31 protein-coding genes, 1 pseudogene and 1 riboswitch are annotated in these 42991 nt (G+C 38.9%); of the genes and pseudogenes, 17 read left to right on the forward strand and 15 right to left on the reverse strand.

The window, feature by feature from the left end; all coding sequences use genetic code 11:
* Positions 1–337, forward strand: a 337-nt coding sequence (locus AM305_RS12440) for a hypothetical protein (protein ID WP_005823800.1), incomplete at its 5' end; no start/stop codon positions are given.
* A 1-nt stretch (position 338) separates the two neighbouring features.
* Positions 339–635, forward strand: coding sequence for a hypothetical protein (locus AM305_RS05345; protein ID WP_005823803.1), 297 nt, complete (start codon positions 339–341; stop codon positions 633–635).
* A 43-nt stretch (positions 636–678) separates the two neighbouring features.
* Here the strand turns inward: AM305_RS05345 and relA are convergent, their stop codons facing one another.
* Positions 679–2874 (reverse strand): GTP diphosphokinase, encoded by a 2196-nt coding sequence (relA, locus tag AM305_RS05350; protein ID WP_005823805.1) that lies wholly within the window; start codon positions 2872–2874, stop codon positions 679–681.
* A 156-nt stretch (positions 2875–3030) separates the two neighbouring features.
* Entirely contained in the window at positions 3031–3714 is a 684-nt protein-coding gene (locus AM305_RS05355; RefSeq protein WP_005818500.1) for a 2,3-diphosphoglycerate-dependent phosphoglycerate mutase, read from the reverse strand.
* 189 nt (positions 3715–3903) lie between these two features.
* On the opposite strand from AM305_RS05355, the gene envC reads away from it, so the two are divergent.
* From envC to AM305_RS05385, 6 genes are all read left to right on the forward strand, one after another.
* Positions 3904–5061 carry a murein hydrolase activator EnvC gene (gene envC, locus AM305_RS05360; RefSeq protein ID WP_420196304.1) on the forward strand — a complete coding sequence of 386 codons (1158 nt, stop codon included), beginning with the start codon at positions 3904–3906 and terminating at the stop codon, positions 5059–5061.
* A 9-nt stretch (positions 5062–5070) separates the two neighbouring features.
* On the forward strand, positions 5071–5919 hold the full coding sequence (locus AM305_RS05365; RefSeq protein WP_035294024.1) for a divergent polysaccharide deacetylase family protein: 849 nt from the start codon (positions 5071–5073) through the stop codon (positions 5917–5919).
* Between the two features lie 11 nt (positions 5920–5930).
* Positions 5931–7763: an autotransporter assembly complex protein TamA gene (tamA, locus tag AM305_RS05370; RefSeq protein WP_005823810.1), complete on the forward strand. Its 1833-nt coding sequence runs from the start codon at positions 5931–5933 to the stop codon at positions 7761–7763.
* 8 nt (positions 7764–7771) lie between these two features.
* Positions 7772–11845: an autotransporter assembly complex protein TamB gene (gene tamB / locus AM305_RS05375; RefSeq protein WP_005823812.1), complete on the forward strand. Its 4074-nt coding sequence runs from the start codon at positions 7772–7774 to the stop codon at positions 11843–11845.
* A 69-nt stretch (positions 11846–11914) separates the two neighbouring features.
* The gene (gene cydD, locus AM305_RS05380) at positions 11915–13651 is read left to right on the forward strand and encodes a heme ABC transporter permease/ATP-binding protein CydD (RefSeq protein WP_035294027.1); all 1737 of its coding nucleotides are present in this window, start codon (positions 11915–11917) and stop codon (positions 13649–13651) included.
* A gap of 90 nt (positions 13652–13741) precedes the next feature.
* Positions 13742–14728, forward strand: coding sequence for a Gfo/Idh/MocA family protein (locus tag AM305_RS05385; protein WP_005823815.1), 987 nt, complete (start codon positions 13742–13744; stop codon positions 14726–14728).
* On the opposite strand, the pseudogene AM305_RS12750 reads toward AM305_RS05385, so the two are convergent.
* The 8 genes and pseudogenes from AM305_RS12750 to AM305_RS05420 form a co-directional block, all read right to left on the reverse strand.
* A pseudogene (locus AM305_RS12750) lies at positions 14720–14971 on the reverse strand (OsmC family protein); the annotation flags it as partial. The gene AM305_RS05385 and the pseudogene AM305_RS12750 overlap by 9 nt on opposite strands.
* Positions 14946–17201, reverse strand: a complete 2256-nt coding sequence (locus AM305_RS05390; protein ID WP_005823817.1) for a restriction endonuclease-like protein — start codon at positions 17199–17201, stop codon at positions 14946–14948. The gene AM305_RS05390 and the pseudogene AM305_RS12750, both read right to left, overlap by 26 nt.
* On the reverse strand, positions 17194–17403 hold the full coding sequence (locus AM305_RS05395; protein WP_005823819.1) for a DUF3791 domain-containing protein: 210 nt from the start codon (positions 17401–17403) through the stop codon (positions 17194–17196). The genes AM305_RS05390 and AM305_RS05395 overlap by 8 nt, the downstream gene beginning before the upstream one ends.
* Positions 17400–17873: a DUF3990 domain-containing protein gene (locus tag AM305_RS05400; RefSeq protein WP_005823822.1), complete on the reverse strand. Its 474-nt coding sequence runs from the start codon at positions 17871–17873 to the stop codon at positions 17400–17402. Before AM305_RS05400 ends, AM305_RS05395 begins: the two co-directional genes overlap by 4 nt.
* A complete protein-coding gene (locus AM305_RS05405; protein ID WP_005823824.1) occupies positions 17870–18112 on the reverse strand; it encodes a DUF3791 domain-containing protein in 243 nt (80 codons plus the stop codon). Before AM305_RS05405 ends, AM305_RS05400 begins: the two co-directional genes overlap by 4 nt.
* Positions 18113–18118: 6 nt before the next feature.
* Positions 18119–19912: an MrcB family domain-containing protein gene (locus AM305_RS05410; protein WP_005823826.1), complete on the reverse strand. Its 1794-nt coding sequence runs from the start codon at positions 19910–19912 to the stop codon at positions 18119–18121.
* A 442-nt stretch (positions 19913–20354) separates the two neighbouring features.
* A complete protein-coding gene (locus tag AM305_RS05415; protein WP_005823829.1) occupies positions 20355–20981 on the reverse strand; it encodes a glutathione S-transferase family protein in 627 nt (208 codons plus the stop codon).
* Between the two features lie 57 nt (positions 20982–21038).
* Entirely contained in the window at positions 21039–21464 is a 426-nt protein-coding gene (locus tag AM305_RS05420) for an organic hydroperoxide resistance protein (RefSeq protein ID WP_005823831.1), read from the reverse strand.
* Positions 21465–21569: 105 nt separating this feature from the next.
* Between AM305_RS05420 and AM305_RS05425 the strand changes: the two genes are divergently transcribed.
* Entirely contained in the window at positions 21570–22463 is an 894-nt protein-coding gene (locus AM305_RS05425; protein ID WP_005823833.1) for an AraC family transcriptional regulator, read from the forward strand.
* Positions 22464–22479: 16 nt separating this feature from the next.
* On the opposite strand, the gene lon is transcribed toward AM305_RS05425, so the two are convergent.
* Both lon and AM305_RS11825 read right to left on the reverse strand, forming a co-directional pair.
* A complete protein-coding gene (gene lon, locus AM305_RS05430; RefSeq protein ID WP_005823835.1) occupies positions 22480–24885 on the reverse strand; it encodes an endopeptidase La in 2406 nt (801 codons plus the stop codon).
* Positions 24886–25051: 166 nt separating this feature from the next.
* Positions 25052–29875: a S6 family peptidase gene (locus tag AM305_RS11825; RefSeq protein ID WP_005823837.1), complete on the reverse strand. Its 4824-nt coding sequence runs from the start codon at positions 29873–29875 to the stop codon at positions 25052–25054.
* 221 nt (positions 29876–30096) lie between these two features.
* A riboswitch (FMN riboswitch) is annotated at positions 30097–30222 on the forward strand.
* 135 nt (positions 30223–30357) lie between these two features.
* Here AM305_RS11825 and ribD point away from each other — a divergent pair.
* The 4 genes from ribD (at position 30358) to ribH (ending at position 33862) form a co-directional block, all read left to right on the forward strand.
* Complete coding sequence (gene ribD / locus AM305_RS05440) at positions 30358–31443, forward strand: bifunctional diaminohydroxyphosphoribosylaminopyrimidine deaminase/5-amino-6-(5-phosphoribosylamino)uracil reductase RibD (RefSeq protein ID WP_035294029.1); 1086 nt, start codon at positions 30358–30360, stop codon at positions 31441–31443.
* Positions 31443–32090: a riboflavin synthase gene (locus AM305_RS05445; protein ID WP_005823841.1), complete on the forward strand. Its 648-nt coding sequence runs from the start codon at positions 31443–31445 to the stop codon at positions 32088–32090. Before ribD ends, AM305_RS05445 begins: the two co-directional genes overlap by 1 nt.
* Before the next feature lie 40 nt (positions 32091–32130).
* Entirely contained in the window at positions 32131–33330 is a 1200-nt protein-coding gene (locus AM305_RS05450) for a bifunctional 3,4-dihydroxy-2-butanone-4-phosphate synthase/GTP cyclohydrolase II (RefSeq protein ID WP_005823843.1), read from the forward strand.
* A gap of 70 nt (positions 33331–33400) precedes the next feature.
* Positions 33401–33862 carry a 6,7-dimethyl-8-ribityllumazine synthase gene (ribH, locus tag AM305_RS05455; protein WP_005823845.1) on the forward strand — a complete coding sequence of 154 codons (462 nt, stop codon included), beginning with the start codon at positions 33401–33403 and terminating at the stop codon, positions 33860–33862.
* An 81-nt stretch (positions 33863–33943) separates the two neighbouring features.
* Here the strand turns inward: ribH and odhB are convergent, their stop codons facing one another.
* From odhB to purH, 3 genes are all read right to left on the reverse strand, one after another.
* Positions 33944–35173 carry a 2-oxoglutarate dehydrogenase complex dihydrolipoyllysine-residue succinyltransferase gene (gene odhB, locus AM305_RS05460; RefSeq protein WP_005823847.1) on the reverse strand — a complete coding sequence of 410 codons (1230 nt, stop codon included), beginning with the start codon at positions 35171–35173 and terminating at the stop codon, positions 33944–33946.
* 61 nt (positions 35174–35234) lie between these two features.
* Positions 35235–38048: a 2-oxoglutarate dehydrogenase E1 component gene (gene sucA / locus AM305_RS05465; protein ID WP_005823850.1), complete on the reverse strand. Its 2814-nt coding sequence runs from the start codon at positions 38046–38048 to the stop codon at positions 35235–35237.
* 210 nt (positions 38049–38258) lie between these two features.
* On the reverse strand, positions 38259–39848 hold the full coding sequence (purH, locus tag AM305_RS05470; protein ID WP_005823852.1) for a bifunctional phosphoribosylaminoimidazolecarboxamide formyltransferase/IMP cyclohydrolase: 1590 nt from the start codon (positions 39846–39848) through the stop codon (positions 38259–38261).
* Positions 39849–39963: 115 nt separating this feature from the next.
* On the opposite strand from purH, the gene AM305_RS05475 reads away from it, so the two are divergent.
* The 4 genes from AM305_RS05475 to AM305_RS05490 all read left to right on the forward strand — a co-directional run bounded on the left by AM305_RS05475 (position 39964) and on the right by AM305_RS05490 (position 42931).
* Positions 39964–40236, forward strand: a complete 273-nt coding sequence (locus AM305_RS05475) for a GNAT family N-acetyltransferase (protein ID WP_005823854.1) — start codon at positions 39964–39966, stop codon at positions 40234–40236.
* A gap of 109 nt (positions 40237–40345) precedes the next feature.
* Entirely contained in the window at positions 40346–41380 is a 1035-nt protein-coding gene (metN, locus tag AM305_RS05480) for a methionine ABC transporter ATP-binding protein MetN (protein ID WP_005823855.1), read from the forward strand.
* Positions 41370–42047: a methionine ABC transporter permease gene (locus tag AM305_RS05485; protein WP_005823857.1), complete on the forward strand. Its 678-nt coding sequence runs from the start codon at positions 41370–41372 to the stop codon at positions 42045–42047. Before metN ends, AM305_RS05485 begins: the two co-directional genes overlap by 11 nt.
* Before the next feature lie 65 nt (positions 42048–42112).
* Entirely contained in the window at positions 42113–42931 is an 819-nt protein-coding gene (locus AM305_RS05490) for a MetQ/NlpA family lipoprotein (RefSeq protein WP_005823859.1), read from the forward strand.
* Positions 42932–42991 lie beyond the last annotated feature (60 nt).

A 42991-nucleotide genomic window follows, 5' to 3' on the forward strand; every position in this document is an offset into this window, starting at 1 on the left:
AGCAAATAATCAAAATATAGTGATAGATGATAATGAAATAGATAACTTTCTTATCGATACATATTTCAGTAACGTTACGTTTGAAGGAGAGCCTGAACCTCCATCTAAATTTGAAGAGTTTTTAAATAGACATGAAGATAGTATTCGAGATGCATTCGATAAATTAGGAATAAATGATCTTATATTAAAATTAGAGGATGATGAAAAGTTGATTCCTCATATTGATAAGGTATATGAACTTTTACCTACCCCAGTAAGGTTTGTTATTTCTCGTGATAAATTTAGAAAATTTGTTCTAGAAAATAAAAATACTTTTTTAAAGAGTCTGGGGGTGTAGTATGAAACAATATCGTTTCAATGTTCTAGCTAAATTAACTAAAACAGGTGGTAAGCAACTTTTAAGCAATATCATTGCAACAAGTATTATTGATGCAAAAAATAAAGTAAAAGCAATGCATCCTGAAGCGGTTATCTATTCTTGTGTAAAATGTGAAGAATATATTGATCCTAAACAGAAGTTAAATCAAGCAATAAAAAGTAAATCTGATAATAGCGAAAATCCTTCATCAATGGGGAGTGTATTACTAGGTGCGGCAGTTGCGGCTGGAATAGGCTTATTTTTTAAGAACAAATAAGATAGTAAAAAGCCCTAGCAAAATGCTAGGGCTTAAGCTAACTTTAATTTGCCCTTTTCGCCTCAATTACATCCTCTAATTGAGCTACTCGAGAGAGGATCTTATTTAGCATATCCACGTTGGTCAGTTGGATTTCCATATTGATAATCGCCAGCCCTCGTTTCATATCTGTTCGGCTTGAAACGCTCAATACATTAACTTTTTCGTTTGCCATAATCGCGCTGACATCACGCAATAAACCATTACGATCATTGGCGACAACACGAATAGTTAAACTCAATCCCGCACCGATGTGTTCGCCCCATTGTGCCTCAACAACACGAGAAGGATTAAGGCTTTGTAATTCAAATAGTTGTTCGCAATCTTTTTTATGAATGGAAATGCCTCGGCCTTGCGTAATATAGCCAACAATCGGATCACCATAAATAGGTTGGCAACAACGAGCAATAGAATGCATTAGGTTACCCACCCCTTCAATGATGATTTGTCCATTTTTCGCTTTATGATGGCTATGTTTGTTGAGTTGTTTAAGGAGCGCCTCATCTTCTTGCTCTGCTGTTGGTTTTATTAAGCGACTTTGCAGATAGTGCATTAACTGATGAAGTTTAATGTCTCCACCACCAATACCGGCATAGAGATCGTCTAAATGTTTTAGGTTATAGCGAGGGAGAGCATATTGCTCAATTTGCTTTAAGGTTAATCCCAAACGTCCCATTTCGACTTCAAGCGCTTCTTTACCGAGTGGAATATTTTTTTCGCGATCTAATTTTTTAAACCATGCGATAATCTTTGAACGGGCTTTCGATGTATTCACAAAGCCGGTATTAGGATTTAGCCAATCTCGACTTGGATTTGGTTGTTTCTGTGTGATAATTTCAACTTGATCACCCATTTGTAAATGGTATGTGAAAGGCACAATTCTTCCGGCTACCTTAGCCCCAATACAACGATGCCCGATTTCACTATGGATCGCATAGGCAAAATCAAGTGGTGTTGCATTTTTAGGCAGATCAACCACTTCGCCTTTAGGTGTAAAGACATAGACGCGATCATCAAATACTTGAGAGCGCATTTCAGCCACGACATCGCCTGAATCAGCAATATCATTTTGCCATGCAAGGAGTTTACGTAACCAAACGATTTTTTCTTCATAACCAGAACGACCGGCAGTTGCGCCTTCTTTATATTTCCAGTGTGCAGCAACGCCTAATTCAGCATCATTGTGCATTTGTCGGGTACGAATTTGCACTTCAATAGCTTTGTTTTCTTTCCCTAACACAACGGTATGAATAGATTGATAGCCATTCGGCTTTGGTTGTGCAATATAATCGTCAAAGTGTTCCGGTAAGTGTTTATATTTTGTATGGATAATACTAAGTGCGGTATAGCAATCTTCTAATTTAGGGACAATGATACGAACCGCTCGAATATCAAAGAGTTGCTCAAAACGCAGATGTTTTTTCTGCATTTTTTTCCATATGCTATAAATATGTTTAGGGCGACCGTAAATTTCCACATCATCTAATTCTTCGCCTAAACAAGCGGTTAAATCAGCCACAAAATCTGCAATATATTTTTCACGGTCAAGACGACGTTCGCCTAAATTAAATTTTGCAATTTGGCGATAGCATTGAGGATGCAAGGCTCGGAAGCAGTAATCTTCCAGCTCCCATTTTAATTGTCCGATGCCTAAGCGATTGGCAAGAGGTGCGTAGATATGCGAACACTCTTTGGCGGCTAAAACCATATCTTCTTCTTTATAGCGATCTTTCGCACGCAAGTAAGTAATACGCTCAGCCAATTTGATGACAACACAACGGAAATCGTCCACCATCGCCAGCAACATACGGCGGATGTTATCGATTTGGAGATCTGAAGCTGAATTCGCAGAAAGTTGGCGAATATTCTCCATTTCAAGAACACCTTTTACTAAGTTCTTGATCTGATTGCTAAAATCCTCTTTGACTTGAGCAAGGTCGATGATATTCCCTTTTACGAGCGGGAAAATCATTGCGGCAAGCAGGCTGTCATCATCCATATTAAGACTATGTAGAATTTCAACCATTTCGATACCATCCCACATCAATTCATACTGTTCGGTATCTAATTTTTCTTGGGCGTAACGCCAAGTGGATTGAATTTTATCAAAGGTTATTGGCGACATATTCAGATATGTACCCCAACCAGCAAGCTCAAATGTGGCTGGATTGAGTTCGTGAGAGTGTCGAATAGCTACCATAAAACCTCCATGAATTAGGTGGGAAGTGTAACGATTATATCGTCAAGAAATGTAAGTGCATTATAGCGGAAAAGTTGAGGGTTTTGTTGGGTTTTTAAAAGGAAAAAGCCTAGAATTTAAACATTCTAGGCTTTTGTTATTTATCTAAGTGAAAAATTATAAGTAGAATTTTTCAACGAAGTTTAATTTGTCATCAAGTTTTAACACTAATGGCTGACCGGTTGGAATTTCAAAGTCCATGATTTCTTCATCAGAAATGCCAATAATGTGTTTTGCAAGAGCACGTAGTGAGTTACCGTGTGCTGTCACAAGAACACGTTTACCTGATAATAATGCTGGTGCGATTTGATCTTCCCAGAAAGGTAAAACACGTTCTAATGTGATTTTTAAGTTTTCAGCGTTTGGTACAACATCTTTTGGAAGATGTGCATAACGGCGGTCATTGTGCGCTGAATTTGGATCAGCCGGGTCTAAATCCGGTGGAGAGATGTCATAAGAACGACGCCAGATGTGAACTTGTTCATCACCGTATTTTTGTGCTGTTTCAGCTTTATCTAAACCTTGTAATGCACCGTAGTGACGTTCGTTTAAACGCCAGTTTTTCACTTGTGGAATCCAAAGTTGGTTAGACTCTTCTAACACGATGTTACAAGTTTTGATAGCACGAGTTAATACAGAAGTGAAAGCGATGTCGAATTCATAACCTGCATCAAGTAATTTTTTACCTGCCGCTTTTGCTTCTTCCACACCACGTTCTGTTAAGTTTACATCACGCCAGCCTGTAAATAAGTTTTTCGCATTCCACTCACTAAAACCGTGACGGATAAAAACGATTTCCATAAGGACTCCTATTGTTTAAGTTGATTTTGAAAACTGGATATTTATAACAAAATTTTACGTGTTTTTAAATAACTATTTGTAAAACTAAGCAAAAAGCAAGAGAAAAGCTGATTTTCCTCAAAAATTTCACTAAAATAATTTAATCTTTATTCAATGGCGTTATAGGGGATTCCCGTGAAAGTTTCTCGTTTGAGTTTGGCTGTATTATTTTGTTGTATTTATCTTGTTACTCCAACATCTTCTGCAAATCAGTTATCAGATATTCAGCAAAAAATTAAACAACAAACTACTAAAATTAATGAAAATCGTCAAAAGCGTAATGCATTGCAATCAACGCTTAAAAATCAAGAAATTGAGATGGGAAAGGTGTTTAATAAATTAAAAGAAACAGAAACTTCTTTGGCGGATATTCGTGCAGCAATTAAGCGAACAGAGCAAGAAATTAAACGCTTAGAGCAACAAGAAAAAGAGCAGAAAGAAAAATTAAAAGAGCAATTAGATTCTGCGTATCGCTCCGGTATTCATCCTTCGGTCATTGAGCGTTTAATGTCTGAAGATGCAAAAAATGCCGATAGAATGACCGCTTATTATGAGCATATCAATCAAGTTCGTATTGATGCCATTCATGAATTACGCCGTACACAACAAGAATTAAAAGAAAGACGAGATGAATTAAAAGGTCAGCAAAAAGGACAGCAGACTCAATTAACCGAACAGAAAAAACAAGAAAACGACCTCAAAAAAGTACAAAGAGAGCGAGAAACAACCCTTCGTTCTATTGATAAAACACTGGAACAAGACGAAAGCCGATTAGATGACCTGAAAACCAATGCTGCCACGTTAAAACAAAAAATTGCGAATGCAGCAAAAGAATCAGAACAACAAGAAAAACAAGAAATTGCTAAGTTAGAAGAAAAGAAAAATAAAGAAGAAAATCGTAAAGCAACAGAAGAAGAAAAACAGCAAGTTCGAGCGGGGAGTGGCTTAAAATCGGGTAAATATGCTATGCCGATTAGTGGCTCTATTGTGACAAAATTCGGCGGTAGTTGGAATGGTATTGTTATTGCAGCAAGTGCGGGTACTCCGGTCAGGGCGATTGCTTCTGGGCGTGTTATTATGGCGGACTGGTTGCAAGGCTACGGCAATATGGTTGCGATCGACCATGGTAATGGTGATATTTCTTTATATGGTTATAACCAAAATGTTGCAGTACGTAAAGGTAGTCGTGTTTCAGCCGGACAAGTCATTGCGAGTGTAGGGAATACGGGCGGTCAAAATCGTAATGCGCTTTATTTTGGCATTACTCGTAAAGGTAATCCGGTTAACCCATTAAGTGTCGTGAAATAGTTTTAAATCATGAAAAATAATATCAATAAGCGGTTCGTTTTTTTCCTTTTTTTGCAAATGTTCATGGGAATTTTACCGCTTGCACAAGCAGCTAAATTAGCCATCGTGATTGATGACATTGGTTATTCGGTTCGTGAAGATCAGCGAGTGTATCAATTACCGAAAGAAATTAGCGTTGCGATTATTCCTTCTGCGCCTTATGCAAAGGTTCGGGCAGAAAATGCATTTGCACAAAAACGTGATATTTTAATTCATTTGCCTATGCAGCCTCAAAATGCGCAGCAAGCTATCGAAAAACCAGCATTATTGGTTGGCGATGATTTCGCAAAGGCACAATCTTTGTTAGAAAATGCTCGGCAGCATGTGCCTTATGCGATAGGTTTAAATAATCACATGGGGAGTGGTGCTACCGCAGATAAAGCAACAATGCGCCATTTTATGCAAGCTCTAGCCGCACAAAAATTGTTTTTCTTAGATAGTAAAACCGGTCCGAGTGTAGCGACTAAAGTGGCAGCGGAATTTGGTATTAACGCATTAGAGCGTCATGTTTTCCTTGACGATAGCAATGAATATAACGATGTGATGCACCAATTTCAACAAGCGAAAGCTTACGCAAGAAAGCATGGTGTGGCAATTTTAATTGGCCATCCACGTAAAAACAGTATTGATGTTCTAGAAAAAGAGTTAAAAACATTACCGGCTGATATTCAGCTTGTAAGCATGGGGAGTTTATGGCGAAACGAAAAAGTGGAACTATCTAAACCTCTTATTGTCATTTTTGATATGGAACCAGCCCCAACTTCTGTGCAGCCTTTTGAGCGTGTTTCGCCATTGTTGCGCGGTATTCCTAAAGAATAAAAGGATATTTTGTGAATTTTAAACTAAGACTTTTAACCCTTTTTTGTTTGATGGCGTTTACACAAATAAGTCAAGCAGAGCAATCTAGCACGTCTTCTGAATCACCAAGTGATGAAATAGAAGAATCGACATCAACAGAAGCGGAACAAAATAGCGATGCTAAAGTAGAAGCACAGGTCGATCTCGAAGTAAAAGGGATCGAAGATAAAGATGCTTGGAACAACGTAAAAATTTATCTCGGACAAGTGGCGAATGATTATGCGGACGGTTCAGAACGTCATCAGTATTTGGTTCAAACGGCGGTTGATAAAGGGCTAAGAGCAAAAGGCTATTACAATACGCAATATCATTTTTCCCTTATTCCTCGGGAGGGAAAGAAGTCCCTATTATTGCTTAATGTCGATTTGGATCGAGAAAAAGTGAAGATCGATGAAGTGGACATTCAGCTCCAAGGTGAAGCAAAAACAGATGAGGATTTTGAGAAATTACTCAAAGATATTCCTCATAAAGGCGAAGACCTGTCACATCAAAATTATGATAGTTTCAAAAGTAATTTAGAAGGATTAGCCTTTAAAAAAGGTTACTTTGATGGAAATTGGCTTTATCATCGTTTAGAAATTTACCCTAAAGATCATGCTGCAGATTGGCGCTTAGGGTATGATAGTGGTATTCGATACCGTTATGGAGAAATTCGCTTTACAAACAGTCAAATTAAAGAAGAATATTTGCGCAATATTTTGAAAATTAAGACGGGCGAACCTTATTACGCTAATGATATTTCGGTTTTGACATCCGATTACTCATCAAGTAACTGGTTCTCTTCCGTAATGGTTGAACCTTCTCTAAATGAAGAACAAAAAATTGTTGATCTTAACGTTCTATTCCAACCAAAGAAAAAGAATGATGTTGAAATCGGCATCGGTTTTGCAACAGATGATGGTCCTCGCTTCCAATTTAATTGGAAAAAGCCTTGGTTAAATAGCCGTGGACATAGTTTTGAATCGCGCACTTATTTGTCATCAAAAGAGCAAACCGCTGAATTTGGCTATAACATTCCGTTAAAATCAGATCCATTGCATTATTACTATCAGATTTCTGGTAGTTTAGAACATGAGGATCAAAATGATACTAAATCAACGGCAGCAACATTAGGTTTCCAACGTTTTTGGACACATGAAACAGGGTGGTCATTTTCAGCAGGGATTAAGGCTCGTTACGATTCTTTTACACAAGCTGATTTTACGGGGAAAACATTGTTAATTTATCCAACAGCTTCTTTGAATCGGACTCGTTCAGATGGAAATCGTTTTCCATTATGGGGAGATAGTCAAAAACTCACGGTAAACTGGGGAACAAAAGCCATTGGCTCCGATGTAGATTTTTATAGTTGGAAAGCATCAAGCACTTGGGTAAGAACTTATTTTGATAACCATCGTTTTGTGGTTCGTGGAGAGTTAGGTTATATCCATGCGAATGAATTTAATCGTATTCCGCCTGCGTTACGTTATTTTGCAGGTGGCGACATGAGCGTAAGAGGCTTTGGTTATAAAGATATTTCGCCACGAGATCCGATAAGTGGAAAATTAGTGGGTGGCTCTCATTTAGCAACTGCAACAGCAGAATATCAGTATCAAGTTTATCCAAATTGGTGGGGTGCTGTTTTCTACGATACAGGGCTTGCTTCAGATAAATTTAAAGCAAAAGATCTCCATTCTGGAGCGGGATTAGGCGTCCGTTGGGCATCTCCAATTGGCTCGATTAAATTTGATATAGCAACACCTGTTAGATCGCCAAATAATGATACAGGTGTACAATTTTATATTGGTTTAGGCTCAGAACTGTAAATTTGATTATGAATGATAAAACAACCGAAATTCAGCAAGAAATTCAGGCAGAAAAATCGCCTGATGTAGTAAAGCCTAAAAAAGGAAAGTGCTGGGGGAAACGTATTGTGGGAGGAGGTGTTATTCTCTCTCTCTCTTCACTCGGTTTTCTCGCAACAGGCGTTGGGCAAAGAAGTGTTCTTACATTAGCCGATAAATTGCTAGATCAACTTTCTATTGGGCAAGTTGAAGGGAGCCTTCAGAATGGATTGATATTATCTAATACACAATATGTGATGGATGGGGTTAATGTTCAGGTTGGGCAAGCCAATTTACATCTTGATTTCGGTTGTCTTTTAAAAGGTGAAGCTTGTGTTGAGAATATTGCAATTAAAGATACACAAGTGATTGTTGATACAACAAAATTACCACCTTCAAATGAAGAACAGCCCTCAGAACCTTTTACAGAGCTGAATTTACCTTTAGGTGTTTCGGTCAAAAATGTGGCGTTGGATAATATTCATGTCAATGTTGATGATATGGATATCAATCTTACGCACTTTCACTCGGGTATTTCGGGGAAAGGGCGATTATTGACTCTATCGCCAACAAAGTTGAGAGGTTTAGATCTTCAGCTTGCTTTAAAGCTAGATGAAAGCGATCAGCAAGCGGTTGAATATGCTGCAAAAATTGCAAAAAACGAAATTTCACAGGAAGAAGTGAAAACGGCTACAGGCGTGATAATGAAAAACGCTATGGAGAAAACAGGCGAAAAAGTTGCTGAACGTATCCAGAAATTACAAAAAAAATCTCAAACAACTTCAAATGATGCTGAAAAAATTGATTGGGAAACTATTAAAGCGCAGCTACAAAAACCATTATTAGATAAACAAGTGCCATTAAAATTGCCTTTTGATTTTTCAATTGAACAATTGGATATCGAAAACGTTAATTTGGCACAAAAAGCAAAAGATGAAAAAGGTAATTTAGTTAAGCCAATCCCGTTGTTTAATTTAACAAAAGCAACCTTAAAGGCAAATGCTGATGAGCAAGCGCTGAACTTAACACAATTATCATTAGAAAGTGATCGTGGGAATTTAAATGGACAAGGAAAATTAACTTTACAGGATAATTATCCTCTCGCTTTTCATTTGCAAGTCACTGAGCCTTCTCAGGTTAAAGTAACGCTCCCTGTAAGTCATATCAATGCAGAAATTTCCGGCGAACTTTACGATAAAACGAAACTTCATGTTGAGACAAAAGGTGCTATTCAAGCAAAACTTGAGGGCGATGTTGCATTAGCGGTGGAGAAAAATCCACTTAATCTTGTTTTAACAAGTGAGAACATAACTTACCCATTTCCACCTGAAACGGGGGTAAATCCACTTAAATTAGAAAAGTTAAATCTTAGCCTGAAAGGCGATCCTTTTGATTATCAACTTAATGTTTCGGGGCGAGCAACAGGCATGAACGTACCTACAAGTCAAGTTGAGCTAAAAGGAAAAGGAGATGTAACTCGCTTTGATATTCAAACACTAAAACTTAATGCATTGGAGGGCGAAGCGCTCTTAAATGGTAGCGTAGATTGGACAGATGGGGTTGAGTGGAATAGTTCGCTTTCTTTGTCAGGCATCAATACGAAATCGCTTGCCCCGGATTGGGCTGCGGTATTATCGGGCGGTTTAAGTTCAAAAGGTTATGCAGGGAGAGGGAAAGATGGAGCTGATTGGAATGTTGATGTATCGAAAATAGATTTAAAAGGCAATTTATTACAGAAACCTCTTCAGCTTCAAGGCAACTTAACCTCAAATGCGAAAACCCTATTAGCGGTTGATAAAACAACGTTTATTTATGGTGAGAACCGTATTGCAATGAATGGGGTATTAGGCGATAAATCGGATTTTACTGCACAAATCAATGCTCCAAATTTACAAGGCCTTGTACCTAAATTAAAAGCTGGCATTAAAGGCGATGTAAAATTGTCTGGTAAGGTTAATGAGCCTAACTTGGCTTTAGCTCTTGATGCTAATCAAGTAAGTTATGAGGATATCAAATTACAACATTTATCCGCCAAAGGAAATGTCACCACCGAAAAAGTGATTCAGGGAAATCTTGAGCTTGCGTTACAAAAATTCGCTTATGGCGATATTAAGGTTGATAATGCCAGTGTCAATGCGAGCGGAAATGAAGCGAATCATACATTAAAATTAACCGCTAAAGGCGACCCGATTGGCGCAGGTTTGCATGTTTCAGGGAAATTTGACCGCTTGCAGCAAGTTTGGACGGGACAGCTTGCGAATATTGCGATTGATAGTAAAGAATTTGGTCGTTTCCAAACGAACCAACCGGTTAATGTTACCTATAATAACAAACAAATAAATGCAAATATTTCAGCGCACTGTTGGCAAAATCCGAAAATTAATCTTTGTTTTACACAGGCTTTTAATGCAGGGCAAGAAGGCAAAATTCCTTTTGAAATTCGTCAATTTAATTTAGCGGCTGTGCAGGCTTATTTAGATAAAAATAGCCAAATTTCTGGCATTGTTAATGCAAAAGGTGAAGCTGCATGGTTTAAAAATAAATCGCCAGAAGTAACGGTTGCATTAGATTCGCCTTCACTCAAATTTGTGCAAAAAATGGATGGTGGAAAATCGTTTCCAATCGGGATTACACCTTTGAAAATCAATGCGGATTTGGCAAATAACAATCTGAAGCTAAAAACAGATTTGCAGATTGAAAATAATGGTCGAATTACGACAGATTTAACCATGAACGATGTGTCGGGGAAAAGAGGATTGTCCGGCAATATCAATCTTGACCAACTCTCATTAAAATTGATTAAACCATTATTAAGTGGAGGAGAGGCTGTTGATGGGAATATTAATGCCCGTCTTACGATGGGCGGAACTGCCACTTCGCCTTTATTACATGGAGCATTAAATTTAACGGGGCTAAAAGCTAAATCTGTTTCTATGCCATTTGATGTAACCGGCGGTGGTTTAACGATGAATTTTAATGGCGCTACCTCTACATTAAGCGGTCGGATTCAAACAACGGAAAGCGAACTTCGATTAGAGGGCGATGCGGATTGGCGGCGTTTAGATGCGTGGCGAAGCCATATTCGTGCGCAAGCCAACCGCTTCCGCGTTAATGTGCCGAATATCTCAAAAGTTGAGTTTACGCCGGACATTGAAGTGACAGTGACGCCGAAAGAATTAGTTTTAGGGGGAAATATTGATATCCCTTGGGCGAGAATTGAGGTGGAGGAATTACCTGAATCAGCGGTTAGCGTAAGTAGTGATGAAGTCATTATGGATGGTTCTGTGAAGCAAAAAACACCACTTTCACAACGCCAAATTCCGCAAAATACCTCAAGTGGTATGGCAATAAAAGCGGATATTAAAATTAATATTGGGGATGATGTTAATTTAAATGCGTATGGATTAAAGTCAGACCTAAAAGGTACGATTGCTGTGCGTCAAGGCAAACAGGGGCTTGGACTTTATGGGCAAGTTAATTTGATAAAAGGACGTTATGCTTCATTCGGTCAAGACTTAATTATCCGAAAAGGACTCATTAGCTTTGCAGGCTTACCTTCTCAGCCTTCGTTAAACATTGAGGCAATTAGAAATCCGGAAGCGATGGAGGATAGCACAGTTACAGCCGGTGTGAAGGTTATCGGATTAGCGGATAGTCCTGAAGTTAAAATTTTCTCTGAGCCTTCGCTTTCTCAAAATGAGGCTCTCTCGTATATTTTAACTGGGCGTTCATTAGAAAATAGTGGCGATGCAGGGTCAAGTAATTCAATGGCAGCCGCACTATTAAGTATGAGCTTATCAAAAAGTAGTAAAACAGTTGGGGCAGTCGGTAGTGCTTTTGGGCTTAATGATCTGAATGTTACAACGGCAGGTATTGGCGATAATACGAAAGTTGAGGTGAGTGCCAGTTTAACACCTAAATTTAAGGTAAAATATGGTGTAGGGATTTTTGCACCATTGACAGAACTCACACTACGTTATAATTTAGCGCCCAAATTGTATTTACAGTGGGTCTCAAGTGTGAACCAAGCGGTTGATTTAATGTACCGTTTTGAATTTGATTAGGCATTTTATTAGATAACACAGCAAATAATGAGAAATAACGCATTATTGCTGTGTTCTATTTTTTATTTTATGAAAAAAGAACGTCAAAAAATTTTGCAGAAATGGTTGAGAAGCCAACAAAAAGTAGTCAAAAAGTATCTTTATCTTAACGTGTTGTTGGGAGCATTCAGCGCCCTTTTTGTGATCGCGCAAATGTGGCTGTTAGCTACTCTTCTCCATAAAATGATCATTGAACACCAATCGCCTTCCTTATTTTTAATGGAAATTAGTTTGCTATTTGGTTGTTTTTGTGCCAGAGCTTTACTGATTTGGTTGAGGGAGCGTGTCGGCTTTAAAGCTGGGCAAGTATTACGTATACATTTAAGGTCGCAGTTGATTCATAAGCTATTAAGTGTAGGTCCGATTTCTATCCAACAAAAACCGGCAGGAAGCTGGGCAACTTTAATGCTAGAGCAAGTAGAAAATTTACATAATTTTTATGCTCGTTATTTGCCTCAACAGTTTTTATCATTACTTGTTCCGTTGATTATTCTTTGCTTTGTTTTCCCGATTAACTGGGCAGCCGGGGTAATTCTTTTTGCAACATTGCCTTTATTACCTTTGTTTATGGCATTGGCAGGCATTAAAGCAGTGGAAGCGAACCAGAGAAATATTGGCGTACTATCTCGAATGAGTGGGCAATTCTTAGATAAGTTAAAAGGATTAGAGACGATTCGCTTATTTGGGCAATCAGATAAACAGCTTGAGCAAATTCATCAAAGCACAGAATCTTTCCGCATAAGCACAATGGATGTCTTAAAAATGGCATTTTTGTCCTCTGCAGTATTAGAATTTTTTACGGCGATTTCAATTGCCGTGATGGCGGTTTATTTTGGTTTTGCTTTCTTAGGCGAGTTGGACTTTGGTTATTACGGTACGGGAATTAGTTTATTTGTTGGATTTTTCTGCCTCATGTTAGCGCCTGAATTTTACCAACCACTCCGTGAATTAGGTGTCTATTATCATGATAAAGCAGCTGCGATTGGGGCAGCAGATAGCATAGAAGCCTTTTTAAATGAAGAAACGACAGAGGTTGAAAATTCGCAAAAAGCTATGAAAAATCAACCGCTTGTTGTGGAAGCAAAAGCATGCGTTGTGTTATCTGCACAAGGTAAACCTTTGACTCAACCCCTTAATTTTACGCTCAATGCACATCAACACATTGCATTAGTTGGACAAAGTGGCGCAGGGAAAAGCTCGTTAATGAATATGTTATTAGGTTTTTTACCTTATCAAGGTTCGGTGCTGATCAATGGTATTGAATTGCGAGAATTAGACCTTGCGCAATGGCGAGCAAAATTAGCTTGGGTAGGGCAGAATCCACAATTAGTAAAAGGCTCATTAAAAGAAAATATTTTATTAGGTAATCTAGATGCTTCGGAAGATGAACTAAAAGAAGCTTTAGCACTTTCTAAAGCAGATGAGTTTGTTTATCGATTAGGGCTTGAATACCAAATTCAAGATGGTAATGCCGGGATCTCGGGTGGACAAGCGCAACGAATTGCTATTGCACGAGCGTTATTAAGAGATTATGAGTTGTTGTTATTAGATGAACCAACAGCAAGTTTGGATATTCAATCAGAGCAGCAAGTTTTAAATGCATTAAATCACTTAAGCCGAGAACAAACAACATTGATGATTACGCATCGCGTTGAAGACTTGGAGCAATGTGATGAGATTTGGGTAATGAAGCAAGGGCAGATTGTGCAAAAAGGTACTTTTGTTGAATTAGAGATACAAGGATATTTTTCTGAATTGCTGGTATAGTAGGCAGAAGCTTGTTAATTTTTATTTTTAATGTTAGCAACTATTTTGTCTATCATACCCGAGATAACCATAGTCTAAAAGGAGAACATAATGAAACTGGGAATTGTGGGGACGGGTATGATTGTGCAAGATTTAATGCACATTCGTTCGCTTCTTCCTATCGCAAAATGGGGGATTTATGGACGAAATCAGGAAAAAACGTTGGAGCTGGCGCAAAAATATCAAATTTCTGATTGTTTTTTTGATTATACGGAGATGTTGAAATCTGATTTAGATACTTTATACATTGCCCTGCCTAATCATCTGCATTTTAGTTTTGCAAAACAAGCGCTTGAAGCAGGTAAACACGTTATTTTAGAAAAACCGATAACATCAAACTATTATGAGTTTCAGCAATTAAGGGAATTAGCTAAGGCTCAAAATAAAATTTTAATAGAAGCGGTTACGGTGCATTATTTGCCTGCTTATCTCAAAATTAAACAGCAACTTTCAGCATTAGGTAAAATCAAAATTGTGAGTTTAAATTATAGCCAATATTCTTCCCGATATGACCGCTTTAAAATGGGGGAAATTCTTCCTGCTTTTGACCCTGAGAAATCAGGTGGGGCATTGATGGATTTAAATGTCTATAATTTGCACTTTGCGCTTGGGTTATTTGGTAAGCCACAATCTTGTTTTTATGTCGCCAATATTGAACGAAACATTGATACCAGCGGTATTATGTTGTTAGATTATCCAACATTTAAGGTAGTTTGTATTGGGGCTAAAGATTGTAATGCACCAGTGATGTTATCTATTCAAGGCGATCAAGGCTGTATTACCATTCCTATGCCGGCAAATGCGATGAATTACTTTGAGTTTGTGGATAATAACGGTCAAAAGCAATCTTTTCAATTTGAGCAACAGCATAGAATGTTCTATGAATTTCAGCAATTTATTCAGATGATTGACTGCCAAGACAGGGCACTTGCTGAACAAATGCTTGATATAAGCGAATCAGTCTGCCAATTAATGGAACAAGCGAGAAAACAGCAGGGAATTATATTTGGGGGCGAGAAAAGAGAGAGCTTTGAATGATAATAAAGGGGCAACATGATTCATTACGCTATCAAAGCAAGTGGCATAACCCATAGTGAAAAGTTGTTCCGGATTGGTGCCGCTCTTTCCACTTTCATTTTGGAATAACACTAAATCAAAGCCGATTGATCCATCATCCGCTTGTGCTCTACCATCACGACCATCAGTTGCTGATGTGTGATAAAATGCCTTTGCTAACCTAAAGTTAAGGCATTTTTTATTCCCACACCGCCTCAATTTCATCAAACATCAATTTATCATCCAGCTTATCCAATGTGGTTAATTTAATGGAATGACGGAAACCTTTACCTTGAGCATCTAATTGAGGAACACCTAAAATAGGTTGTTCCAGCCGTAAAGGCTTATTTAACTCGAAAAGATAGTATTCTTCATCACTTGGATTTTGGCTCCCCGCTTGCTCGAATGTAATTTGTGAGCGTTTGAGTTTTTCTATGCGTTTAACGGGATAAATTCGCTCAATGTTACCTTCAAATGCCAAAGCTAAAAATTGAATTTCGCTAGCAAGATAATCAGCAATTTTCAGCCTAAATGTGGCAACAGGGGTATGATACCATTTAAGTTTACCTTGTTTGAAATCACTAATATATTGCTCAGAACGATCTTCACCCAATGCCATCATCAATACTAAATTAGAATATACACGTTGTTGCGTACCATGATCGGCAATACGTGCCTCATGTTGCAATAATAGTTGAGATTGCAGCGATTCCGTACCGAGTAATTTTTCTTGTAAAAATGTTTTCAGCCAATGATCGCCATCTGGTGTAGGCAATAAGGCAAAGGCCCCAATTCCTACTTGCTCAATGGCTTGTTGATAAGGATTTTTCTCTTTTTGCTGGTTAAAAAATCCTGGATACAACGCAAAAGCACCAAAGACAGGACGAGACTTCGGGTTAAGTTCGTTTTCATTTAATAAAATCAAGGCATCACGATAACGGTGCATTTGGTTTATCGCATCATCTGGCACATAATCCACATGCTCAATATCATCGTTTTCCCCTTGTTCTTGCTCCGTTTTGATTCGATATTTCGCATCAAACAACCAAATATAACGTTGCTGATTAGGGAATGTCATTTCCAGAAAAATATCAGGCTTTTGTGGGGTAACAAAAGAGCGAAGGGTTCGATTTTGTTTAGTAAATTTAGGCTCGTGTGCTAAGCGGATTCGAATATCATCTTTCTCAAAGTGAAATGCACCACGAATACCATCTCGCATAGATAAACTAAAATCCCCACTTTCAACTAAATTCGCCTTATTTTTAAATTTTTCCTTAAAGCCCAAGGCAAGTAAACAGCGCCTTAAAGCTAAAAAACACCAAACCTCATAAATTTCAGCAACGGATTTTTGTGAAATCTCAGTCTGATTTTCAAACAAGTTTAAATAATGTTTCAACTCTTGCCAAATTTGGAATACTCGACTGTACCCTGAGCGTTGTTGTAAAACCAAACTTTCTTTCATCAATCCTTGAAATTCGCCCACTTGTTGCATGAAAGGCTGATGTTGCATCTGTTTTAATGGTTTCTGCCAGCTATGTAAACGCTCAAAAAAAGCGGCAGACAAGCGGTCATTTTTCGCATTTTCTTGACGTAAAGTGCGGTCAAATTTACTTAAAATTTGTGATGAACGTACCACCGCCATTTTGACAAAACGGTTCTCTGGCGTATCTGCCGATAAACGTTTTTCCGTTATTGCATAGCGTTTATGGTACAAGCCATTTTTGAAATCGTTACGAATTTTCATCGCAGAGCGTTCAGGCACCTTGCCTTTCATTCTTTCCGCTTTTTGATATTTTTCAACCGTTTGTAAACGATGATGTGGGCTATTAGCAATTACATTTAAGGCGTGAGCAAAATCTTCTTGTAAACGTTGGAATTGTGCTAACCAAAAAAGCGGAAAATGCTCACGGCTTAAGCTATCGCTCACATTTTGGCTGGTTTTTTCCGCAAGATTAAACCGCCAAAGAGGATATTCTGCGTCAATATCTTGATACATTGCGGGCAAATCTTGATGTAAATCCATTTTGCTTGGCAAGACTTCAAAAGCAAAATCAAAAGGATAAGTGACACTATTAATTTCATAACTTAGCCGTAAAGTAAACCACCCAATATCATTTGCCGTTTCAATACTTCCTGTAAAAAGTTGCTTGTTGGCATTAAAGCGAAAGGCATTATTGATAGAGTTTAAATCATGTTTAAGTTGGACATTTTTAACATCTTGATGAAATTCCCATTCAATATCATAACGGCTATTTTCAAAGAAAATAGGATTCTCAAGCGGTTGTTTTTCGCCATTAATTTTCACATAACAGGTAGGGGATTCCTCGCCACGCTTTTGCAAAGTTTGCACGTAGCGAAGTTGGCGAACAGAAAGATGATGAGAATAAATAGAGAGTTTAAAGACGATACTATCTGCGCTATCAATGGCCAAATAAGTATAAATTGCATTATCCATTTTGTTGCTCTCGGATAATTTCTTCCACTAAATAACCATCACTCAAACAATGCATATCCGCCACGCCTTCGCTCATTAGCTCATAAGTTTTTGAAAACATAAAACGATCTAATGATTCAGCCAAGGAAATATGTAGCTGATCTGCAAGCAACGCAATAATGCGTGCATATTTCCGTTGTAACAACACAGGGCTTGCCATCATAGCTTTTCGCTCCCTTTGAAAACGAGGTGTTGATCTAAAATTTCTTGTTTGAGAAAACAAATTTGTTGATTATTTTCTTCGTAGATCAATCGACCAAGAGCTTCTTGTTTCGAGATTAAATTTTCAAGCAACAATTCGATGGTATTAAAAACGCGATCATTTGCCACGCCACCAAGCACAATATCAAAATGCTCAACGTCTTGTCCTGTTCGATTCGCTAAAATAAAGTCTAGCCATTGCTCACTATAAACATCAAATTCTTTAATATGAAACTGAGAAAGTAAGGTTTCATCAAATTCATAACAGTTTAATACCGCACTTTTTCCCAACCGTTTAAAGCGCATTGCCCAGTTAATAGCCTGTTGTTTTATTGGTGTTGTGTAAAATCCTCGTCCAAAATCTAATTTCTCACGCGAAAAAGCAATATCTGGGTGGGAAATTTCTAATGTTGAGCCATGATATAAAATCATATTAAATTCCTTTCACGCATTAAGCCAATAATATCCGACACTAAATAATCTTTGCCAAGAGTGTGTAACATTTCATAATTTGCAATAATGTAATTTTGCAGCAAACCACTTTCAGCTAATTCTTGATATACCAATTTGGCTGGGATATTGAGTTCTTTGGCGACAAAATCAATACAAAATAGGGCGAATTCAAGCTCACGTTGATGATGAATTTCAAATTCAGCGTTTACATTTTTCATATCCACCTACCAAAAACTGATCATTCCATGGTTTGTTAATTGCGCTTTCATATTAGCTAATTTAGGTTTGGTGCGACATTTTGTTTTCAGTAGCTCGCCTTGAGCATCCGTCTGCCAAAAATCAACACGTACAGCATCGCTGTCTTGCCAAATATCGCTTAGGTGTTCTGCTAATACCGTTTCTATCGCATCCAATACAGATCGACCTTCTTGCGTAGCCGAATAAAGTTTATTTTCATCACCTTCAATACGTGGCAACACTTTCAACATCACAAAATCATCCCAAACGGCTTGGAGATCTTCATCCGTTTGAGGTTGAAAGGATTTGACGCTCAATAACAATTCATTCAATGCGCGATACCCCAATTTGAATGGGGTATTCTCAAACTGCTTATTAAGTGCGGTTAGAAACTCGATAGATTTGCTAGCAAACTCTAAGTTATCAAAATCATTTTGTGTGATTTGAGAGTAAACCGGATAACTTAATTGTTTTTCTTGTGTTTTCGGTTCAAAAAACGCATCAAAATCATTTGGATAAAATTCACTAAAATCAAAGCTTAAAGCACGATCTAAGACCTTGCGAGAAAAGGCGTGAGTGGTTTCGTCCATATTTACCGTCCCCGCCACAATTAAGTTAAAGGGAATACCAATACCGTTGGTTTGAAAGAAATCCCAAAGCTCATCATCAACATCTAATTGTTCTTTAAAATTCGCAATATTTTCCCAAGCTGTTGGGCTTAATAAAGCCTCCGTTTGATAGCTAAATTCATTGTCGTTGTGCCATACCCATTTACGGCTTTCAATCACGGCAAGATAATCGGCAAAATATTGCTCCACCGGTGCGAGATTCATTTCATCTAAACACAACCAATAAGGCGGAACTTGTTCTAGATGCGCTTTTGAGCCTGCTACTTCATTATTGCGGAGCAAACCTACGTTTGCGACAGCTTTCCAAGCTTTCACAATAAACTTCAGTACATCGGTCATCACATATTGCGCCTGACCACTTAAACGAGAAACATACCCCAATAGATCCGATGGCTCATGCCAATCAGGGCGAACAGCGACTAATTGATAACGCTCTTTGCGCTCTTCCTCCGGCACCTGCTCTCGCACAAAACGTGATTTCCCCGTCCCTGAAACACCAGCGAGAAGGAGGAAAGGTTTGGGGAGAGACAGTGTATTTGACTGAATAGAATGTTTCATTGGTTTTTCATCTGTTTGTGCTACTTTTGATTGTTTAGCAACTTTTTCATACAGCGCTAGTATTGCTAATAAATCTCGAGTGAGTTCATCGTCTGAAGGAATATGCTTGCTATCGTAAAATTTTGCAGCTAAGTTAGTCTTTTCGTAATTCTTACTACGTGCGGTTGAGGCTAATAAATTAATGGTATGAGTGTCCCAATTTTTCAACTCAGGAATTTTAAGTGAGAGCGAGGATTTAAAAGCGCCAAGCGCGGCAATCTGTTCACTAGATAGTTTATCGGCGCCCTGTTGTAAAGATAGATAAACACCTGAACCATCGGATTTAAATAGATACGTTGGATAAATATCAGATTGAACAGATTTTGTAATACTAGGATGGATAACTTCGATCCAAAGTACATCAGCCCAACCGCCATTACCAGGATGTCCTTTTACTGAATACGACGTAACTTGATGATTTTTCAGAATACTTGCTATTTCTTTTGGGAGCTCATTACGAAGAAAACTAGCCAATTCATGGTCTTTGAATGGTTGTAATTTAGCTAAATTGAGTTCAGCTAATACTTTATTTAGATAATTGGCTAATTGGTGCATTGTAGTACTCTCTTTTCGACAAAGATGATTATCATAGGTTGTCTTTATAGAGAATCGAAAAAGATTGTGTAAAAACAACCGCTTGCAGCTAGGATAGCTAGTGTTATTTTAAACATTTAGCCATCCAAAATTTGGAAGATTTTAACAAAAAAACGCCCTATTTTGAATGAAAATTTGTCTCACAAAGCCCGGATGAGCGGGGATTTCACCACTATATAGGCAATATCAATAGCCTATTATTGTTATAATAAAGCCGAGTATTTGAGGTATCCAAATGCCTGATATAAGTGAATCTGCCTGACAGTTAATGATATAAGTGAGAACACAATGGCATGTTACATTGGGGAAAAAAGAGAGGATTGAATGATACCGAAGGGGCAAATATCACTTACCCCTTCAGACAGGTCAAACAGTCGCTTTTTTGTGGGGGAACAAAAATAGACTAAAATCGGCTTAAATCCAAGTTACCTTTTGTTTTCTCATTAGCTTTGAGATAGGCTGGGTGATTTTCAATTTGTTCGATGTAGCGAACAATATTTGGATAATCAGCTTTGTTGAGGTAATTTAATCCCCATTGCAGTGGGAAACTCATCGCAAAATCAGCGCCTGTGAGTTGCTCGCCGACAACCCATTTTTTCCCTTCAAGATGCTGTTCCACATGATTGAAATAAAGTGGTGTTTGTGCTGCAACATATTGAGCAAAGTCACCAAAATCGCCACGTTTTGTCAGTAATGCAAACATATTTGCTGAAAACATAGAGGCAGAAATTGCTAGCCAATATACATAGTTAGAATAAGCATCCGTTTTGTGGGCTGGGGTAAAGCGGTTTTCATCATCATAGCGATCAAGTAAGTGCTGAATAATTGCAGTACCTTCTGCAAGAATTAAATCGCCATCTTGTAGCACCGGGGCCTTACCAAGTGGATGCTGTGCTTTTAATTCAGCAGGAGCAAGCGCGGTTTGTGGATCGCGATCATAGATTTTAAGCTCGTAATCTAATTCTAAGGCTTCAAGTAACCACACAATACGATGGGCGCAAGATTGTTTTAAATAATGTAGGGTAATCATTGTATTTCCTTCCTTCAAAATCAAGAAACCCCAAGCTAGAGCGTAGGGCCAGTATTATTATAAATCAAATGTTTGCATTACATTTACATGTAAACGCACATCAACATTGCCACGTGTTGCGTTTGAATATGGGCAAACTTCGTGAGCTTTTTCAATGAGTTTTTTCGCATCTTCTACGCTTAAACCCGCCACAGTAATGGTAATGTCTAAATCAAGGCTGAATGCACCATCTGGTTTTTGACCAATACCTACGCCTACAGTTGTGCTTGATGAAGTTGGTTTTAAGCCTAAGTTCGGTGCAACATGGTTCATTGCGCTATCAAAACAAGCCGCATAGCCCATCGCGAAAAGTTGTTCAGGGTTTGTGCCGATTTTGCCACTTTCATTTTGGAATGACACTAAATCAAAGCCGATTGAGCCGTCATCTACTTGTGTTCTGCCGTCACGACCGCCTGTTGCTGATGTGTGATAAAAAATTTTCATTATATTTTCCTTCTGTTGTTTGTTTCAATGGCGTTAGTATATTGATCTGAACAATTTTGCGGTATATCATTTATCTAAAATTCTTGCCTATTTCTCTAAATTATTATGTTATCAGAACAGCAATTTAAGCACTTATTAAAAGTTATTCCGCCTAATCAGACCTATTATTCGCCAATTAACGGCTTAGTTATTTATCATTCAGATCACCCATTTTCCTATGAAAATGTTATTCAAGAACCCAGTATTTGTATTGTGGTAAAAGGGGAACGTGAAGTGCAATTAGGCGAACAATACTATTTGTTTGACGAACGGCATTTTATGTTTTGCCCTGTGAATGTGCCTATGTGCGGTAAGATCAAGCAAGCAACACCAGAAAAGCCTTTTGTGGTGTTATCAATGAAAATAGATTTACAAGCCGTCAATAAAATTTTGTTAGAACAGCCCGCACTTTTTGCCGAAAAATCGGAAAATTCTACCGCTTTTACTCAATGGGATTTAAGCCCTGAATTACGTAATGCTTTTGAACGGTTACTTATCTTGCACGAAAATCCAAAAGATATTGAATTTCTTGCACCACTTATTCAGCAAGAAATTTATTATCGATTACTCAAAGGGGAGCAAGGCGATAAGTTAAAACAGATGGTCAGCTTTGACTCAAATACGCAAAAAATTGCTAAAGCAACGGCGTATTTACAGGCACATTTCCGAGAAAGCATACAGGTAGAAACACTGGCGGAATGTTGTGGTATGTCTTTGTCTGGCTTTCATGCTCATTTTAAAAAATTGACCACCTTATCGCCTTTGCAATATCAAAAAACATTAAAATTGCTGGAAGCCAAGCGGTTAATTTCTCAAGAAAATTTGTCAATTTCAACCGCGGCATTTCAAGTTGGCTATGAAAGTCCAAGTCAATTTAGCCGAGAATATAAGCGGTATTTTAGGGTAAGCCCTAAGGAAAGTTGGACAAAAGATAAAAAAATCGTTGCTAATAGAGATTAGCAACGATTTGTTATGGTTATTGAATAACCGCTTTAGTGCGTGTTTTTTTGACTTTAACCGCAGATGGCTTTGCTAGGATTTCCAAACCTTCCGGTGGGTTTTCTAGCGCAATAGCCAACACTTCATCAATGGTTTCCACAGCATGAATGTTTAATGCGGCTTTTGCATTTTCCGGAATTTCCTCTAAGTCTTTTTCATTTTCTTTTGGGATAATTACCGTTGTAATGCCACCACGATGGGCAGCGAGCAATTTCTCTTTTAAACCACCGATAGGAAGCACTTTTCCACGTAAGCTGATTTCGCCGGTCATAGCCACTTCTTTACGAACAGGGTTGCCGGTAAGGCTTGAAATTAATGCCGTACACATTGCAATACCTGCACTTGGACCATCTTTAGGCGTTGCACCATCTGGTACGTGAACGTGAATATCACGTTTTTCGTGGAAGTCTTCCGCAATACCTAATTTATCAGCTCTTGCACGAACAACCATCATCGCCGCTTGGATAGACTCTTTCATTACATCACCTAATGAGCCTGTGTAAGAGAATTTACCTTTACCCGGAACAGAAGCGGTTTCAATCGTAAGCAAATCGCCACCAACTTCCGTCCAAGCCAAGCCTGTAACTTCGCCGATACGGTTTTGATTATCCATTTTGCCGTAGTCAAAACGTTTTACACCTAAGTAATCGGTAATGTTATCTTCCGTTACGGTAATAGACTTCAGCTTTTTATCTAACACTAGGGCTTTAACGGCTTTACGACAGATTTTAGCAATTTCTCGCTCAAGGTTACGAACACCGGCTTCACGAGTATAGTAACGAATAATGCTCATAATAGCACTTTCATCAATAGTAAGTTCGCCTGCTTTTAAGCCATTATTTTCTTGCTGTTTTGCAATTAAATGCTCTTTCGCAATATGTAATTTTTCATCTTCGGTATAACCTGAAAGACGGATGACTTCCATACGATCCAATAATGCTGGTGGAATATTCATCGAGTTAGAGGTTGCCACGAACATCACATCCGACAAATCGTAATCCACTTCTAAATAATGGTCGTTAAATGCCTTGTTTTGTTCCGGATCTAACACTTCCAATAGAGCAGAAGCTGGGTCGCCACGCATATCTTGTGCCATCTTATCGATTTCATCGAGTAAGAATAATGGGTTTTTCACGCCCACTTTTGCCATTTTCATCATCAATGAACCCGGCATTGAACCGATATAAGTACGGCGATGACCTCGAATTTCAGCTTCATCACGCACACCACCTAATGCCATACGCACGTATTTACGTCCGGTCGCATTGGCAATCGATTGACCTAGAGAGGTTTTACCAACGCCTGGAGGTCCAACTAAGCAAAGAATAGGACCTTTAAGTTTATTTAAACGGCTTTGAACAGCTAGATATTCCACAATACGTTCTTTTACACGTTCTAAACCATAGTGATCTTTATCTAAAATCGCTTGCGCTTTGCTTAAGTCTTTCTTCACTGCAGATTTTTTATGCCACGGCATTTGTAAAATCCAGTCAATATAACCACGAATTACCGCAGCTTCAGATGAACTTTGTGGCATAGCCTTCAATTTTTTGAATTCAGCTTCTGTTTTGGCTAAGACTTCTTCCGGCAATTTAGCTTCTTTGATTTTTTCTTTTAATTTATCAAGTTCACTTTGTTCCTGATCTTCGCCATTGCCTAACTCTTTTTGGATCGCTTTGATTTGCTCATTTAAGTAGTAATCGCGCTGATTTTTTTCCATTTGTTGTTTAACACGGGCGCGAATACGAGAATCCATTTCCATGGAATCTAGCTCGGTTGCCATTGCAACCAGTAATAACTCAAAACGTTTAGTCAGACTTGGTTCAGCCAATAGTGCTTGTTTTTTTGCGACAGGCGTTAATAAATTCGCCGAAATTGTATCGACCAAGCGGTCAAATTCAGTAATTTTTTGCAATTTAGCCAGAATTTCCGCAGGAATTTTTTTGTTATTTTTAAGGTAAGTTTCAAATTCCGTTAATGTCGTTTTTGCTAGTGCAGCTAATTCTTCATCGTTATTATTTTCTTGTGTATCGATCACACTAATTTCAGCCCATAAGCCTGTTTCATCATCGTGCCCTTTTTCAATTTTCGCACGAGCTTGACCTTCAACTAACACTTTCACTGTGCCATCAGGCAGATTAAGCATTTGAATAATATTTGCCGTTACACCAATATCGTAAATATCATCAAGTGTTGGATCTTCTTTTTGAGGATCTTTTTGTGTGGTTAAAAATAACTGTTTATTGCTATCCATCGCTGCACGTAACGCAAGAATAGATTTTTCACGCCCAACGAATAATGGCATAACCATATGCGGAAACACCACGACATCTCGTAACGGAAGCAATGGTAGTTCAATTGTTTTCTTTTTTCTTGGTGCCATAAATTTGCTCTCTTAAATTATCTTTATTTATAGTCTATCCATTATGGGGGCTAAAAATGGAAATACAAGGGGGAATTTTCGATTTCTCTATTCGGTAAATGAGGAGATTTTAAATAAAATACCCTTTATTTAGAGATAAAGGGTATTTAAAAATGATTTTGAATTTTTACCAGTGGTAACCCACTTTCAATCCAGCATAACGCCGTCTTTGCATTTCTTTGCTCGAGATTACCCCGATATTGGCATCAGCAGACCAGTTGTTACCTTTAAAGGTAATACCAAATTCATGGTTGAAGTGGCGATCTAGTTTTTGCACCAATGGGTTTCCATTGACGGTTACAGCGTTTTCAACGTTAGAATGATGACGAGCATCAATATAAATCGTACTTATACGTGGCGTAATGGTCATGTTATCAAGCATAAAATCACGAGAAAGCGATAAGCCTGCTTGATAGCTTGTAAATGTTAGTGGTTTAAGTTGTACATTTGCACCATTAAGTGTGTAATTTTCTCCAGATAAACGATAACGCTTGATACCGAATGAAGGCAGAATTTTCCACGATTCTAGCTGCCAAGCTTTAGCAAAATTCACTCCAAATGCTGAGGTGTTTCTGTTGATATTTTTACGTTCACCATCTAACTGTAATTCATTTTTAGTTTGACCATAGCTTGCTTCAAGGGTTGAAAGCCAACCATTTTCAGATTGTGCTTTTAAGTAAAGTGTTGCCATATTTAGCTTTCCTTTACCTTGTGCTTGATCATAATCTAACGATGAATCCACAGAGGAAAGTATCGTTCCTAAGCGGAAGTGCTTAGACATTTCGCCTTCCACACCTAATTGCGTTAAGGTGCTATTTTTTTGATATCCTCTATAATTATTTGAGTCTGATTTAATTTGTTGATAGTCGTAGTTTACCCATACCGATAAAGGCTCATATTTCGGTGTAACCAGTTCTCGATGAAGATTGCGTTCTACTTGTAGTAACGCGCCTATTTGTGCTGAAAGCTCAGATAAAGCTGCATTAGTATAACGGCTAATGCCATCTTTTTGATTAAGTATCACACGATCTGCTTGAGTATTATCGCTAGGTTCTGCGGAGGTTAAATTCACAACGGCATTACAAATTCCAGCGGACTCCGTTTGTAAGCATAATTTCTCAGCTTTAACAAGAATATCTTTAACCATCAAATCGACAGCTTCAAGTTGGGCATCTGCATTCGCTTTCTGATTTTGCGCATGTAGAATTGAGCGATCAAGTGCTTCAATGGTTGTTTGAAGCTGGCTATATAAGTTAGTGTAGCCACCTAATTGCTTTTGTAGCTTGGTTAGCTGTTTACGTGCTTGAGCTTTTGCAATAAAACGAATCCACGGCAAGCTATTTACTTTGGCTTGCTGTTCATTCACTTGTTGTTGAGCTTTGTCCATGGATAACTTGACACTTTTTTGCTCTGTCTGAACTTGTTTTACTTTGTTACTCAGTTCTATCACTTCTTCAGCATAGTCTTTAGCTGATTGTTGTGCATCAGAGAGTAGAGACTGAATTTGTGAGTAATTGTTATTGATTTGAGCATCTCGTAAAGGGCTATATAAGAGATAGTCATTATTTTGATTTTTAATAATATAGCGATAAGTACCCAAATCAACGTAGCCTTTTTCATTCAGTGAAAGTTTTAGTGATTTTGCATTTTGGCTATGGTTATCTACGGTAAATAGACTGATTGGTAGAACGGAATTAGGCTCAGTCCCTGTATTCGCCATCGAAAGAGAGAAACTCCCCGTTGCGGTTCCATTTACCGTAACATGATCCCCTTTACCAGCCGTAACGTTTGTAAGATAAATAAATTGTCCTTGGCCAGATAAATTACCGTTAATAGTCAGTTTTTGATAAGCTTTATGGTTATTGTCTGCGTTGAGATCAACAACACCACCATTTAAAATGAGGCTTCCAATACTACTGTTACCGCTCATTAACCATTGGCCATCATGTTCAATGGTGGTTTTGGTTTCTTTATCAGCTGTGATTGCACCAGATAAAATAGATTTACCAATATGCAGTTGAGCATTGTGCCACAAGCGAACATTACCTTTAGCTTGTAATGTTGGAATGCTGTCGTATGCCTCTTTTCCTACGGTTGGCGTTTGGCAAGTTGTAACGCCCGTGTAATCAGAGCGTTGGCAAACAGGGGTATTTCCTTGAACAAAGCCCAATTGTAATAAACCGTTTTGTGCTGCATAGAAACTGCCTGTTGCAAGTTCTGCATTACGCCCAAAGATCAGTTTTCCATCATGGTTTACGCTAAAGGCATTGGCTCTGAATTCGCGATTGAGCCACTCATTATCATAAATAACCTCTTGATTGTTGATAAAGTCGTAAGCATGAGGAACAGGTCTTCCTGAAAGGATGACTGCACCATTATTGACTTTTAATTCGCCGTTTAGCTTCATTCCTCCCGTCATTACCAGTGTATCTTTGGCATCTGTTGGTGCAAAGGTAACATTCATTTTGCCATTTGTGCCACTGGTTTCACCAATCATCCCAGCAAATGTTTCTATGTGGCTATTGGCATATTGGCGAGATAAAACGGTTTTGATTGCTTCATCCTTGTTACTGCCTAAAAACTCCCAACTTGCATTACTCGTTTGGTTTGTCGGGTAGAAGCTATTTGCGTTTCCCCCTTCTTTGAGGACAAAATAATCAGTGCGATTTCTAGCGTGGTTATTGATATATTCATAGATATCTGCACCACTTTTGCCCCAATTTCCCCACGTTAAATTAGCGATTTCTTTTTGATATAGAGCCTTTGTTACTGCCGTAAAGAGATCACTACCAATATATTGCCAATGTGTATTACTGGTTTGAGTGGTTGGGAAGGCACTATTCGCATTACCATTTTCTTTTAACGTGAAATAATCGGTGCGGTTTGCTGTTTTGCGCTCATAAATATCCGCACTTGCAGAGCCTAGCGTTCCCCAAGTGAGTTCTTTAGCCATTTTTTGAGCAAAAGCTGTTTCAATAGCGTTTATTTTATCGCTACCGATATATTCCCAACTTTCGTTACTTGTTTGGTTTGTTGGGAAAAATTGGTTTGCGCGACCATTATTTTTTAGGACAAAGTAGTCCTTACGGTTACCTGCATGGGTATTAACATACTCATAGATATCCGCCCCTGATGTTGCCCATTGCCCCCAAGTTAATGCTTCAGCCAGTTTATTGGCTTGAACTTGGCGTACTGCAGCTTCTTTATCGCTACCAATATATTCCCAACTTGCATTACTGCTTTGGTTAGTTGGGTAGTAGTGGTTTGGGTTCCCGTTGTTTTTTAGTACAAAATAATCTTTGCGATTGTTATGATGGGTGTTGATATATTCATAAATATCAGCCCCTGCTTTTCCCCATGTTCCCCACGTCAGATTGGTATCAACGTTTCCATTACCTCGAATAATAAGATTAGCGGTTTGATTATTGTTGTGGTTTACAATTTGAGCGCCTTCATCTTGATTGTTAATTGCGGTGATATTAAAGGTTGTGCCATTTAAATCTAAACGACCACCATGATATCCAAAAACAATGTTTTCAGGTTTTACTTGGCTATCATCAGCTAATACAACCGTTGAACGTCCACTAACGATTTCAACTTTATTAAAAGCTTGTTTTTGGCCATTGGCATCAGTATTCATCGCAAGAATAACGGTTCCATCGCCAACGCTGATATCACCTTGGTTTACACCTGCGCCACTTACATTAAGAGTGCCTTTGCCTAATTTTGATAGACGATCACCTTCAGGGTTTTTGAGTTGCCAGTTTACGGTTTTATTTTCAGCAACAACAACACCAGCCCCCACCCAAGTTGTATTGGATGTTGTACCTTTAACGGTATAGTCTGTTTCAAATTCTAAAGCACCGGCACCTTGGTGGATATTTTGGCTTGCGGTAAGAACACCTGATTTTCCTGTAAAAATAACAGATTTACCGTGATTAAGTGCTAGAAATTCCTTAGATGTATTAACACTATCATCATCTTTAAGATCCACTTGTAGGCGTTTACCGACGCCACTAATTTGGCTGGTATTTCCTGTTGGAACCCAGCTAAATGAAGCACCTGTTTGGGTATTATTTAGCGTTCCGGCATATGTTTCTTTAACTTTTTGATCCGTAAAATCTTGTTTAGCAAGGGTGTACCACATCTTGCTGCTTGATATACCTCTTGCTACGCCAATAAATCCCCATTGTTTCTTTTTCGCATCATAGGCAAGCAAAGGAGAACCACTATCTCCAGCTTCAATCATAGAAGGCATTGCTCCTTGAGCATTGTTAAAGCTACGTTTAAAATAGAGAACGCCTTTTCCAACGGTATCTGCAAAAGCGGGGAGTGTTCCCCCTGTAAGATATTTGTAAGCGCCCGATAAATTTGTTTTATCATCAGGCGTTGTACCTTGATATTGAGAGCCGGAACCTAGCCTTACATAATCTAAAAAATGAGTAGGGTTACGATAAGCTGTGGCATCTTCGCCATAGTAATGAATAGGTAAAGGTTCAGCTTCAGTGACCAATTTATTTAAGCGTGGTGCGTGATAATCATCATAGCTAGTAGAATGTGTCTCGGCAAAATTATTGCGTGCAACCACGAGGTAGTTATAGTCTTGATTTTGAATATCGTTATAGCCAAAATTTATTGTGGTATAGCCGGTATTATGCGCAACGCTAGTGATAAATTGAGGATTAACTAAGGTTGCAATACCATTTTTACTGACTGCACTAAAATCAGGCATTGGTGTTTTAGTCATAATTGTGCCTAATACAGCGCCTGATGTGCTATGAACTGCAATGTTTTTAGCACCTACTGTAAATTTGCCTTTATTTTCGGCAAAGTCACGATAGTCTTGGTAATTAATATGATTAGGGACAGTGCTTGCATAGGTGTCACTATAAATAGCACCTGAAACAAGTAAGGCAAGCAAAGAATAGCGAAACGTACTATGATTATTCATTTTATGTCTCCTTAAGCTTCTTGATAATAGTTATAAAATTCCGAGTAATTAAAAAAGTGAATGCTATAATGTTATTAGTATTGTTATTATATGTGATTTATGTAAATTTTGTAAATTTCTTTACAAAACATGAGGAGTTTAAGTGAAAATAAAGAAGGAAATCGCTGGTAGAAATACCTTGACATTCTTATAGAATCCAAGCAAAATCATCCCCAATTTTAGATTATCTTCAGGGCAGGGTGAAATTCCCGATCGGCGGTAAAGTCCGCGAGCGAAACGAAAAAGGTTTGGCAGGAACCGGTGTAATTCCGGTACCGACAGTATAGTCTGGATGGAAGAAGAGTCATAGAAATACCGCTTATCTAAGCGGTCATTTTCCTATTCTTTTTTGCAAGCCTTGAGTCTTTGGATTCAAGGTTTTTTTGCTATTAAGGCTTTGCCTTTTCTTTCCCCTGCCCGAAATTTACCTATTTTACGTTGCTATGACTGATTTTGACTATATGGCTCGCGCCATTGCATTAGCTGAAAAAGCCCGAGGCTGGACAAATCCAAATCCTTTGGTGGGGTGTGTCATTGTAAAAAATGATGAAATCCTTGCAGAAGGCTATCATGAACGTATTGGTGGCTGGCACGCAGAGCGTAATGCGATTTTGAATTCAAATGCCGATCTGCGTGGCGCAACAGCGTATGTGACGTTAGAGCCTTGTTGCCATCACGGTCGAACGCCGCCTTGTTCAGATTTATTGATTGAGCGTGGGATTTCAAAAGTCTTTATAGGCTCACGAGATCCTAATCCGTTGGTGTCGGGAAAAGGCGTAAAACAGTTACAAGCCGCCGGCATTGAAGTGGTAACCGATTTTATGCGAGAGGAATGTGATCGACTAAACCCGATTTTTTTCCACTATATTCAAACGAAGCGCCCTTATGTGTTGTTGAAATACGCAATGACAGCGGATGGTAAAATTGCGACAAGTAGCGGCGAATCGAAATGGATTACTGGCGAATTGGCACGAGCCAAGGTACAAGAAACGCGCCATCAATATAGTGCAATTATGGTCGGCATTGAAACGGTATTGGCAGATAACCCGATGTTAAATAGCCGTATGCCAAATGCTAAACAACCGGTACGCATTGTTTGTGATAGCTCGCTTCGAACGCCGCTAGATTGTCAGTTGGTTCAGACGGCAAAAGAATATCGCACGATAATTGCAACGGTTTCAGATGATTTGCAAAAAATCGCACAATTTCAACCGCTTGGTGTAGAAATTTTAGTGTGTAAAGTGAAAGACAAGCGGGTAGATTTACAAGACCTTTTGCAAAAACTAGGTGAAATGCAAATAGATAGCCTGTTATTAGAAGGTGGTTCAAGCCTGAATTTCAGTGCATTACAAGTGGGCATAGTTAATCGTGTTCATTGTTATATTGCCCCGAAATTAGTGGGGGGCGCAACGGCAAAAACACCGATTGGTGGCGAAGGGATTGGCGTGTTATCACAAGCTGTCAAATTAACAAATGCACAAATCAGCCAAATTGGCGAAGATATTTTAATTGATTATGAGGTGGCATAATGTTCACAGGTATTATTGAAGAGGTTGGAAGCATTGCCCAAATTCATAAACAGGGCGAGTTTGCGGTTGTTACCATTAATGCAAATAAAGTGCTAAGTGATGTTCATTTAGGCGATAGTATTGCGGTAAATGGTGTCTGCTTAACCGTAACTTCTTTTACAGCAAGTCAATTTACAGCAGATGTGATGTCGGAAACCTTAAAACGTACCTCGTTAGGCGAACTAAAACCAAGCAGTCCGGTTAATTTAGAGCGAGCAATGGCGGCGAATGGACGTTTTGGCGGGCATATCGTATCAGGGCATATTGATGGAACGGGCGAAGTTGTTGAAATCACGCCGGCTAACCATTCAACTTGGTATCGTATTAAAACGTCTGCAAAATTGATGCGTTATATCATTGAAAAAGGTTCGATAACTATTGATGGCATTAGTTTAACGGTCGTTGATACAGATGAGAGTTCATTCCGAGTGTCGATTATTCCACATACCATTAAAGAAACGAATTTAGGCACGAAGAAAATTGGTAGTTTAGTGAATTTAGAAAATGATATTGTGGGTAAATATATTGAACAATTTTTACTAAAAAAAGAACCAGAATATCAACAAGATAAATTGACAATGGATTTTCTAAAAAATGCAGGGTTTTAATCCTTAAATAAAAATATTGATATAGAAAAGAGAGTAAGAAATGTTTAAATTTTCAACCGTAGAAGAGGCGATTGCTGCGATTGCTGCCGGTAAAATTATTTTAGTTACTGATGATGAAGATCGTGAGAATGAAGGCGATTTCATCTGCGCTGCAGAATTTGCCACACCGGAAAATATCAACTTTATGGCAACATATGGGAAGGGGTTAATTTGCACGCCCGTTTCTCAAGAGATCGCAAATAAACTTAACTTTCATCCAATGGTGCCTGTTAATCAGGACAACCACGAAACTGCATTTACTGTATCTGTCGATCATATTGATACGGGAACAGGTATTTCTGCGTTTGAGCGTTCTATTACCGCAATAAAAACAGTTGATGATAATGCCAAACCGAGTGATTTCCGCCGTCCGGGGCATATGTTTCCATTAGTTGCAAAAGATGGTGGCGTGTTGGTGCGTAATGGTCATACCGAAGCGACCGTTGATTTGGCTCGTTTAGCAGGACTAAAACCGGCTGGTTTATGTTGTGAAATTATGGCTGAAGACGGCACGATGATGAGAATGGCGGAGCTTCAGAAATTTGCAACGGAACATAATATGCCGTTTATTACCATTCAACAGCTACAAGAGTATCGCCGTAAGCACGATTGCTTAGTTAAACAGGTTTCTGTGGTGAAAATGCCAACGAAATATGGCGATTTTATGGCGCATAGCTTCGTGGAAATTATTTCAGGTAAAGAGCACGTAGCATTAGTGAAAGGTGATATTGGCGATGGGGAAAATGTGTTAGCACGTATTCATTCCGAATGTTTAACGGGCGATGCCTTTGGTTCACAACGTTGCGACTGCGGTCAGCAATTTGCGGCAGCAATGACTCAAATTGAAAAAGAAGGTCGAGGTGTGGTGCTTTATTTACGTCAAGAAGGTAGAGGCATTGGTTTAATTAATAAATTAAGAGCCTATGAATTGCAAGACAAAGGAATGGATACCGTAGAAGCAAATGTTGCTTTAGGCTTTAAAGAAGATGAACGTGAATACTATATTGGCGCACAAATGTTCCAAATGCTTGGCGTAAAATCTATTCGTTTGCTCACAAATAACCCCGCAAAAATTGAAGGGCTAAGAGAGCAAGGTTTGAATATTACTTCACGTGAACCGATTATTGTTGAACCCAATAAAAACGACATTGAGTATTTAAAAGTTAAACAAACCAAAATGGGACATATGTTTAATTTCTAATAGAAAAATCCCTCTTTAGAAAAGAGGGAGAATATGATTACAAATTTATTTATCAGAGGAAACTTTAAAAATGGCAAAAATTACAGGTAACTTAGTTGCAACAGGGTTAAAATTCGGTATCGTAACAGCCCGTTTTAATGACTTTATTAACGACAAATTATTAAGTGGTGCAGTTGATGCATTAGTTCGTCACGGTGCATCAGAAGATGACATCGATACAGCTTGGGTGCCTGGTGCATTTGAAATTCCACTTGTTGCTAAAAAAATGGCAGAAAGTGGTAAATATGATGCCGTAATCTGTTTAGGTACAGTGATTCGTGGTTCAACAACTCACTACGATTATGTGTGTAACGAAGCGGCAAAAGGTATTGGTGCAGTGGCTTTACAAACGGGTGTACCTGTTATGTTTGGCGTATTAACAACCGAAAATATTGAACAAGCGATTGAGCGCGCGGGTACTAAAGCAGGCAATAAAGGTGCTGAATGTGCATTAGGCGCGGTAGAAATGGTTAATGTGTTAAAAGCACTTTAATTTACGTTAGGCTTACTGATTTAAAAGGCATAGTAGACAAATTTGTCTACTATGCCTTTTTAATCTTTATTTCATTTGAGATTAGATTTCTAATAATAGACGTGTTGGATCTTCAAGTAAGTCTTTTACCGCCACTAAGAAACCTACCGATTCACGTCCATCAATGAGTCGGTGATCATAAGAGAGCGCTAGATACATCATAGGACGAATAACCACTTGCCCATCAACTGCCACTGGGCGATCTTTAATGGCATGCATGCCTAAAATCGCACTTTGAGGTGGGTTGATAATTGGGGTAGACATCAGTGAGCCAAATACCCCACCATTGGTAATCGTGAAATTCCCACCGGTTAAATCTTCAACGGTTAATTTACCATCACGCCCTTTCTCTGCAAGCGTTTTGATTGTTTTCTCAATTTCCGCCATAGAAAGCTTATCGCAGTTGCGAATAACCGGTGTGACTAAACCACGAGGTGTAGAAACGGCAATACTGATATCGAAATAGTTGTGATAGACCACATCATCGCCATCAATCGAAGCATTGATTTCAGGGTAGCGTTTAAGTGCCTCAACAACAGCTTTAATATAGAAAGACATAAAGCCTAAACGTACGCCGTGTTGTTTCTCGAATTTCTCGCCATAGGTTTTACGTAACGTCATAATTGGCTGCATATCAACTTCATTGAAAGTGGTTAGCATTGCTGTTGAATTTTTAGCTTCAAGTAAGCGCTCTGCAATACGTTTACGTAAACGGGTCATTGGCACACGTTTTTCGCTACGAGAAGAGTAGGCCACCGTGCTTACTGTATTTTGTTCCGTTGCCATTGCAGATTTCGCTTGTTGTGCTTCACGTTTTGCAAGGTAAGCATTGATATCTTCACGCGTTAATCGTCCGCCAACGCCAGTGCCTTGAACTTGATTTGCTTCAATGCCGTGTTCAGCCAGTAAACGGCGAATTGCAGGGCCTTGTGAATCAGCATCAGAATGATCGTGTTCAATGGCAGAGGTCTTTCTATCCGCTGGTGTTGCTTCTACACTGTTTGTTGCAACATTTTGGATAAAATCGCCCGCTTGTGTGGTTGAAATTTTACCTAATACTTGTGAAGAAATAACGGTAGAACCGCTTTCTTGTAAGATCTCACTCAATATACCATCAACCGGAGACGGGACTTCAAGTACGACTTTATCTGTTTCTACTTCAACTAAAACTTCATCGCGTTTTACGCTATCGCCTGCCTTTTTATGCCATGTTGCGACAGTCGCATCAGCCACAGACTCAGGGAGAACAGGAGTTAGGATTTCAGTTGTCATATTTTTTTCCTTTTTAAATTTCATTTTACTCTCCCTATCTCGAATAGGGAGAGACGTATAATTAAAGAGTTAAAGCCTGTTCAACAAGCTCTCGTTGTTGTTTGTTATGTAATGAGGCATAACCGACTGCTGGGGCTGCAGAAGCAGGGCGTCCGGCATAATGTAATTTAGCTTTTGCCGGAATAACCGCTTCAAAATTATGTTTACTGCAATACCATGCGCCTTGGTTTTGAGGCTCTTCTTGACACCAAACAAAGTCTTTTACATGCGCATAAGGCTCAAGAACTTTCGCCATGTCTTCAACCGGGAATGGATAGAGCTGTTCAATACGAATGATCGCAACATCTATTTGCTCTTTTTTACGGCGTTCTTCAAGTAGATCGTAATAAACTTTACCAGAGCACATCACGACACGTTTCACTTTTTTCGGATCGATACTATCAATTTCGCCAATCACATTTTGGAATTGTCCATTCACTAATTCATCAAAAGATGAAACGGCAAGTGGGTGGCGTAAAAGTGATTTTGGTGAAATCGCCACTAACGGACGGCGCATTTTACGAATGGCTTGGCGGCGTAACATATGATACACCTGAGCCGGTGTACTCGGAACACAGACTTGCATATTTTGTTGTGCGCAAAGTTGTAAATAGCGTTCTAAACGAGCAGATGAATGTTCCGGTCCTTGCCCTTCATAACCGTGAGGAAGCAACATCACAAGACCACACATACGTCCCCATTTTTGTTCGCCCGAACTGATGAACTGGTCAATCACAATTTGTGCACCATTTGCGAAGTCACCAAATTGTGCTTCCCAAATCGTTAATGTTTTTGGATCGGTGGTTGCAAAGCCATATTCAAAAGCTAAAACAGCTTCTTCAGAGAGTACCGAGTCCCAAACTTGGAAACGACCTTGGTTTGCATGTAAATGGGTTAATGGTACAAAACCGGTACCATCATTTTGATTATGCACAACAGCATGGCGATGGAAGAACGTACCACGTCCGGCATCTTCACCGGAAATACGCACGTGAGTTCCTTCATCTAAAAGGGTTGCATATGCCATCGTTTCAGCCATACCCCAATCAAAAGGTTTGTTACCTTCTGCCATTTCTTTGCGATCGTTATAGATTTTTTCTACACGAGAATGTGCTTTTACAGAGGCCGGATATTCAGCAACACGTTTTGCTAAAGTGGTAAAACGATCTGTCGGGAATCTATTTTCATAAGGTGCAGTCCAATCGTAGTTGAGGTATTGTAGCCAATCAACTGCTGCCATATCCATTTCACGCCACTCAGGTACAACACATTCGCCATGATCAAGCGCATCACGGTATTCATTAGCCATTGAAGTGACTTCATCTTGATTTAATACACCTTCAGCTACTAAACGATCCGCATAGACTTTGCGTGGAGTAGGGTGTTTTTTGATAATGCTATACATCATCGGCTGTGTCGCTAGAGGTTCATCTGCTTCGTTATGTCCATGACGGCGATAAGAAATTAAATCGATGAAAATATCACGTTTAAATTTAGTGCGATATTCAACTGCCATACGAGCTGCAAATGCAACAGCTTCCGGATCATCGCCATTAACGTGGATAATCGGCGCTTGAATCATTTTTGCAATATCAGTACAAAATTCGGTAGAGCGGGTATCGTTCGGGTTTGACGTGGTAAAACCAATTTGGTTATTGATCACAATACGGATTGTACCGCCTACCGTATAACCTCGAGCATTTGCCATATTTAACGTTTCTTGCATCACGCCTTGACCTGTAACCGCAGAATCGCCATGAACGGTAATGGCAAGCACTTTCTCGTGAGTCGTATCGCCTAAGCGTTCTTGACGAGCACGAACCGAACCGATGACCACAGGGCTCACAATTTCAAGATGAGAAGGGTTAAATGCAAGGGTTAAATGCACACGTTTATCATCAACGGCAAAATCAGATGAGAAACCTTGATGGTATTTTACATCCCCCGTACGATTATCATCAGCGTGTTTTCCTGCAAATTCATCAAAGAGTTCGCCCGGTTTTTTACCGAGAACATTGACGAGCATATTTAAACGACCACGGTGAGCCATGCCCATCACAACATCATTCATACCATTACGGCTTGCGTGACGAATAATTTCTTTCATCATCGGAATAAAGGCATCAGAACCTTCAAGAGAGAAACGTTTTGCCCCAGGGAATTTTGCACCAAGATAACGTTCTAAACCATCAGCGGCCGTTAATTCTGCAAGAAGATTGATTTTCTCTTCTTTTGTAAAGAGAGGTTTATTCAGCACACTTTCCATTTTTGCTTGAAGCCAATTACGCTGTTCCATATCGTGAACATGCATAAATTCAAGCCCGATAGAACCTAAATACGTCTCTTTCAATGCTTTGACAAGATCGCCAAATTTCATGGTATCTTTGCCATAAACATATTTCCCTAGGGTAACCGTTTCATTTAAATCTGCATCACTAAAGCCATGAAAACGGTAATCTAGCTCAGGAACTTGCGAAGTTTTCCAACGATAATAGTTCAAAGGGTCAAGGTTTGCTTGAGTATAGCCACGAATGCGATGAGCATTGATCCATTGAAGTAATTTTACCTGTTTAGCGCTTGCTTCAGGATCAACGACAGAAACGGCTTCAGGGAGATTTTCTCGCGCTAGCTTACGGAAATAATCACGAACTTGAGAATGTGGTTGTTCCGCAACGGTTGTTGCAGGGAAACTGTCAAAAATAGCTTTCCATGAAGCATCAACAGAAGCCGGATCTTCAAGATACTGCTCGTAGATTTCTTCAACATAGGCTTGGTTCGAGCCCCCAAATGGACTCGAAGCGAGCCAATCATCAAAATTTTTATATTGATATTGCATATAGACCTAACCTGTTTGGTTGTAGATATCTAAGATATTATACTTGAAATAAGAAAAGAATAATGTGAGCAATATCAGATTTTCAACATTTAAGCGGTCTTTTTTAACAAAAATTTTGCAAAATAGATAAAATCCCTACCAAGATTTTACTTAATAGGGATTAGGAAGTGGATGTAAAAATGTTTTACCAATATAACCGTTTAAATGGTATTAGTGGCGGAAATGACGCATTCCGGTTAGTACCATTGCCATACCGTGTTCATCGGCAGCATCGATTACTTCTTGATCTCGCATTGAGCCACCTGGGTGGATAACGCAAGTAATACCAACTTTAGCTGCAGCATCAATACCATCACGGAATGGGAAGAAGGCATCAGAAGCCATCACACAACCTGCAACTTGTAAGCCTTCATCTTCGGCTTTAATGCCGGCAATTTTCGCAGAGTAAACGCGGCTCATTTGCCCTGCGCCAATACCGATAGTTTGCCCATCCTTGGCATACACGATAGCATTCGATTTTACGAATTTTGCTACTTTCCAACAGAATAAGAGATCTTTTAATTCTGCTTCAGTAGGTTTACGTTTTGACACAACTTGTAAATCTTCAATTGACACTGCACCTTGATCCGCATCTTGAACTAATAAACCGCCATTAACACGTTTGAAATCTAAACGTTTTTGTGGTGCAGAAAATTCGCCACATTCTAATACACGGACATTTTTCTTTTTCGCTAAGGCTGCTTTCGCTTCTTCAGACACACTTGGCGCAATAATCACTTCAACAAATTGACGTTCTGTAATCGTTTGTGCTGTTTCGCCGTCTAATTCACGGTTGAAAGCGATAATGCCACCAAAGGCAGAAGTTGGGTCTGTTTGGTATGCTCGGTTATAGGCTTCTAAAATATCTTTACCTAAGGCAACACCACAAGGGTTTGCGTGTTTTACAATCACACAAGCTGGTTCTGCAAACTCTTTCACGCATTCAAGCGCTGCGTCTGTATCGGCAATATTATTGTAAGAAAGAGCTTTGCCTTGTAGTTGTTTAGCCGTAGAAACAGAGGCTTCTTTTAGCTCATTTTCAACGTAAAATGCGGCATTTTGATGTGCATTTTCGCCATAACGCATGGTTTGTTTACGTGTAAAATTAAGATTAAGCGTGCGAGGGAATTGACCGCAAGGCTGTGTTAAATCCTCTTCTTCCGCACCTTGATATGGTGGGACTTTTTGACCGAAGTAGTTAGCGATCATTGAGTCATATTGTGCTGTATGTTCGAAGGCTTTAATCGCAAGGTTGAAACGAGTTTCTAACGTTAGGCTATTAGCGTTGTTATCCATTTCAGCCAAAATTGCATCAAAGTCATTGTTATTCACGACAATCGCAACATCTTTATGGTTTTTCGCTGCAGAACGTACCATTGTCGGGCCACCAATATCAATATTTTCTACCGCATCTTCTAAGGTGCAATCTGGTTTTGCCACAGTTGCAGCGAATGGGTAAAGATTTACCACCACCATATCAATACGTTCGATACCGTGTTGGTTCATAATCTCATCATCAGTGCCACGGCGACCTAAAATCCCTCCGTGAACTTTTGGGTGTAAGGTTTTTACACGCCCGTCCATCATTTCCGGAAAGCCGGTGTAATCTGATACTTCTGTAACCGGTAAACCTGCTTCGGCTAATAATTTTGCCGTACCGCCGGTAGAAAGTAATTTTACGCCACGAGCCGAAAGCCCACGAGCAAATTCGACAATGCCTTTTTTATCAGACACACTTAATAATGCTTGCTGAATCGCCATTTTGAGTTCCTTTAATAAATGGATTAAAATAAATCGGCAGGATTATAGCGCAAACGTTTGCTTTTTTCATTAGCAAGCAGTTGATTTTATGAATTTTTTTACAAAGGAGGGGAGAATGCCTATTCAATATAATGCGGAACAGTTTGAATTTTCTTACTTTGATGAGCAAGGGGAGAAAGTTGGGAAGCTATGTTATCGCTACATTAAAGATGATGTGATCGATGCTTTTCATACTAAAGTGGCAGAAAGCCACCAAGGGAAAGGGATTGCAGGATTGCTTTACGATGCATTGATTAGCTTTGCCCAAGCACAACAGCTCAAAATTAAACCTAGTTGCAGCTATATTGAAGTAAAAATGAGACGTTCTCATCAAAATATGATGATTTGAGTTCTTTTATTCCATTTTGATATAAAAAAAGCGGTGCTGTGAATTGACATAGCATTCTAGACGTCTAAAATAACAAAAGTTTTTTATAAAAAATAAAGTGGATAATTTTATGATTCAGCTGAAAAACATCAGCAAACAGTTTGAGGTAAAAGGTAAAAAAATTACCGCCTTAGATAATGTTAATCTTCATGTACCAAAAGGTACGATTTATGGCGTCATCGGTGCATCAGGTGCCGGTAAAAGTACGCTTATTCGTTGCGTCAATTTATTAGAACGCCCAACCATTGGTGAAGTGATCGTTGATGGACAAGATTTAACCGCAATGTCGGATAAAGAGCTCATTTTAGCTCGCCGTAATATTGCAATGATTTTCCAACATTTTAATTTGCTTTCTTCGCAAACGGTATTTGACAATATCGCTTTGCCGTTGCGTTTAAACAATACGCCTAAAGAGCAAATTGATAAGAAGGTCAATGAATTGCTTGAGTTAGTTGGACTGACCGAACGCAAAGATGTTTATCCAAGTAATTTATCGGGTGGGCAGAAACAACGTGTTGCTATTGCTCGCGCATTAGCCAGCGATCCGCACGTTTTACTTTGTGATGAAGCAACCAGTGCATTAGATCCGGCAACCACACAATCTATCCTTCAATTATTAAAAGATATTAACAAACGTTTAGGCTTAACCATTTTATTGATTACTCACGAAATGGAAGTGGTAAAACGCATTTGTGATCGTGTTGCAGTAATTGATAAAGGGCAGTTAATTGAAACTGGCTCGGTAAGTGAAATTTTCTCTAATCCGAAAACGGAATTAGCGCAGAAATTTATTCAATCGACCTTCCATTTTGAATTGCCGGCAGAATATACGGAACAACTTTCACAAACCGCAACAGAAAAGAGTAAACCGATTATCAAATTTGAGTTTACCGGACGTTCGGTAGATGCGCCGTTACTTTCCAATGTTTCTAAGAAATTTGGCATTGATTTTAGTATTCTGATGTCGCAAATTGATTACGCCGGCGGTGTAAAATTTGGTTTTGTGATCGCTGAAGTTTGTGGTGATAGTGATGCCATTGCAGAATCTAAGTTCTATTTAATTGATCATAATGTAAAAGTTGAGGTGTTAGGTTATGTGGGATAATTTTATGAATGAACTAACGCCTCAAATGTGGCAATTAGTGGCAAGTTCGACCTTAGAGACCATCTACATGGGATTTGTGGCAACCTTATTATCCGTTGTGGTGGGGTTACCGATTGGATTTTTAGCATTCTTAACAGGGAAAGGCGAAATTTTAGAAAATACTCGATTACACCAAGTGTTAGATGTAGTTATCAACATTGGGCGCTCTGTTCCTTTTATTATTTTGTTGATCGTATTATTGCCTTTTACTCGTTTACTCGTTGGCACAACACTTGGCACAACGGCAGCGATTGTTCCTTTAAGTGTTTCGGCAATTCCTTTTTTTGCTCGCTTAACGTCCAATGCGTTACTTGAAATTCCGGCAGGTTTAACTGAAGCTGCAAAATCAATGGGCGCAACAAATTGGCAAGTGGTAACAAAATTCTATTTACCGGAATCATTACCGATTTTAATTAACGGTATCACTTTAACATTAGTGGCATTGATTGGTTATTCGGCAATGGCTGGTGCTGTTGGTGGTGGCGGTTTGGGTAACTTAGCAATTAGTTATGGCGAACACCGAAATATGATTTATGTGAAATGGATTGCAACAGTCATTATTGTGGCAATTGTGATGATTTCACAAAAATTAGGTGATCATTTAGCGAAAAAATTTGATCATCGGTAAACGAACGGCTTAATTAAGCAATTCATCATTTATATGCAAACATATCTCATCGAAAGGAGAATTTTATGAACTTTAAGAAAGTTTTAGGAGTAGCCCTTGTTTCAGCATTAGCTTTAACAGGTTGCAAAGAAGAAAAAAAAGCAGAAGCAGCTGCGCAGCCAACCAATAAAATTAAAGTGGGCGTGATGTCTGGTCCTGAGCATACCGTTGCGGAAAAAGCTGCACAAGTGGCAAAAGAAAAATACGGCTTAGATGTCGAATTCGTCTTATTTAATGACTACGCTTTACCAAACACAGCAGTAAGCAAAGGCGATTTAGACATTAATGCAATGCAACACAAACCTTACTTAGATAAAGATTCAGCAGCAAAAGAGTTGAAAAATCTCGTAATCGTGGGTAATACCTTTGTTTATCCGTTAGCCGGTTATTCTAAGAAAGTGAAAAACGTATCAGAATTAGCGGAAGGCGCAGTTGTGGCTGTACCAAATGACCCAAGCAACCTTGCTCGTGCGTTAATTTTATTAGAGAAACAAGGTCTTATTAAATTAAAAGACAACACTAACTTATTCTCAACCTCACAAGATATTATTGAGAACCCTAAAAATCTTAAAATTCAAGAAGTAGATACATCGGTTGCAGCAAAAGCATTAGATGATGTGGCACTTGCGGTTGTAAATAATACTTATGCGGGTCAAGTTGGTTTAAGCGCAAGCGATGGTATTTTCGTGGAGGCAAAAGATTCGCCTTATGTGAACATCATTGTGGCTCGTACTGATAACAAAGACAGCAAAGCAGTACAAGATTTTGTAAAAGCATACCAAACAGAAGAAGTTTACCAAGAAGCACAAAAACACTTTAAAGACGGTGTTGTGAAAGGTTGGTAATAAATTTTAGCGGTTAGATTTGGCTTAAAAATCTTCGCTCCCTCCGTTTACGGAGGGAGC

Origin of the sequence: Actinobacillus minor NM305 (genome assembly GCF_000175195.1) — a bacterium.
Classification (GTDB): Bacteria; Pseudomonadota; Gammaproteobacteria; order Enterobacterales; family Pasteurellaceae; genus Haemophilus_A; species Haemophilus_A minor.

What these genes read in the sequence shown, in the direction of transcription:
- ribD (WP_035294029.1), top strand. Translation starts at nt 30,358, where the DNA reads ATGACTGATTTTGACTATATGGCTCGCGCCATTGCATTAGCTGAAAAA.
- AM305_RS05490 (WP_005823859.1), top strand. Translation starts at nt 42,113, where the DNA reads ATGAACTTTAAGAAAGTTTTAGGAGTAGCCCTTGTTTCAGCATTAGCT.
- sucA (WP_005823850.1), bottom strand. Translation starts at nt 38,048, where the DNA reads ATGCAATATCAATATAAAAATTTTGATGATTGGCTCGCTTCGAGTCCA.
- relA (WP_005823805.1), bottom strand. Translation starts at nt 2,874, where the DNA reads ATGGTAGCTATTCGACACTCTCACGAACTCAATCCAGCCACATTTGAG.
- AM305_RS05405 (WP_005823824.1), bottom strand. Translation starts at nt 18,112, where the DNA reads ATGAAAAATGTAAACGCTGAATTTGAAATTCATCATCAACGTGAGCTT.
- AM305_RS05395 (WP_005823819.1), bottom strand. Translation starts at nt 17,403, where the DNA reads ATGATGGCAAGCCCTGTGTTGTTACAACGGAAATATGCACGCATTATT.
- AM305_RS05420 (WP_005823831.1), bottom strand. Translation starts at nt 21,464, where the DNA reads ATGAAAATTTTTTATCACACATCAGCAACAGGCGGTCGTGACGGCAGA.
- metN (WP_005823855.1), top strand. Translation starts at nt 40,346, where the DNA reads ATGATTCAGCTGAAAAACATCAGCAAACAGTTTGAGGTAAAAGGTAAA.
- AM305_RS05345 (WP_005823803.1), top strand. Translation starts at nt 339, where the DNA reads ATGAAACAATATCGTTTCAATGTTCTAGCTAAATTAACTAAAACAGGT.
- AM305_RS05365 (WP_035294024.1), top strand. Translation starts at nt 5,071, where the DNA reads ATGAAAAATAATATCAATAAGCGGTTCGTTTTTTTCCTTTTTTTGCAA.
- cydD (WP_035294027.1), top strand. Translation starts at nt 11,915, where the DNA reads ATGAAAAAAGAACGTCAAAAAATTTTGCAGAAATGGTTGAGAAGCCAA.
- odhB (WP_005823847.1), bottom strand. Translation starts at nt 35,173, where the DNA reads ATGACAACTGAAATCCTAACTCCTGTTCTCCCTGAGTCTGTGGCTGAT.
- AM305_RS05485 (WP_005823857.1), top strand. Translation starts at nt 41,370, where the DNA reads ATGTGGGATAATTTTATGAATGAACTAACGCCTCAAATGTGGCAATTA.
- AM305_RS05475 (WP_005823854.1), top strand. Translation starts at nt 39,964, where the DNA reads ATGCCTATTCAATATAATGCGGAACAGTTTGAATTTTCTTACTTTGAT.
- lon (WP_005823835.1), bottom strand. Translation starts at nt 24,885, where the DNA reads ATGGCACCAAGAAAAAAGAAAACAATTGAACTACCATTGCTTCCGTTA.
- AM305_RS05445 (WP_005823841.1), top strand. Translation starts at nt 31,443, where the DNA reads ATGTTCACAGGTATTATTGAAGAGGTTGGAAGCATTGCCCAAATTCAT.
- AM305_RS05450 (WP_005823843.1), top strand. Translation starts at nt 32,131, where the DNA reads ATGTTTAAATTTTCAACCGTAGAAGAGGCGATTGCTGCGATTGCTGCC.
- purH (WP_005823852.1), bottom strand. Translation starts at nt 39,848, where the DNA reads ATGGCGATTCAGCAAGCATTATTAAGTGTGTCTGATAAAAAAGGCATT.
- AM305_RS05390 (WP_005823817.1), bottom strand. Translation starts at nt 17,201, where the DNA reads ATGGATAATGCAATTTATACTTATTTGGCCATTGATAGCGCAGATAGT.
- AM305_RS05410 (WP_005823826.1), bottom strand. Translation starts at nt 19,912, where the DNA reads ATGCACCAATTAGCCAATTATCTAAATAAAGTATTAGCTGAACTCAAT.
- AM305_RS05400 (WP_005823822.1), bottom strand. Translation starts at nt 17,873, where the DNA reads ATGATTTTATATCATGGCTCAACATTAGAAATTTCCCACCCAGATATT.
- ribH (WP_005823845.1), top strand. Translation starts at nt 33,401, where the DNA reads ATGGCAAAAATTACAGGTAACTTAGTTGCAACAGGGTTAAAATTCGGT.
- AM305_RS11825 (WP_005823837.1), bottom strand. Translation starts at nt 29,875, where the DNA reads ATGAATAATCATAGTACGTTTCGCTATTCTTTGCTTGCCTTACTTGTT.
- tamB (WP_005823812.1), top strand. Translation starts at nt 7,772, where the DNA reads ATGAATGATAAAACAACCGAAATTCAGCAAGAAATTCAGGCAGAAAAA.
- AM305_RS05355 (WP_005818500.1), bottom strand. Translation starts at nt 3,714, where the DNA reads ATGGAAATCGTTTTTATCCGTCACGGTTTTAGTGAGTGGAATGCGAAA.
- AM305_RS05425 (WP_005823833.1), top strand. Translation starts at nt 21,570, where the DNA reads ATGTTATCAGAACAGCAATTTAAGCACTTATTAAAAGTTATTCCGCCT.
- AM305_RS05385 (WP_005823815.1), top strand. Translation starts at nt 13,742, where the DNA reads ATGAAACTGGGAATTGTGGGGACGGGTATGATTGTGCAAGATTTAATG.
- AM305_RS05415 (WP_005823829.1), bottom strand. Translation starts at nt 20,981, where the DNA reads ATGATTACCCTACATTATTTAAAACAATCTTGCGCCCATCGTATTGTG.